Origin of the sequence: Lacinutrix gracilariae, from assembly GCF_042684485.1 — a bacterium.
GTDB classification, from domain to species: domain Bacteria; phylum Bacteroidota; class Bacteroidia; order Flavobacteriales; family Flavobacteriaceae; genus Oceanihabitans; species Oceanihabitans gracilariae.
The window spans coordinates 980,418-1,038,088 of sequence record NZ_JBHULM010000011.1 but is presented as its reverse complement, the minus strand read 5'-3'; the positions used below and the strand labels follow the sequence as shown (position 1 = coordinate 1,038,088).

50 protein-coding genes and 1 tRNA gene (2 of these 51 cut by a window edge) are annotated in these 57,671 nt (G+C 31.5%); 28 read left to right on the top strand and 23 right to left on the bottom strand.

What is annotated here, in order from left to right; genetic code table 11:
• Positions 1 to 1,749: the 3' portion of a gliding motility-associated C-terminal domain-containing protein gene (locus ACFSSB_RS11695; protein WP_379904418.1), read on the top strand. Its footprint begins 1,302 nt before the window's first position; only the last 1,749 of its 3,051 coding nucleotides appear in the window; its start codon lies off the left edge, out of view; it ends in the stop codon at positions 1,747 to 1,749.
• A 4-nt stretch (positions 1,750 to 1,753) separates the two neighbouring features.
• Here the strand turns inward: ACFSSB_RS11695 and ACFSSB_RS11690 are convergent, their stop codons facing one another.
• Complete coding sequence (locus ACFSSB_RS11690; RefSeq protein ID WP_379904416.1) at positions 1,754 to 2,482, bottom strand: hypothetical protein; 729 nt, start codon at positions 2,480 to 2,482, stop codon at positions 1,754 to 1,756.
• A 262-nt stretch (positions 2,483 to 2,744) separates the two neighbouring features.
• On the opposite strand from ACFSSB_RS11690, the gene ACFSSB_RS11685 reads away from it, so the two are divergent.
• From ACFSSB_RS11685 to ACFSSB_RS11625, 13 genes are all read left to right on the top strand, one after another.
• Positions 2,745 to 3,392 carry a thymidine kinase gene (locus tag ACFSSB_RS11685; protein WP_379904414.1) on the top strand — a complete coding sequence of 216 codons (648 nt, stop codon included), beginning with the start codon at positions 2,745 to 2,747 and terminating at the stop codon, positions 3,390 to 3,392.
• On the top strand, positions 3,385 to 4,494 hold the full coding sequence (gene alr / locus ACFSSB_RS11680) for an alanine racemase (RefSeq protein WP_379904412.1): 1,110 nt from the start codon (positions 3,385 to 3,387) through the stop codon (positions 4,492 to 4,494). The genes ACFSSB_RS11685 and alr overlap by 8 nt, the downstream gene beginning before the upstream one ends.
• 86 nt (positions 4,495 to 4,580) lie before the next feature.
• Positions 4,581 to 4,988, top strand: coding sequence for a large conductance mechanosensitive channel protein MscL (gene mscL, locus ACFSSB_RS11675; RefSeq protein ID WP_215965586.1), 408 nt, complete (start codon positions 4,581 to 4,583; stop codon positions 4,986 to 4,988).
• Positions 4,989 to 5,159: 171 nt separating this feature from the next.
• Positions 5,160 to 6,149, top strand: a complete 990-nt coding sequence (locus ACFSSB_RS11670) for an aspartate-semialdehyde dehydrogenase (RefSeq protein WP_379904409.1) — start codon at positions 5,160 to 5,162, stop codon at positions 6,147 to 6,149.
• A 186-nt stretch (positions 6,150 to 6,335) separates the two neighbouring features.
• Entirely contained in the window at positions 6,336 to 7,337 is a 1,002-nt protein-coding gene (locus ACFSSB_RS11665) for a hypothetical protein (RefSeq protein ID WP_379904407.1), read from the top strand.
• 12 nt (positions 7,338 to 7,349) lie between these two features.
• Complete coding sequence (locus tag ACFSSB_RS11660) at positions 7,350 to 9,800, top strand: FG-GAP-like repeat-containing protein (protein WP_379904404.1); 2,451 nt, start codon at positions 7,350 to 7,352, stop codon at positions 9,798 to 9,800.
• A gap of 83 nt (positions 9,801 to 9,883) precedes the next feature.
• Positions 9,884 to 12,049: a prolyl oligopeptidase family serine peptidase gene (locus ACFSSB_RS11655; RefSeq protein WP_379904402.1), complete on the top strand. Its 2,166-nt coding sequence runs from the start codon at positions 9,884 to 9,886 to the stop codon at positions 12,047 to 12,049.
• Positions 12,050 to 12,190: 141 nt separating this feature from the next.
• Complete coding sequence (locus tag ACFSSB_RS11650; RefSeq protein ID WP_379904400.1) at positions 12,191 to 12,601, top strand: hypothetical protein; 411 nt, start codon at positions 12,191 to 12,193, stop codon at positions 12,599 to 12,601.
• Positions 12,602 to 12,747: 146 nt separating this feature from the next.
• Positions 12,748 to 13,830, top strand: a complete 1,083-nt coding sequence (locus ACFSSB_RS11645; RefSeq protein WP_379904398.1) for an efflux RND transporter periplasmic adaptor subunit — start codon at positions 12,748 to 12,750, stop codon at positions 13,828 to 13,830.
• 25 nt (positions 13,831 to 13,855) lie between these two features.
• The gene (locus tag ACFSSB_RS11640) at positions 13,856 to 17,107 is read left to right on the top strand and encodes an efflux RND transporter permease subunit (RefSeq protein WP_379904396.1); all 3,252 of its coding nucleotides are present in this window, start codon (positions 13,856 to 13,858) and stop codon (positions 17,105 to 17,107) included.
• Positions 17,100 to 18,548, top strand: coding sequence for a TolC family protein (locus ACFSSB_RS11635; RefSeq protein ID WP_379904394.1), 1,449 nt, complete (start codon positions 17,100 to 17,102; stop codon positions 18,546 to 18,548). The genes ACFSSB_RS11640 and ACFSSB_RS11635 overlap by 8 nt, the downstream gene beginning before the upstream one ends.
• 72 nt (positions 18,549 to 18,620) lie before the next feature.
• Positions 18,621 to 19,532 carry an ABC transporter ATP-binding protein gene (locus ACFSSB_RS11630; protein WP_379904392.1) on the top strand — a complete coding sequence of 304 codons (912 nt, stop codon included), beginning with the start codon at positions 18,621 to 18,623 and terminating at the stop codon, positions 19,530 to 19,532.
• Between the two features lie 24 nt (positions 19,533 to 19,556).
• Positions 19,557 to 20,918, top strand: a complete 1,362-nt coding sequence (locus ACFSSB_RS11625) for a hypothetical protein (RefSeq protein WP_379904390.1) — start codon at positions 19,557 to 19,559, stop codon at positions 20,916 to 20,918.
• A 13-nt stretch (positions 20,919 to 20,931) separates the two neighbouring features.
• Here the strand turns inward: ACFSSB_RS11625 and ACFSSB_RS11620 are convergent, their stop codons facing one another.
• From ACFSSB_RS11620 to pdxA, 9 genes are all read right to left on the bottom strand, one after another.
• Positions 20,932 to 21,393, bottom strand: a complete 462-nt coding sequence (locus ACFSSB_RS11620) for a 3-oxoacyl-ACP synthase (protein WP_379904388.1) — start codon at positions 21,391 to 21,393, stop codon at positions 20,932 to 20,934.
• Complete coding sequence (gene mtgA / locus ACFSSB_RS11615; RefSeq protein WP_379904386.1) at positions 21,386 to 22,078, bottom strand: monofunctional biosynthetic peptidoglycan transglycosylase; 693 nt, start codon at positions 22,076 to 22,078, stop codon at positions 21,386 to 21,388. The genes ACFSSB_RS11620 and mtgA overlap by 8 nt, the downstream gene beginning before the upstream one ends.
• A 34-nt stretch (positions 22,079 to 22,112) precedes the next feature.
• Positions 22,113 to 23,231: an NAD(P)/FAD-dependent oxidoreductase gene (locus ACFSSB_RS11610; RefSeq protein ID WP_379904384.1), complete on the bottom strand. Its 1,119-nt coding sequence runs from the start codon at positions 23,229 to 23,231 to the stop codon at positions 22,113 to 22,115.
• Positions 23,232 to 23,492: 261 nt separating this feature from the next.
• A complete protein-coding gene (gene accC, locus ACFSSB_RS11605) occupies positions 23,493 to 24,845 on the bottom strand; it encodes an acetyl-CoA carboxylase biotin carboxylase subunit (protein WP_379904382.1) in 1,353 nt (450 codons plus the stop codon).
• A gap of 91 nt (positions 24,846 to 24,936) precedes the next feature.
• Positions 24,937 to 25,422 carry an acetyl-CoA carboxylase biotin carboxyl carrier protein gene (gene accB / locus ACFSSB_RS11600; RefSeq protein ID WP_379904380.1) on the bottom strand — a complete coding sequence of 162 codons (486 nt, stop codon included), beginning with the start codon at positions 25,420 to 25,422 and terminating at the stop codon, positions 24,937 to 24,939.
• A gap of 34 nt (positions 25,423 to 25,456) precedes the next feature.
• Positions 25,457 to 26,452 carry a beta-ketoacyl-ACP synthase III gene (locus ACFSSB_RS11595; protein WP_379904378.1) on the bottom strand — a complete coding sequence of 332 codons (996 nt, stop codon included), beginning with the start codon at positions 26,450 to 26,452 and terminating at the stop codon, positions 25,457 to 25,459.
• Positions 26,453 to 26,632: 180 nt separating this feature from the next.
• Positions 26,633 to 26,833, bottom strand: a complete 201-nt coding sequence (gene rpmF, locus ACFSSB_RS11590) for a 50S ribosomal protein L32 (protein ID WP_215965602.1) — start codon at positions 26,831 to 26,833, stop codon at positions 26,633 to 26,635.
• 8 nt (positions 26,834 to 26,841) lie between these two features.
• Positions 26,842 to 27,381, bottom strand: coding sequence for a YceD family protein (locus tag ACFSSB_RS11585; RefSeq protein ID WP_379904375.1), 540 nt, complete (start codon positions 27,379 to 27,381; stop codon positions 26,842 to 26,844).
• A 72-nt stretch (positions 27,382 to 27,453) separates the two neighbouring features.
• Positions 27,454 to 28,500 carry a 4-hydroxythreonine-4-phosphate dehydrogenase PdxA gene (gene pdxA, locus ACFSSB_RS11580; protein WP_379904373.1) on the bottom strand — a complete coding sequence of 349 codons (1,047 nt, stop codon included), beginning with the start codon at positions 28,498 to 28,500 and terminating at the stop codon, positions 27,454 to 27,456.
• 62 nt (positions 28,501 to 28,562) lie between these two features.
• On the opposite strand from pdxA, the gene ACFSSB_RS11575 reads away from it, so the two are divergent.
• Positions 28,563 to 29,156: a riboflavin synthase gene (locus ACFSSB_RS11575; RefSeq protein ID WP_379904371.1), complete on the top strand. Its 594-nt coding sequence runs from the start codon at positions 28,563 to 28,565 to the stop codon at positions 29,154 to 29,156.
• On the opposite strand, the gene ACFSSB_RS11570 is transcribed toward ACFSSB_RS11575, so the two are convergent.
• The 3 genes from ACFSSB_RS11570 to mce all read right to left on the bottom strand — a co-directional run bounded on the left by ACFSSB_RS11570 (position 29,153) and on the right by mce (position 30,021).
• Positions 29,153 to 29,353, bottom strand: coding sequence for a PID-CTERM protein-sorting domain-containing protein (locus tag ACFSSB_RS11570; protein WP_379904369.1), 201 nt, complete (start codon positions 29,351 to 29,353; stop codon positions 29,153 to 29,155). The genes ACFSSB_RS11575 and ACFSSB_RS11570 overlap by 4 nt on opposite strands.
• A gap of 137 nt (positions 29,354 to 29,490) precedes the next feature.
• Positions 29,491 to 29,564, bottom strand: a tRNA-Ile gene (locus ACFSSB_RS11565).
• A 55-nt stretch (positions 29,565 to 29,619) separates the two neighbouring features.
• Positions 29,620 to 30,021, bottom strand: coding sequence for a methylmalonyl-CoA epimerase (gene mce, locus ACFSSB_RS11560; protein WP_379904366.1), 402 nt, complete (start codon positions 30,019 to 30,021; stop codon positions 29,620 to 29,622).
• A gap of 193 nt (positions 30,022 to 30,214) precedes the next feature.
• On the opposite strand from mce, the gene rbfA reads away from it, so the two are divergent.
• On the top strand, positions 30,215 to 30,610 hold the full coding sequence (gene rbfA, locus ACFSSB_RS11555) for a 30S ribosome-binding factor RbfA (protein ID WP_379904364.1): 396 nt from the start codon (positions 30,215 to 30,217) through the stop codon (positions 30,608 to 30,610).
• A complete protein-coding gene (locus ACFSSB_RS11550) occupies positions 30,610 to 31,815 on the top strand; it encodes an ABC transporter permease (protein ID WP_379904362.1) in 1,206 nt (401 codons plus the stop codon). The genes rbfA and ACFSSB_RS11550 overlap by 1 nt, the downstream gene beginning before the upstream one ends.
• A 111-nt stretch (positions 31,816 to 31,926) precedes the next feature.
• On the opposite strand, the gene dusB is transcribed toward ACFSSB_RS11550, so the two are convergent.
• Positions 31,927 to 32,922: a tRNA dihydrouridine synthase DusB gene (gene dusB / locus ACFSSB_RS11545; RefSeq protein ID WP_379904360.1), complete on the bottom strand. Its 996-nt coding sequence runs from the start codon at positions 32,920 to 32,922 to the stop codon at positions 31,927 to 31,929.
• 109 nt (positions 32,923 to 33,031) lie between these two features.
• On the opposite strand from dusB, the gene ACFSSB_RS11540 reads away from it, so the two are divergent.
• Positions 33,032 to 33,565, top strand: a complete 534-nt coding sequence (locus ACFSSB_RS11540) for a hypothetical protein (protein WP_379904358.1) — start codon at positions 33,032 to 33,034, stop codon at positions 33,563 to 33,565.
• Positions 33,566 to 33,673: 108 nt separating this feature from the next.
• On the opposite strand, the gene ACFSSB_RS11535 is transcribed toward ACFSSB_RS11540, so the two are convergent.
• Positions 33,674 to 34,900, bottom strand: coding sequence for a M28 family peptidase (locus ACFSSB_RS11535; protein ID WP_379904356.1), 1,227 nt, complete (start codon positions 34,898 to 34,900; stop codon positions 33,674 to 33,676).
• A gap of 59 nt (positions 34,901 to 34,959) precedes the next feature.
• On the opposite strand from ACFSSB_RS11535, the gene ACFSSB_RS11530 reads away from it, so the two are divergent.
• The gene (locus ACFSSB_RS11530) at positions 34,960 to 36,063 is read left to right on the top strand and encodes a TolB family protein (RefSeq protein ID WP_379904354.1); all 1,104 of its coding nucleotides are present in this window, start codon (positions 34,960 to 34,962) and stop codon (positions 36,061 to 36,063) included.
• A 59-nt stretch (positions 36,064 to 36,122) separates the two neighbouring features.
• Here the strand turns inward: ACFSSB_RS11530 and ACFSSB_RS11525 are convergent, their stop codons facing one another.
• Entirely contained in the window at positions 36,123 to 38,522 is a 2,400-nt protein-coding gene (locus tag ACFSSB_RS11525; protein ID WP_379904352.1) for an outer membrane beta-barrel protein, read from the bottom strand.
• A 159-nt stretch (positions 38,523 to 38,681) separates the two neighbouring features.
• Between ACFSSB_RS11525 and lepA the strand changes: the two genes are divergently transcribed.
• Both lepA and ACFSSB_RS11515 read left to right on the top strand, forming a co-directional pair.
• Positions 38,682 to 40,478: a translation elongation factor 4 gene (gene lepA / locus ACFSSB_RS11520; RefSeq protein WP_379904350.1), complete on the top strand. Its 1,797-nt coding sequence runs from the start codon at positions 38,682 to 38,684 to the stop codon at positions 40,476 to 40,478.
• A 413-nt stretch (positions 40,479 to 40,891) separates the two neighbouring features.
• Complete coding sequence (locus ACFSSB_RS11515; RefSeq protein WP_379904348.1) at positions 40,892 to 41,755, top strand: T9SS type A sorting domain-containing protein; 864 nt, start codon at positions 40,892 to 40,894, stop codon at positions 41,753 to 41,755.
• 88 nt (positions 41,756 to 41,843) lie between these two features.
• On the opposite strand, the gene ACFSSB_RS11510 is transcribed toward ACFSSB_RS11515, so the two are convergent.
• Complete coding sequence (locus ACFSSB_RS11510) at positions 41,844 to 43,694, bottom strand: cation:proton antiporter (protein ID WP_379904346.1); 1,851 nt, start codon at positions 43,692 to 43,694, stop codon at positions 41,844 to 41,846.
• 286 nt (positions 43,695 to 43,980) lie between these two features.
• Here ACFSSB_RS11510 and ACFSSB_RS11505 point away from each other — a divergent pair, with 286 nt between their 5' ends.
• The 3 genes from ACFSSB_RS11505 (at position 43,981) to ACFSSB_RS11495 (ending at position 48,324) form a co-directional block, all read left to right on the top strand.
• Positions 43,981 to 44,838, top strand: a complete 858-nt coding sequence (locus tag ACFSSB_RS11505) for an MBL fold metallo-hydrolase (RefSeq protein WP_379904344.1) — start codon at positions 43,981 to 43,983, stop codon at positions 44,836 to 44,838.
• 16 nt (positions 44,839 to 44,854) lie between these two features.
• The gene (locus ACFSSB_RS11500; RefSeq protein WP_379904342.1) at positions 44,855 to 46,456 is read left to right on the top strand and encodes a S8 family peptidase; all 1,602 of its coding nucleotides are present in this window, start codon (positions 44,855 to 44,857) and stop codon (positions 46,454 to 46,456) included.
• 62 nt (positions 46,457 to 46,518) lie between these two features.
• Complete coding sequence (locus ACFSSB_RS11495) at positions 46,519 to 48,324, top strand: M1 family metallopeptidase (protein ID WP_379904339.1); 1,806 nt, start codon at positions 46,519 to 46,521, stop codon at positions 48,322 to 48,324.
• Positions 48,325 to 48,379: 55 nt separating this feature from the next.
• Here ACFSSB_RS11495 and ACFSSB_RS11490 read toward each other — a convergent pair whose 3' ends face one another.
• A complete protein-coding gene (locus ACFSSB_RS11490) occupies positions 48,380 to 49,567 on the bottom strand; it encodes a succinylglutamate desuccinylase/aspartoacylase domain-containing protein (RefSeq protein ID WP_379904337.1) in 1,188 nt (395 codons plus the stop codon).
• A complete protein-coding gene (locus ACFSSB_RS11485) occupies positions 49,554 to 51,422 on the bottom strand; it encodes a CBS domain-containing protein (protein WP_379904335.1) in 1,869 nt (622 codons plus the stop codon). The genes ACFSSB_RS11490 and ACFSSB_RS11485 overlap by 14 nt, the downstream gene beginning before the upstream one ends.
• A 132-nt stretch (positions 51,423 to 51,554) precedes the next feature.
• Here ACFSSB_RS11485 and ACFSSB_RS11480 point away from each other — a divergent pair, with 132 nt between their 5' ends.
• The 4 genes from ACFSSB_RS11480 to ACFSSB_RS11465 all read left to right on the top strand — a co-directional run bounded on the left by ACFSSB_RS11480 (position 51,555) and on the right by ACFSSB_RS11465 (position 55,334).
• Entirely contained in the window at positions 51,555 to 51,935 is a 381-nt protein-coding gene (locus ACFSSB_RS11480) for a ribonuclease P protein component (RefSeq protein ID WP_379904333.1), read from the top strand.
• An 11-nt stretch (positions 51,936 to 51,946) separates the two neighbouring features.
• Complete coding sequence (locus ACFSSB_RS11475) at positions 51,947 to 52,762, top strand: DUF4349 domain-containing protein (protein ID WP_379904331.1); 816 nt, start codon at positions 51,947 to 51,949, stop codon at positions 52,760 to 52,762.
• Between the two features lie 5 nt (positions 52,763 to 52,767).
• Positions 52,768 to 54,402 carry a S41 family peptidase gene (locus ACFSSB_RS11470; RefSeq protein WP_379904329.1) on the top strand — a complete coding sequence of 545 codons (1,635 nt, stop codon included), beginning with the start codon at positions 52,768 to 52,770 and terminating at the stop codon, positions 54,400 to 54,402.
• A 65-nt stretch (positions 54,403 to 54,467) separates the two neighbouring features.
• Positions 54,468 to 55,334, top strand: a complete 867-nt coding sequence (locus ACFSSB_RS11465; RefSeq protein ID WP_379904327.1) for an OmpA family protein — start codon at positions 54,468 to 54,470, stop codon at positions 55,332 to 55,334.
• Here the strand turns inward: ACFSSB_RS11465 and ACFSSB_RS11460 are convergent.
• The 4 genes from ACFSSB_RS11460 to ACFSSB_RS11445 all read right to left on the bottom strand — a co-directional run.
• A complete protein-coding gene (locus tag ACFSSB_RS11460; RefSeq protein WP_379904325.1) occupies positions 55,331 to 55,774 on the bottom strand; it encodes a GNAT family N-acetyltransferase in 444 nt (147 codons plus the stop codon). The two genes, ACFSSB_RS11465 and ACFSSB_RS11460, sit on opposite strands and share 4 nt — an antisense overlap.
• A 67-nt stretch (positions 55,775 to 55,841) precedes the next feature.
• Positions 55,842 to 56,753: a cation diffusion facilitator family transporter gene (locus ACFSSB_RS11455; RefSeq protein WP_379904323.1), complete on the bottom strand. Its 912-nt coding sequence runs from the start codon at positions 56,751 to 56,753 to the stop codon at positions 55,842 to 55,844.
• Position 56,754: 1 nt separating this feature from the next.
• Positions 56,755 to 57,189, bottom strand: a complete 435-nt coding sequence (rpiB, locus tag ACFSSB_RS11450; protein WP_379904321.1) for a ribose 5-phosphate isomerase B — start codon at positions 57,187 to 57,189, stop codon at positions 56,755 to 56,757.
• A 111-nt stretch (positions 57,190 to 57,300) separates the two neighbouring features.
• A protein-coding gene (locus ACFSSB_RS11445; protein ID WP_379904319.1) for a T9SS type A sorting domain-containing protein crosses the window boundary here: on the bottom strand, positions 57,301 to 57,671 show its 3' portion. 934 nt of this gene lie beyond the right edge of the window; only the last 371 of its 1,305 coding nucleotides appear in the window; its start codon lies beyond the right edge, outside the window — the gene reads right to left on this strand; it ends in the stop codon at positions 57,301 to 57,303.

Here is a 57,671-nt window from a genome sequence, read left to right as displayed (position 1 = left end):
CCAGATTGCATTATTGGTAGCCTAGATGGTATTATAAGAACTGCCATAAATATAGAATCTGATGAAATTACAGATAGTGATTTTTCTAACAATACCGATTTTGATTATTTAACCCTACCAGCAGCAGAGGAATGTGATTCCTCAGATATTGAAGTAACCAAAACACAAATAAATCCTGCTTTACCAGAAGGAGAAACCCCTGATAACACTACAAGTTGGGGAAGCATTACCTATGCCATTACAGTTTCTAATTTAAGTGAAAACGATACTACTTTTGAGTTAATAGACTATATGCCTACAGGGTTTTCTTCTACTGTTTCTGCTTCTTTAGAGTCTGTAACCTGTGTTGCTACTACAGGAACTGCAAGTTGTTTTACCATTGAAAATACCAATATTGGCTTAGAATTAGATGGTATTTATGATGATAATGAAAATAATCCAGACATTTTTTGGCAAATTTTACCAGAAGAAAACAGACTTTTACCTGCTTTAAGCGCTATAACTTTTCATGTTACTGTAAACTGGTTTCCTATTTGTTCTACAGCAAGTATTCCTGCAACTAATTCAGTACAAGCAAATGCATCAGCTCCATTTATAGATCTTAATCAAGAAAACAATAACGCAAGTGTTACCACCTATTTTGCAGGATGTATAGATTTGGTAGTACAAACGTTTCCTGAATTTCCTACAGTAACCGCAAACCAATCTTTTAATTGGATAGTAGACATAACCAATAGCAACACGAGCTCTAGTGCCATAGATGTTGCTTTTGAAAACGAATTAGATGCAGTGTTTAATATAGTTGGCACACCAACATGTACAGTTACTTCTGGTACAGCAAGCTGTATAAACTCTTTTTCTATTGTTGAAAATCATATTTCAGGAATAATACCTACTATGGAAGCAGGTTCAACAGTTAGAATATTTATTCCTGTAGAAGCACCTGGTTTTGGTGGTGCTTTTGTTAATACTTCGGAAGCAATACCAAGTCCTATAAATAATGAAGAACAAACACCAGAAACTAATATTTCTATAAGTAGTGTTCAAGTATTAGCACCAACACTTGAAAAAATATTTAATCCTGATGAAATTTTTGAAGGCGAAGAAAGCATCTTAACATTTACTGTTTTTAATTTACCATCAAATACCGCACAAACTAATATTAGCTTTACAGATAATTTACCAACAACTATTAGTATTGCTGGTGAGGCCTATTGGGAAACAGATAATGGTTGTACTGCAATTTTTATTGGAGATATAGGAGACACCGCTTTTCAAGTAAGCAATCTTACTTTTCCTGAAGGCGTAACAAGTTGCTCTTTTTCTATTCCAGTAACTTCAAATACTGCTGGTACCTATACCAATAGCAATATTAATTTTAGTGACCAAAATAACATTGACACTTCAAACGCCAATGCCATACTTACGGTTTTAGCAGGCTCTAATACAAATACAACAGACACTTGTTTAGAAATTCCGCAAGGGTTTTCTCCTAACAACGATGGCACTAATGATGTTTTTACCATTACATGTATAGAAGACTATCCTAATGCCAAGCTACAAATCTATAACAGATATGGCACACTAGTTTATAAAAACAATAATTACCTAAATACTTGGGATGGTAGACCAAACACTGGTATTTTACACAAAGATGAAAAACGCTTACCTGTTGGTACTTACTTTTATGTTTTAGAACATAAAGATTTACCTAAACAAAGCATTGGTTGGGTGTACTTAAATTATTAAATTCTTATTGGTATTTACTTTCAATAATTTCCATAAAGCGTACTTCTATTTCTTCTTTATCTACCCAGTTTTCATAATCTGGTTTTACTATATTTTGAATAAAGTTTTGCGCATCAGCAAAAGACTCCAGCGTATTTATTTGTGAAATTACACGTTCGTAATCTTCATTTTTACCATCAAACAACTTCTTAATAAAGGCTATTTTATCATTTAACCCTATGTTTAAAGCTCCTTTTTTAAGCTTTTCGTTTAACGACTTTTTTTCATTTGTTTTCGTTACTTTTTCAAAAACAGGCATTTCTGTAAAGTCTGCAGTAATTTCTTCTAAGTCGTTTTTATGGTATTGAGGTTTTGGTATTATGGTATCTAAAAAATCATCTACATGCTGTGTTTCTTCAGGCATTTGAGCAACAATATCTTTTATTTTTTCGGTGGCATGCTCCATGATAGCTTCGTTTTCATTTTCGTCCATGTTAACATAAATCTTGTCTTCAATTTCTATGTTATCACTCACTTTATTATTAAAAGCAGTATCTAGCATATCAAAAAAGGAAGAATCGTTACCAATGGTAGGTAAGTTTTCATCAAAGTTTTCTTGGGCAAATTTTAAGATGGTAAGTTTTTCATAAAGAGCAGCAACCTCAGCATGCATTTTATTTATATCTTCTTTTCCTTTTAGCTTTAAAATTTTATGAGCAATGCTCATTAACTCAGATTCTAGCTTCCTCTTCATAACTTTTAAAATTTAATCTAATTTATACTTTTGATTTTTAATAAATTTGCGTCACCTTTATACATTACATAAAAAGGTTTTGTTTAATGAACTAAATGAAACTAATTTTATTGGATAAAAATTACCTTTTTGCATCGTTTTTTGTCTTTTTCTCTTTACACTGCTTAGCGCTGTAAACCTAAAAAGCCTTTAATTAGACACAAAACACTTGATTTTTAAGATAATAAAAAAGTTTAAAAAAGTTCCATGTTAAAATTACGAAATGTTTCTTGAAAATACAGTAAATCATAAAGAACAATTTGGGTGGATTGAGGTAATTTGCGGATCCATGTTTTCTGGTAAAACAGAAGAATTAATTCGCAGGCTCAAACGTGCACAATTTGCAAGGCAGAGAGTAGAAATATTTAAACCAGCAATAGATGTACGCTATGATGAAGAAATGGTAGTGTCTCATGATGCTAATGAAATTCGATCAACACCTGTTCCTGCAGCTGCCAATATTCCTATTTTAGCAGATGGTTGTGATGTTGTTGGTATTGACGAAGCACAATTTTTTGATGATGAAATTGTACGTGTTTGTAACGATTTGGCCAACAAAGGCATTCGTGTAATTGTTGCAGGACTAGATATGGACTTTAAAGGAAATCCTTTTGGTCCAATGCCAAACCTAATGGCTACGGCAGAATACGTTACTAAAGTACATGCTGTTTGTACAAGAACAGGTAATTTAGCGCAATATAGTTTTAGAAAATCGCAGAATGACAATCTTGTTTTACTTGGTGAAACCGAAGAGTATGAACCTTTAAGTCGTGCTGCTTATTACAAAGCCACTATGCGTGAAAAAATAAGAGCTATGAAAGTAGAAGGTGCAGAAGATATTTCTTCTAAACAAAACAAACCCAATGTCTAGTACTCAAGAAACAACACTTGAAATAGATTTAAAAGCGCTTACACACAATTATAAACACCTTAAATCTAGACTACAACCCAAAACAAAGTTTTTAGCGGTTGTGAAAGCCTTTGCTTATGGTAGCGATGCTACAGAAATAGCAAAACACCTACAAGATTTAGAAGTAGACTATTTTGCTGTTGCATATATTAATGAAGGTATTGCACTAAGAGATGCAGGAATTACAAAACCTATTCTAGTACTGCATCCTCTACCTATAAATTTTAAAACATTAATAGAGCGTTGCTTAGAACCGAGTATTTATAGTCTAAAAATATTAAAAGAATTTATAGCTATTGCTACTAAAGAAAAGCAGCAAAATTATCCTATTCACATAAAATTTAACACAGGTTTAAACAGGTTAGGTTTTAATGCTGAAGAAATAGATGAAGTTATAACGCTATTAAAAAATAACACTGCTATAAAAGTTACTTCTATATTTTCGCATTTAGCAGCTAGTGAAGATTTAAATGAAAAGGAATTCTCCTTAAATCAGATAAATCAATTTAAAGCTATTGCTGAAATATTTACTAAAAAAATAGGATACCAACCTACACTTCATATGTGTAACACCTCTGGAATATTAAATTATCCTGAAGCACATTTTGATATGGTTAGAAGCGGAATTGGCTTATATGGCTTTGGTAATTCTGAAAAAGAAAACCTAAACTTTAAACCTATTTCTACATTAAAATCTATTATTTCACAAATTCATACCATTTCTAAAGGAGAATCTTTGGGTTACAATAGAGCCTTTATAGCAACACAAACAACAAAAACAGCAACCATACCTATTGGTCATGCAGATGGTATTGGTAGGCAATATGGCAACGCTGTTGGTTTTGTTTTTATAAATAATAAAAAAGCACCTATTGTTGGTAATGTTTGTATGGATATGATTATGGTAGATGTTACAAACATAGATTGTAAAGAAGGAGATGAAGTAATTATTTTTGATGCAGAAGATCATACTGCCGAAAAATTAGCAAATGCAGCAAACTCGATTTCTTACGAGCTGCTTACTTGTGTTTCTCAACGTGTAAAAAGGGTGTTTCATCGTTAAAAATTTTGTTTACAATAATTAAATTCTTACTTTTTGTTAAAATTTTCAGTAATTTGCTTTTCAATTAACTAATAAAACAAAAGAACATGTTAAAAGAATTTAAAGATTTTATTATGACAGGGAATGTCATAGATTTAGCCGTAGCAGTTATTCTTGCAGGAGCAGTAGGAATGGTAGTTAACGGTTTTGTTTCAGATATTATGATGCCAATTGTTGGTAATTTTGCAGGTGGTGTAGATTTTGCTGATTTAAAATACGTGCTTTCTCCTGCAACTGTAGGAGCTGATGGTGCAGTAACTAAACCAGAAAACGCTATCATGTATGGTAAATGGATAAACTCAATCATCAACTTAATTATTGTTGGATTTGTTTTATTCATGATTGTAAAAGCATACAACAAAACAAAAACTCCTCCAGCTCCTGCTCCAGCAGCTCCTAAAGGACCATCGCAAGAAGAATTACTTGCAGAAATTAGAGATTTATTAAAAAAGTAATTTATTCTATAAATCACTTTAATTATATAAAATTCAACCAATTAACTAAAAAGCCTTATTTTATTTAAAATGAGGCTTTTTTTATGCTTTATTTTTAACAAAAAAAAGGTAATGTATTAATGGTTTGCATTTATAAATGCTATAATTTTGTAGACTAAATTTTATAAAAAAATGAAAGTAGCTGTAGTTGGTGCCACTGGAATGGTTGGCGAAGTTATGAGACAAGTGCTTGTAGAACGTAATTTTCCTGTAACAGAATTTATTCCTGTTGCTTCAGAAAGATCTGTAGGTAAAGAAATTGAATTCAATAACAAAACATTTAAGGTAGTAGGTTTACAAACTGCTGTAGACATGAAACCAGATATTGCAATATTTTCTGCTGGTGGAAGCACCTCGTTAGAATGGGCTCCTAAATTTGCAGAAGTAGGAACAGTAGTTATAGATAATTCTTCGGCTTGGAGAATGGATCCTACCAAAAAACTTGTTGTTCCAGAAATTAATGCAAAAGAACTTACTAAAGAAGATAAAATTATAGCAAACCCTAATTGTTCTACTATACAATTGGTTTTAGCATTATCTCCGCTTCATGAAAAATACAAAATGAAACGTGTGGTTATTTCTACTTACCAATCTGTTTCTGGTACAGGAGTTAAAGCGGTACAACAACTAGAAAACGAAATAAAAGGAATAGAAGGCGAAATGGCCTACCCTTACCCAATTAGCAGAAATGCTTTACCTCATTGTGATGTTTTTGAAGAAAACGGATACACAAAAGAGGAAATGAAACTTGCTAGAGAGCCTCAAAAAATATTTAATGACAAAACATTTTCTGTTACTGCAACTGCTGTAAGAATACCTACAGCTGGTGGTCACTCTGAATCTGTGAATGTAGAGTTTGAAAATGATTTTGACTTAAAAGATGTTAGACAACTTTTAACCGAAACCTCTGGTGTTATTGTTCAAGATAATACTGCAAAAAACGAATACCCAATGCCTATTTTAGCAAATGGTAAAGACGAAGTTTTTGTAGGAAGAATTAGAAGAGATGAAACACAGCCAAATACATTAAACATGTGGATTGTTGCAGATAATTTAAGAAAAGGTGCTGCAACCAACGCTGTGCAAATTGCAGAATACTTAGTAAACAACGAATTAGTTTAAATATTTCAATATATTTTAACACATAAATTACTGTAACATAATTATTTTTACAGTTATCTTATAAAAAATCATTACCTTATTAGCCTTATAATTTTATATATGGCTAATAAGGTTTTTTATTTTGTCTATACTTTTTTTCTGTGTATACTTTTTATTTCTTGTAACGCAGATGACAACTATGTGCCAATGGAAACAACAGAAACTTCTCCTGTTGTTTTTGATATCACACAAGTGCCTTACAACACACTTTCTGAATACCAATTTTTTGAAGGCACTCTAAACAACCTAAACCCAGTTTATGGTGTACTTCCCTATGATTTAAGTTCTACACTTTTTTCAGATTACGCAAAAAAGAAACGCTTTATTTGGATGCCTGAAAATGTAAAAGCCAACTACAATGGCGAACACCAAATACTTAATTTTCCTATTGGTACCATCTTAATTAAAAATTTCTATTACAATAATGTGCTTCCTAATAATGAAACAAAACTAATAGAAACCAGACTGATGATTCACAAAGCTGAAGGTTGGATTTTTGCAAATTATATTTGGAATGACGCACAAACAGAAGCTTATTTTGATCTTGACGGAAGTGTTGTTGATGTAACTTGGAGCGAAACAACAGAAACTAAACAAGTAGCCTATAGAATTCCTAGTGAATCACAATGTCATACTTGCCACAAATCTGGAGACACCTCAATTCCTATTGGACCAAAACCTAGAAACTTAAACATTTCTAAAAACTATGGAACCCAAACGATGAACCAATTACAAAAATGGGTAGATTTTGGGTATTTAAATGAAAATCCTTCAAATATAGAAACGCTTCCTAATTGGCAAGACCAATCGCTTTCTCTTAACGAAAGAGCTAGAGCATATTTAGACATTAATTGTGCTCATTGTCATTCTGAAGAATCGCATTGTGCCTATAGACCTGTTCGGTTTAACTTTGACGCTACTACCAATCCTGAAAACTTAGGAATATGTGTGGTTCCTGACACAGACCTTGGTGTAGGATTAACACATATTGTAGAACCACAAAACACCAGAAATTCTGTGCTTTTTTACAGAATAAACGAAACAGAAGAATCTATTAGAATGCCTCTTTTAGGCAGAACTCTAAAACACGTTGAAGGCATAGAACTTATAGAAGATTGGATAAACGCATTAAGCATACAATGCAACTAAAACCAGATAAAAATGAAAAAAATTACGCTTTTACTTTCTCTACTTTTATGTAGTTACTACACTACAGGGCAAGTACTAAATCAAGATGCAAATTGGCCTAATACTAGTTGGGACTTAGACGGATCTTATGAAACAGACGCAGCTATTTTTACCGGAAACCCAACTGTAACAGGTGGTTCTTCAAGTTTTTCTTTTGATGAAGATGAAGCAGGTGGTTCTTCTATAAATAATATAGGTGTGCAGTCTCCTACTATTAATTTAACCAATGCTTTTAATGCTGGTGAATACTCTTTAGTTGTAACTTCTACTTACGTACTTAATGTATATCAAAATGAATCTTTAAATCTTCAGTATTGGAATGCAGATGCTAGTACTTGGGTAAATTGGGGACCAACCTATACTGTCGATACTCCTGGTGCTCCTACTGTAGATTTTTGTAGTGGCACCAGAGCTGTTTTTAATAGCGGAGAACTAGATATTGCTGGTTTTTCTAGCAACCAATTACAAAATTTTAGATATCGTATTTACTATAATGATAACGGTTCTTATGGTTGGGGAATTTGTTTTGACTCGCCAAACATACAGTCTATTGCTCCTCCTAACTGTGCAAACGTTACAGATATACATATTTGCAACCTAACGCATAACGCTGCAGATATTTATTGGTCTCCTGGAAGCAATGAAGTTTCATGGCAAGTTGCTATACAAGCACAAGGAGCAGGAGAACCAACCTCTAGCACCTCAACAAGCACTAACAGCTATATGGCTTCAGGATTATCTGCAAATTCTAACTACGAGATTTATATTAGAGCACAATGCCTTGACGGAACTGGTTTTAGTTCTTGGGTTACACTTGCATTTACAACCAATGATACTCCGCTTGCATCTGGTGTGTTTGCTTTTACACAAAACAATAGCATATCTATGTTTGGAACGAGTTATGCTGTGGTAGATATGAATAGTGACGGATTAGACGATATGATTGCTGCTTCTGCAACAAGTCTTAATATTACCTACCAATCTAGTAATGGTTGCTATAATGAAACGGTTTATAATGCGATAGCTAATTATGGTCCAGGATGGAGTATTGCTGCTGGAGATTTAGATGGTAATGGATATAATGATTTATTATATGCCGCAGGAAATGGTGTGTCTTTTATGTTAGCAAATGCAGATGGTACTAGTTACTCACAAAGCTATAACACTTCAGATTACGTTTTTTCACAACGTTCTAATTTTATTGACATTAATAATGATGGTAATTTAGATGCTTTTGTTTGTCATGATGTAGAACCTAACGTATACTTTATTAATGATGGTTCTGGCGGATTATCGTATTACCAAGGCGCTTCTACTAATGTACCAAACGGATTAGGAGTACATCCAAATGGAGGAAATTACGGAACCGTTTGGGTAGATTATGATAATGATGGTGATGCAGATATGTTTATTGCTAAATGTAGAGGTGGTAATGTTACTCATAAAATAAATGAATTGTGGCGTAATGATGGTAATGGTGTATTTGTTAATGTTGCTGCTGATACAGGAGTAAACCTTGCAGATCCTGTACAAACTTGGTCTTCTGCTTGGGCAGATTTTGATAATGATGGTGATATGGATGCTTATATTGGTGCAAGTTCAAGTTCTGATGGTAGCCACAAATACATGTTAAATAATGGTGATGGTACTTTTACAGATGCTACAGCTACGGCAAATGTTAGTAGCGCTCCTTACGGAATTGAAAATGCACCAGCAGATTTTAATAATGATGGTTACGTAGATATTTTATCAAACGGACAAATTTTACTTAATAATGGAGATAATTCTTTTACAGTTACAAGCAGTAATATGCCTCCTAGTGGTGCTATTGGTGACCTTAATAACGATGGCTTTTTAGATGTTTTTAAAGGAAGTTTATATCTAAACAATCCTAATCAAAATAACTGGATTAAAATAAGAACACAAGGAACCACTAGTAATACAAATGGTATAGGAGCAAGAATTGAAATAGTAACGCCTTCAGGAAATCAAATTAGAGATGTAAGAAGTGGTGAAGGTTTTGAATTTATGAGCACACTAAATGCACATTTTGGTATTGGTACAGACACAGAAATTACTAGCCTAACCATTACTTGGCCTTCTGGTATTGTAGATGTAATATTTAACCCAGCAATTAATGAAACCATTACAACTGTTGAAGGCGAAAACCTGAGTGTAGCTAACAATACACTAGAAGCAGATATTGTTATTTATCCTAATCCTACAAAAGATATCGTGCATATCACTTCTTCTGTAGCCTTAAACCATGCTACATATACCATTTATGATATTACCGGAAAACAAGTCTTAAATGCAAACCTAATTGCTAATACTATTGATGTTTCTAAATTAAGCACAGGAATATATGTATTAAAAATCATGGCAGACGGAAAACAAAAAACACAAAAATTAGTAAAACAATAAACCTTAAAAGTTTCTTAAAAGCTCTAATAGTCATTTATTAGAGCTTTTTTTATACTATTTTTATACCAATTAATTTTTTTAAAATGAAAAAGATAACACTTAGTTTAATTACACTAATAACTATAATGGCTTGTAAAGAAGAACAAAAACAAGTAGAAAGAGACATTTCTGTTGACTACCCTAAAACTAAAAAAGTAGACACAGCAACCAACTATTTTGGTGTAACTATTAAAGACCCTTTTAGATGGCTTGAAGATGACAGAAGCACGGAAACAGAAAACTGGGTAAAAAATCAAAACCAGGCAACCTTTAGTTATTTAGACAATATTCCTTATAGAAAAGAACTAAAAGAACGCCTTGAAAAACTATGGAATTATGAAAAAGTAGGAGCACCTTTTAACCAAGGCGATTATACCTATTTTTATAAAAACGATGGCTTACAAAACCAATATGTAATTTACAGATATAAAAAAGGAAGCAATCCGGATACAGCAGAAGTTTTTCTAGATCCTAATAAATTTTCTGAAGATGGTACCACTTCTTTAGGTGGAACAAGTTTTACAAAAGACGGAAAAATTTTAGCCTACGCTATTTCTGAAGGAGGTAGTGATTGGAGAAAGATTTTAATAATGAATACCGAAACCAAAGAAATTATGGAAGATACTTTGGTTGACATTAAATTTAGTGGCATGTCTTGGTATAAAAACGAAGGATTCTATTATTCTAGTTATGATAAACCTAAAGGAAGTGAACTTTCTGCAAAAACAGACCAACACAAAGTATACTACCATAAACTTGGCACACCTCAAAAAGAAGATCAACTTATTTTTGGTGGTACAGAAGCTCAAAAACATAGATATATTTACGCAAACGTTACGGAAGACAACAAGTATTTGTTAATATCACCAAAGGTTTCTACCTCTGGAAACAAACTTTATATTAAAGATTTATCAAACCCAAATAATCCTTTAGTAACTATTTTAGACCATACAGAAAGTGACACTTACGTTATTGATAATGTAGACAGCAAATTGTATTTAGTAACAAACTTAAATGCTCCTAATCAAAAAATAGTAACTGTAGACGCTGCAAATCCTACTCCAGAAAACTGGGTAGATTTTATTCCAGAAACCGAGTATGTTTTAAGCCCTTCTAAAGGAGGTGGTTATTTCTTTACAGAATACATGGTAGACGCCATTTCAAAAATAAAACAATATGATTATGACGGAAAATTTATTAGAGATATAGAACTTCCAGGCGTTGGAAATGCTGGTGGCTTTGGCGGAAAAAAAGAAGAAAAAATAGACTACTATTCTTTTACCAATTACAATACTCCTTCTAGTATTTATAAATACGATATGGAAACTGGTACCTCTGAATTATACTGGAAACCAAACATCGATTTTAACCCAGAAGATTATACCAGCAAACAAGTATTTTACAACTCTAAAGATGGTACAAAAATACCAATGATAATCACCCACAAAAAAGGAGTAGAACTAAACGGAAAAAACCCAACCATACTTTATGGTTATGGAGGATTTAACGTAAGTTTAAACCCTTCTTTTAGTATTGCAAATGCCGTTTGGATGGAGCAAGGCGGAATTTACGCTGTGCCTAATCTTCGTGGTGGTGGTGAATATGGTAAAAAATGGCATAAAGCAGGAACGCAATTACAAAAACAAAATGTGTTTGATGATTTTATTGCTGCTGCAGAATACTTAATAGCAAACAAATATACTTCTAGTGATTATTTAGCAATTAGAGGAGGCTCTAATGGAGGTTTACTTGTTGGTGCAACCATGACGCAACGTCCAGATTTAATGAAAGTAGCCTTACCAGCAGTTGGTGTTTTAGACATGTTACGCTACCACACATTTACCGCTGGAGCTGGTTGGGCTTATGACTACGGAACCGCAGAAGACAACAAAGAAATGTTTGAATATCTTAAAGCATACTCGCCTGTACATAACGTAAAAGAAGGCGTGCAATATCCTGCAACCTTAGTAACTACAGGTGACCATGATGATCGTGTTGTTCCTGCACACAGTTTTAAGTTTGCTGCAGAGTTACAAGACAAACAAACGGGAAACAACCCAACACTTATACGTATTGAAACAGATGCAGGACATGGTGCAGGAACTCCTGTTAGCAAAACCATAGAGCAATATGCAGATATTTTTGGTTTTACTCTTTACAATATGGGGTTTGACGTACTACCTGAAAAAACAAAAGAATTTAAAGATTAAAAAAAACAACAATCACCTAGCCTGTTTGGTTTTATAAACTAAACAGGCTTTTTTTTGCACGCTATTTCTTATTTAAAAAAAACTTAAATTATTATTTTATTTTGGAAGTAATCATCTATTGCAATAGTTTTGCATGCGAATATGAATAAAATAGTCACTAAATATTTATCGTTAATCGTGCTCTTGTTTCTTTCAGGAGCCATAAATATGTATGCAAATACTTCGGTTGATGCAGACTATTCTTTAGTTAATATTCAAGAAACTAACGCTTCTTTTGTTAACAAACAAAGCAACAACCTTCACTTTTCTATTCAACATAACGAAGACATTGAATTGTTTTTTGATTATACAGAAGCTGAAGAAACAGAAAATGAAGAATCTATTACTAGCAGTACAATTAACTCTTTACAAAGTTATATCTCTGCTTTTTCTCATGCACAACAACTAAATAATTTATCCTCTAAACTTCAAAAAGAGGTTAACAGTTTCAAACATACGGTTTGTCAACCTTCGACAAAACTTCACATCAGATTAGAAGTCTTTATAATCTGATATTCTTTCTTATAAACCAGTATTCCTATTGGTTTATTATTTATTTCAACCTTTTAATATAACACAAACAGCCAGTCTTGTGCCTTATTGGTATTGACTTGTTGTAATCACATTTTATTTTACAAATTTAATTCAAATAAAAAATTATGAAAAAAACCTTCCTTTTCATAGGTTTATTCGCCTGTCTATTTCACACAAGTTGCGAAACTAAAAAAGAAGAAAAGAAAGAACATGTTGCTTTTCTTGTTACCAATCCAATTAAAAAAGACACCACTATATCTAAAGATTATGTTAGTCAAATTCACTCTATTAAACATATAGAATTAAGAGCTCTAGAAAGAGGGTACTTACAACATATATCTGTAGACGAAGGACAACACGTTAAAAAGGGACAAACCATGTTCCAAATCATGCCAAATATTTATCAAGCCGAATTACAAAAAGCAAAAGCCGAAGCTAACACTGCCGAAATTGAACTAAAAAACACACAACTTTTAGCAGATGGTAATGTGGTTTCTAAAAATGAATTAGCTATGGCAAATGCTAATTTAGACAAAGCAAAAGCAGAAGTTACTTTAGCACAAACACATTTAGGTTTTACCAAAATCACAGCTCCTTTTGATGGTATTATGGATCATTTAGAAGCAAGAGAAGGTAGCCTTTTAGACGAAGGTGAATTGCTAACCACACTTTCAGACAATAGCAAAATGTGGGTGTATTTTAATGTACCAGAAACAGAATATCTAGATTATATCACGAGCACAGATAAAGACACTAAAAAAGAGGTTAGCTTACTAATGGCTAATAATAAACTGTTCAACCAAAAAGGAATTGTTGAAACTATTGAAGGAGAATTTAATAGTGAAACCGGAAACATTGCATTTAGAGCTACGTTTCCAAATCCAGATGGTATTTTAAGACATGGCGAAACAGGAAGTGTATTAATGGCTGTTCCTTTTAAAGACGTAATTATTATTCCTCAAAAAGCAACGTTTCAAATTTTAGATAAAACCTATGTTTTTGTAGTAGATAAAGACCATATCGTAAAACAAAAAGAAATTACTATTGGCGCAGAGTTACCTCATCTTTTCATTGTTAGTAAAGGACTGTCTGAAAAAGACACCATTTTACTAGAAGGTATTAGAATGGTTAAAAACAATGAGAAAATAGAAACCAAATTTTTAGAGCCAAACAAAGTATTGTCTGAGCTAGACTTATACGCTGAATAATTTTAGAATTTAATCTACAAAAGACATGTTTAAACAATTTATAAAAAGACCCGTTCTTGCTATAGTCATTTCGGTAATAATCTTATTTATAGGTGGACTTGCTATCAAGCAACTACCTATATCACAGTTTCCACAAATAGCACCAACAACGGTAAATATCTTTATAGCGTATCCAGGATCCAGCTCAGAGGTATTAGTTAACTCTACTTTAATTCCGTTAGAAACAGCCATAAATGGTGTACAAGATATGCGTTATATTGCATCTGATGCTACAAGTGCTGGAGAGGCAACCGTTCGTGTAATTTTTGAACCAGGTACAGACCCAAATGAAGCAGTAGTAAGGGTAAAAACGCGTGTAGACCAAGTAATGCCGCTTTTACCCGAACTAGTACAACGTGAAGGGGTTATTATTACTCCTGTACAACCTAGTATGTTAATGTACGTGAACCTTTCTAGTACAGATAAAAACAATGATGAAAAGTTTTTATACAACTATGCTTACACTAAAATTATTCCTGAAATTCAACGTATAAAAGGAATAGCAAGTGCAAAAATTTTAGGAAGCCGAAAATATGCTATGCGTGTTTGGTTAAAACCAGATCGTATGCGAGCATATAATATTTCTGCTGAAGAAGTTTTAGAAGCCATGGAAGAGCAAAGTATTTTAGCTAGACCAGGACGTTTAGGTAGAAGTTCTGGTATGACTTCACAAGCTTTAGAGTATGTATTAACCTATGAAAATAGGTATAACGAACCTGAGCAATACGAAGAAATTATTATTCGCGCCAATAGCGAAGGAGAAATTATTCAATTAAAAGATATTGCAGATGTAAAACTGGGTAGTGAATTTTTTGATATCTACTCTAATTTAGACGGAAAACCTTCTGCTTCCATTGTATTAAAACAAACCTTTGGTAGTAATGGTAGTGATGTTATAGCCGCTGTAAAAGAAAAATTAGCAGAGTTAAAAGTAGAACTTCCACCAGATGTAGATTTTCAAATTAGTTATGACGTTTCTAACTTTTTAGATGCATCTATAGAACAGGTTTTACATACTCTTAGAGATGCCTTTATCTTAGTAGCTATTGTAGTATTTCTATTTTTAGGAGATTGGCGTTCTACCTTAATCCCAATTATAGCAGTACCTGTATCTTTAATCGGAGCCTTTTTTATCATGCAATTGTTTGGCTTGTCTATAAACTTAATCACCTTATTTGCATTAGTACTTGCCATTGGTATTGTTGTAGATAACGCCATTGTAGTTGTAGAAGCTGTGCATGTTAAAATGGAAGAAGAACACCTCTCACCTTACAAAGCATCTTATGAAGTTTTAGGTGAAATTGGAGGAGCCATTATAGCTATTACTTTAGTTATGGTATCGGTATTTATTCCTATTTCATTTATGTCTGGTCCTGTTGGTGTATTCTATCGCCAATTTTCTATTACTATGGCTGGTTCTATAGTTATTTCAGCAATTGTTGCATTAACACTAACTCCTGTTTTATGCGCTATGCTGCTTAAAAATAACCACGGAAAAACTAAAAAATCACCTATAGATAAGTTTATTAATTGGTTTAATAATGGATTTGAAAAACTCACCGGAAAATATGTAAAAATCCTTAACAAGATTGTAGCAAGACGCATTATTACCTTTGGTATATTAATAGCTTTTTGTGTTGGTATTTTTGTAACTAATAAGGTGCTTCCTGCTGGATTTATTCCTAATGAAGATCAAGGAATGATTTATGCTATAATTCAAACTCCTCCAGGAGCAACCTTAGAGCGTACCAATGAAGTTGCTAAAAAACTTCAAAAAATTTGTGAAGAAACAGAAGGTGTTGAATCGGTTTCTTCTTTAGCAGGTTATGAGATAATGACAGAAGGTAGAGGATCTAATGCTGGTACCTGTTTAATTAACCTTAAACCTTGGTCTGAACGTCACCACTCTGTACATGAAATCATGGAAGAGCTGGAAGAAGAAACCAGAGATTTAGGTGCAGTTATTGAATATTTTGAACCACCTGCTGTTCCAGGTTTTGGGTCTTCTGGTGGATTTGCAATGCGTTTATTAGATAAAACCAACTCTACAGATTATCATCATTTTGAAGAGATTAATAATAATTTTATAGAAGCTTTATCTAAACGTAAAGAGCTTACAGGAATTTTTACATTCTTCTCAGCAAATTATCCGCAATATCAATTAAAAATAAACAACAAAATTGCCATGCAAAAAGGAGTTTCTATTAGCAAAGCAATGGAAAACCTAAACATTTTAATTGGTAGTACCTATGAACAAGGATTTATTCGTTTTGGTAGATTCTTTAAAGTTTATACACAAGCAGGACCAGAATACAGACGTTTACCATCAGATCTTGAAAAACTTTTTGTTAAAAACGAAGAAGGGGAAATGGTACCATATTCTGCTTTTATGACTATTGATAAAAAGTTAGGTCCTAATGAAATTACAAGATATAACCTTTATAATTCTGCTTCTATTAGAGGTTTACCTGCTGCAGGATATACTAGTGGTGACGCTATAAAAGCAATAAAAGAAGTTGCTGCAGAACAACTACCAAGAGGGTATGATATTGCTTGGGAAGGATTATCTTATGATGAAGCCAGTAGAGGTAATGAATCTGCTTACATTTTTATAATAGTACTTGTGTTTGTTTATTTTGTTTTAGCTGCGCAATACGAAAGTTTCTTATTGCCATTTGCAGTAATACTTTCATTACCTGTTGGTGTTTTTGGCTCCTTCCTATTATTAAAATCTATGGGATTAGCTAATGATGTGTATGCACAAATTGGTGTTATCATGCTGGTTGGTCTGCTTGGTAAAAATGCCGTGTTAATTGTAGAGTTTGCCGTACAAAAACAACGTGAAGGCGCAACAATACTTCAAGCAGCTATTGAAGGTTCTAAAGCTAGATTTAGACCTATTTTAATGACATCGTTTGCCTTTATTGCAGGATTAATTCCATTAATTGTAGCTTCAGGAGCTGGTGCCATTGCTAATAGAACCATTGGTAGCTCAGCATTAGGAGGTATGTTAATTGGTACTCTTGGTGGTGTATTAATTATTCCTGGTTTATACTACATTTTTGCTAAAATGGCAGAAGGTAAAAGCCTGATTAAAGACGAGTCTAACGAACCTTTATCTGAAGAAATGATAAGAAACAGTGAAAACGCTGGCAATCAAACCAAGGAAAACACAAAACAGATTAGCAAACTTAAAAGTATACTTAAAAAACTAAGTAAAAAAAAGAACAATGAATAATATAAAAACACATAGCAAGTTTAATAAACTATTTATTGTAGGTCTACTTGCGTTAATATCCTTGTATTCTTGTGTGCCAATCAAACAAATTAGAGAAGCATACAAAACAGTACCTGAACAATATTTAAGTGATGCAAAAGACACTACAAATACAGCAAATATTAAATGGAAAGACTTTTTTTCTGATCCTAATTTAGTAGACTTAATAGATACTGCTTTAGCTAATAATCAAGAGCTTAATATGATGCTACAGCAAGTAGATATGGCTAAAAATGAAATAAAAGCTAAAAAAGGAGAATACCTACCATTTGTAGCTGCTTACGCTGGAGCCGAAGTAGAAAAAGTTGGAGAATATACCAGAAATGGTGCTGTAGAAAAGCACTTAGATGTTCGTGAAGGTGAAGAATTTCCAGAGCCATTAACTAACTTTTCATTAGGCTTAACTGCTTCTTGGGAAGTTGATGTATGGAAAAAACTTAGAAACGGTAAAAAAGCTGCTGTTTTAGAATATTTAGCCTCTATTGAAGGAAAGAATTTTATGGTAACGCAATTGGTTTCAGAAATAGCAAGTTCGTATTATGAACTTATGGCTTTAGACAACCAATTAGCTATTATAGAACAAAATCTAGAGATTCAACAAAATGCGCTAAAAATGGTAAAACTGCAAAAAGAAGCAGCAAGAGCCACACAATTAGCAGTAAGCCGTTTTGATGCAGAGGTATTTAAAAACCAAAGTAATAAATATCAAATCCAGCAAAAAATAGTAGAAACAGAAAATTTAATAAATTTTCTAGTTGGTAGATATCCTCAAAAGATAACCAGAAGTTCTACTAATTTTATAGAAAAACCTATTGATGCTATGCATGTAGGAGTTCCTTCTCAACTTCTGGCTAATCGTCCAGATATTAAAAAAGCAGAACTTGAATTATCTGCAGCAAAGCTTAATGTAAGTATTGCTAAAGCCAATTTTTATCCTTCTATTGGTGTACAAGCTGGTGTTGGTTTTGAAGCCTTTAAACCTAAGTTTTTAACTAGCACTCCAGAATCTTTAGCCTATTCTTTAGTTGGAGATATGGTAGCTCCTTTAATTAATAGAAATGCTATAAAAGCAGAATATAAAACTGCAAACAACAAACAATTGCAGACTATTTATGAATATGAAAAAACCATATTAAATGCTTATATAGAAGTAGAAAACCAACTATCTAACGTAAAAAACTTAAATAAAAGTTATCTACTTAAAGAAAAACAAGTACAAGCACTTACGGAGTCTATAGCGCTTTCATTAAAACTTTTTAAATCTGCTAGAGCAGAATATACCGAAGTTTTATTAACACAAAGAGAAGCATTAGACGCTAAAATTGAAATTGTGGAAACCAAAAGAGATCAATTATTAGCTAATGTAAAACTGTACCAAGCTTTAGGTGGTGGTTGGAATTAATAATGTCTTCCATTAAATTTAAAAACCGTTCTTCTTAAAAGTTGAGCGGTTTTTTTATGTTATTTTTGCAGCATGCTTCAAGTAAAACAACTTACATTTTCTTATAATGATACACCTGTTTTAAAAGACCTTTCTTTTCAGGTAAAACCAGGAGAACACCTTTCTATTATTGGCGAAAGTGGCTCTGGAAAAAGCACCTTATTAAAGGTTTTATATGGTGAATATGATTCCCTTAAAGGAACAATTTTCTGGAAAGAAGAAGAAATTTTAGGTCCCAAACACAACTTAGTTATTGGGTATAACTTCATGAAATACGTAGCACAAGAGTTTGATTTGATGCCATTTATTTCTGTAGAAGAAAATATAGGTAAATTCCTTTCTAATTTTTATCCCGAAGAAAAACAAAAACGCGTAGCAGAATTAATAAAAGTAGTAGAGTTAGAAAACGTTGCAAAAACAAAAGTGAAATTGCTAAGTGGCGGACAAAAGCAACGCGTTGCACTAGCTAGAGCTTTAGCAAAACAACCAGAAATTATACTACTAGATGAGCCTTTTAGTCATATTGATAATTTTAAAAAGCAATCGCTTAGAAGAAGCGTTTTTAAATATCTAAAAGAAAACAATATCGCCTGTGTTGTTGCTACACATGACAAAGAAGATGTTTTAGGTTATGCAGATAAAATGCTTGTTTTAAACAACCATAAAATAGCAGTTAACAATACACCAGAATACTTATACAAAAACCCTGAAACCCCTTTAATTGCAGCTTTTTTTGGAGAATTTAACGTAATAAATAACGAAATTATTTATGCGCATCAAATACAAGTAGTTGAAAAATCAGAATTAAAAGCCACTGTAAAACATTCTTATTTTAAAGGAAATTACTACTTAGTAGAAAGTATTGTAGATACTAAAGTGGTACTGTTTAAATCAAAAGAAGCTTTTTCTTTAGACACTAACGTATGTTTAAAAATATCAAAATAACAGCGCTTAATAATAAGGAAGTAGATGTTTTATTATAGATATTTAAATGAGGAAGAAGTTGCTTTTATTTCTAACAGAATAAACAAAATCAAGAGACTGCTTTTAGGTTTATTTATAATAACAGCCTTAATAATTGCTGCTGTTGCCTTTTTTATATACAGTGATCTAGACACTACTAATTACGCTATTAATATAATGTTTGGTGTTTTAATATTACTTCTTTATTCTCTAAATTGGTTTGTAAAAGGGTATAAAAAGCATGTTGTAAATACGAAGGTGTACAAATCAAAAGGTTTATACAAAAGCATCTACCAACAACATGGTAAAAACGGAAGATATTACCATACCATAAATGGTACCATTATAAAAATACCTTGGCATTGGCAAAACTATCTTAAATTACAAAAAGAACCTGTTAGCTTTGAATACATTGTTAGAGATGGAGTGGTTGCTGTAAGTGAAGGTGCTTCTAATTATGTAGTATCGCTAAACGATACATTATCCTTAGATTATGAATTACAAAACGGACTAAAAAAAGCAAAGCCTCTTTCCTTTTTAAACCTAGTTAGTTTTGTTTTAATCATTCCTGTTATTATTATTCTATGCGTAAATAGTGATGTAACTGCTGTTCAAAATTTTAAGCAACTATTAAAAACAGAGCAAGATTATATTACGCTTAACGCTACCGAAGAAGTACAACAAATAGACACTCCTAGTTATATTAAAATAAATAACGCTTGGGTGTATCAATACAAACTTCCGTATGATGCTTTTGGTGAAAATTACGTTATATCTAAAGCCGAAAGAGATAGAATTTATTACAACCCTTCTTCACAAACTAATTATCGTTATCACTTTCCTGCCAGAGCTTTGACAAAACCTGATAAAGAAAACTATAAAAAGCAATTAGAAAAAAACATACAACAATTAGGAATTAAAAAAACTACAGACACTTCTCTTTGGGAAAATAAGGTTAACAATGCTTTTAAAATAAAGCTTGCTGAATATAAGAATAGATTATTTAGAGCAAAAAAAATGGATTCTATTTTACAGGAATTAAAACCCAAATCTTATTTTTTTAAAATTAAGGATACGTGCTTTAATGCAGCAGAACAAAACAGGTATAACATTAAAAGCAGTTTAGAAAAAACAGGTATTGTTCATGGTTTTTACAGCCCAAAAAGCAACACAATTATAAGTTTTAAAGAACAAGAAGTAAAAAGAAAAGCCATTAAAAATGCTTGTATTTTATTTTGTATTTGTGCTCTAATTACCATTGTTTTTATAATGTCTATTTTTAAAATTATTTACAATACCATACTGAAAAAAAGACTAGTAGAAGCACAGCTAAATAGTAATAACGGAAACCCTAGAATAGAGAAATAAAGAACATTGCTTTTTACAACACTTCTTTAATCTGTATTTTTATGTCTCTAAAACTAAAAACATCACTAGCGTTTTTACCAACAAGTAATTTACCAATAGGTGTATTTGGTGAAATAGCATAAAAATGGTCTTTATCTATAGTTATTTGACCTGCACTTATAGCAATAAAATAATTGTTTTGTGAAGTATACACAACACTACCTAAACCTACTGTTTTATTGGTTTTTGAAACATCTATTTTAGAGAAAGCTTCTTTTACTTTCATAATTTCAGCCAATTGGTTTCCTGCCTTTTCACGTTCTAATTGTAACATAGCACGACCTGTTTCATGCTTATCTCCTGCACTACTTTTGGTTTCGCTAGTTAAAGATTCTTGAATTTCGTTTATCGTTTTTTGAACCGTTATCAACCTGTTTTCTATAAACTGAAAACAAGCATCATATAGCTTTTGCTTAACTTTTAAAATACTACTCATTCTTTTTAAAATCTAAGGTTCCAAAATAAACCATTTGTTTTACAATCCAGTTTTTTCTTGAACTTATATACTTGGTCGCAGGATTGGCTTTATATTTTCTTGGGTTTGGCAAAATAGCAGCAATAGCTGCAGCTTCTTGTGGTGACAGTTTAGAAGCCGATTTTTTAAACCAATATTGTGATGCAGCTTCGGCACCATAAATACCATTTCCCATTTCAATACTATTTAAATACACTTCTAGTATGCGCTCTTTGGTCCAAATTTTTTCTATTAAAAACGTAAAATAAGTTTCTAAGCCTTTACGTAACCAACTACGATTAGGCCATAAAAAAACATTTTTTGCTGTCTGTTGGCTAATAGTACTTCCGCCTTTAATGCGTTTTCCTTTTTTATTGTTTTCATAGGCTTTTTCAATTGCTTTAAAATCAAAACCTGTGTGGTTTAAGAAGTTTTGATCTTCGCTACAAAGTACTGCTAACTGTAGGTTTTTAGAAATTTTATCTATAGAAACCCAATCGTGTTTACACACCAAGTCTTTACCTTCTTGATATTGTTCTATGCCACGAATAACCATTAATGGTGTAGCTGGAACAGGAACTTTTTTGTACAAAAACACCAAGGCTACAGAAAATACCACTAACCAAAAGATGGTTTTTAAAACAAACCTGAAAATTCTTTTTAACATGTTTAAAATTTGTCTGTTGTAATAAGCGTATTGGCTACATTATAATTTGATCTGCAAGTTCTTTGCCTACCAAACTACCAATAGCAACTCCCATTCCGCCAAGGCGTACACCACAAAACACGTTAGTACTTAATGGTTTTACAATTGCTTTTTTGTGTGTACCAACTCCCATAATACCACTCCATCGATGTTCTATTTCTACTGGTATTTCTGGCAAAATGGTGGTTTTTAAAAGTGCTTCTAGTTTGTTTTGAATTAATGCAGTTTGGTTTAAGTCTGTAGTTTCTTCGGTTTTAAAATCGAGATTTCGTCCTCCTCCAAACAGAATTCTATTATCAATATTACGAAAATAATAATAGCCTTTATCTAAATGAAAGGTTCCTTTTATATGTAAGTTATTAATTGGTTTTGTAATTAAAACCTGTGCTCTTGCTGGTTTTACTTCTGGAATATGTAATTGCGAAGCAAAGCCGTTTGTAGCGATGAATAATTTTGAAGTAGTACATTGAAATAGATTGGTTTCTATTTTTACAGAATTATTGTTTTCTGAAAATCCTTTTACCGAAACATTATTTAAAATTTTAATGCCTTTTGAAAGCACTTTTTGAAGCAGTGCATCCATCATTTTACCTGTATCTATTTGTCCTTCAAACGGAGTAAAAATATAGTTTTCTTGAATATTTTTAAAGCGGAAGGAATTCTGTTGTATACTAAAAACGGCTTCTTTAAAAATAGGTTCTAGTAGTTGGTTTACTTGGTCTTTTTTTGCCATACATGCTTGAAATAAGCTTGCATTTTGTTTGGTAAACAATTCATAACCTCCTAGCTGTTGGTAGTTGATGGTTTTATCTCCTAAGGTGTTTCTTAATAGCTGTAAGCCCTCTACTCTTTTTTTTACTAGCTGTACAACTTCTTGTTCTGTATGTGTGTTTAAATCGTCTAAAATTTCGCTTAAACTACCAAAGCATGCAAATCCTGCATTTTTAGTACTTGCTCCTTGTGGCAAGGTTCCTTTTTCAAGAATTAGGATGTTTGCTTTTGGAAACTTTGTTTTTAGTTGTAAAGCACAATTAAGTCCTACAATACCACTACCAATAATGGTGAAGTCTAGGTTGGTGAGCCATGATTTTATTTCCCAATAACTTAAATTCATAGGGTAAAGTTAGGAATTTAATTGGAAGTAATGCACTGTGTTAAGGATAGCAGCGACATCCTTTTTTTTCTTGCTATAGAAAAGGGTCTATTAGAAATTTACTTTTTGGGTTATAGATTGCTGCCAACACAAGAATACCTAAAAAAAAAGATATAGCGAATAGCCTGACTTTTGCTTTTTGGGAGCAAAAGGAACACCCAAAGACTAGATAAAACTATGGTAAAAAAAACTCCGATTTAAAAAAATCGGAGTTTGATATATTTATTCTTCTGTTACTTCTTTCATTTCAAAATCTTCCATGAATTTAGTGGTATAATTTCCTGCTAAATAGTCTGGATGATCCATTAATTGTCTGTGAAAAGGAATGGTTGTTTTAATTCCTTCAATAACGAACTCGTCTAAAGCGCGTTTCATTTTATTAATGGCTTCTTCTCTGGTTTGCGCTGTTGTAATTAACTTTGCAATCATAGAATCATAGTTTGGCGGAATGCTATAACCTGCATACACGTGCGTATCTAAACGTACTCCATGTCCTCCAGGAGCGTGTAATGTTGTTATTTTTCCTGGTGAAGGTCTGAAGTTATTAAACGGATCTTCTGCATTAATACGACATTCTATAGAGTGTAAGTTTGGCGTATAGTTTTTACCAGAAATTGGCACTCCTGCTGCTACAAGTATTTGCTCACGAATAAGGTCGAAATCAATTACTTGTTCTGTAATTGGGTGCTCTACTTGTATACGTGTATTCATTTCCATGAAGTAGAAATTACGGTGTTTATCTACCAGAAATTCTACGGTTCCTGCTCCTTCGTATTTAATGTATTCTGCGGCTTTTACAGCTGCTTCACCCATTTTTTTACGAAGTGCTTTTGTCATGAAAGGAGAAGGTACTTCTTCTGTTAATTTTTGGTGACGACGTTGTACAGAGCAATCTCTTTCGGATAAGTGACATGCTTTACCTGTAGAGTCACCTACAATTTGAATTTCGATATGGCGAGGCTCTTCAATAAGCTTTTCCATATACATATCATCATTACCAAATGCAGCTTTAGATTCTTGTCTTGCAGAATCCCAAGCGTCTTTAAGGTCTTCTTCTTTCCAAACGGCACGCATACCTTTACCTCCACCACCAGCAGATGCTTTAAGCATTACTGGATAACCGGTTTCTTTGGCTACTTTTTGGCAATCTTCAAAGGTTTCAATAACACCTTCGCTTCCTGGTACTACTGGTACTCCTGCTGCGATCATGGTTGCTTTGGCGTTAGCCTTGTCTCCCATTCTATCGATCATCTCTTCAGATGCACCAATAAATTTTATTTGGTGTTCTTCGCAAATTTTAGAAAATTTCGCGTTTTCTGATAAAAATCCGTATCCTGGATGTATGGCATCTGCATTCGTAATTTCTGCTGCAGCAATTACACTAGACATCTTTAAATAAGATTCACTACTTGCAGCTGGACCGATACATACGGCTTCATCTGCAAACTTTACGTGAAGGCTTTCTGCATCTGCTGTAGAGTATACAGCTACAGTTTTAATGCCCATTTCTTTACAGGTCCTAATAACACGTAGTGCTATTTCCCCTCTATTGGCTATTAATATTTTTTTGAACATAATTCTTTTGAGTTTATAAGTTTATGGGTTTATACGTTTATTGTTCTAGTTAAAAACTAGGAACTTTAAATTTTAAACTTTAAACTTCAGATTATGATGGATCAACTAAAAATAATGGTTGATCAAATTCTACTGGAGAAGCATCATCAACTAAAACTTTTACAATTTTACCTGAAACTTCAGATTCAATTTCATTAAAAAGTTTCATTGCTTCAATGATACATAATACATCTCCTTCTTTAATAGTTTGTCCTACTTCAACAAAAACTGGTTTGTCTGGAGAAGGTTTTCTATATAAAGTACCAATAATTGGTGATTTTATAGTGATATATTTTGAGTTGTCTTCTTCTGCTACAGGTTGTACAGGAGTTGCAGCTACTACAGGTTGTGGAGGAGCAGCAGCAATTGGTGCTTGTGCCATAGCACCCATTGGTATTTGTTGCACTATGGTTTGCGTTTCTTTGTCATCGCCACCAGTTTTTATGGTGATTTTAACATCATCGGTTTCTAATTTCACTTCGCTTGCGCCAGATTTAGCTACAAATTTAATTAGGTTTTGAATGTCTTTTAAATCCATAATATTGAGATTTTAATTATGATTGTTAGTTAGTTTAAGAATTATAAGCCCACGTTAAATAAATGGAGCCCCAAGTAAATCCTCCTCCAAAAGCAGCAAGTATTACTTTGTCTCCTTTTTTCAGTTTAGATTCATAATCGTTTAATAATAAAGGTATGGTTGCAGAAGTAGTGTTTCCATATTTTTCAATATTCATCATTACTTTTTCTGCGTTTAAGTTCATTCTGTTAGCAGTAGCATCAATAATTCTTTTATTAGCTTGGTGTGCTGCTAACCAATTAACGTCATCATTAGTAAGGTTGTTTCTTTCTAATATTTTCACACATGCGTCTGCCATGTTAGAAACTGCCCATTTAAACACTGTTTTACCATCTTGATAAACATAGTGTTTATTTTCTTTTACTGTTTCTATTGTAGCTGGTTCAATAGAACCACCTGCTGGTACTTGCAGAAATTCTCTTCCTGTACCATCACTTCTTAAATATTCGTCATGAACACCTAAGCCTTCGGTATTAGGTTCAAAAAGTACAGCTCCTGCTCCATCACCAAAAATGATACAAGTTGCTCTGTCTTTATAGTTAATCATAGAAGAGTTCATATCTGCTCCTATTACTAATACTTTTTTGTATCTACCAGATTCAATAAAGCTAGAAGCGGTTGAAACACCATATAAAAAACTAGAACATGCTGCATCTAAATCATATGCAAAGGCATTGGTTGCTCCTATTTGAGAAGCTACAAACACAGCTGTTGCAGATGCTTGCATATCTCTTGTTGCAGTTGCAACAATTACTAATTCTATTTCTTTGGGATCGAGATTTGATTTTTTAATCAAATCTTTTGCTGCTTCTGCTGCTAGAAAAGAAGTTCCTTTTCCTTTTTCTTTTAATATTCTACGTTCCTTGATTCCTGTTCTAGAGGTTATCCATTCGTCATTAGTATCTACTAAAGTTTCCAGTATCTGGTTTGTTAATACATACTCAGGAACATACTTACCTACAGCTGTTATTGCTGCTGAGATTTTGCTCATAATTTAGATGTTAATTTGACCTAAAATCGTTAAAAAAATTGCACAAATAAACTCAAATTTTAAAAACTTGAAGTTTTTCAATTTGTTTTGATGCAAATTAAGTGGTTTTTAACGTAAAGAAAAATTTATAACAAAAAAAACGCTCACATAGGAGCGTTTTATTGTATGCGCGCATAATAACTATGCTACGTTTTCTTCTACTGAGTTATCAATTAACACTTGACCTCTATAGTATAATTTCCCTTCATGCCAGTGTGCTCTATGGTAAAGGTGAGCTTCACCTGTTGTTGGGCAAGTAGCAATTTGTGGCGCAGTTGCTTTATAATGCGTTCTTCTTTTATCTCTTCTTGTTTTTGAGATTTTTCTTTTAGGATGTGCCATTTTTTATGTTATTTATCCGTTAATAGTTTCTTTAATGTATTCCAACGAGGATCAATTTCCTCTTGGTTTTCTTTATATTCGGCCGTTTTCGGGCTTAATTCTTCTAGTTTATTAAGTATTTCTGAATCTAAAGTACCATCTTCAACTCCTGGATGGATTAATTTATTAGGAACAGCTAAAACAATGAGTTCATAAATATACTGTTGTATATTTATTTCATATTCACCATGCGGAATGATTAATATATCAATGTTTTCATCATTGTACTCTTCACCAAACTTTACTACCAAGTCAAAATTGTTTTCAATTTCTTGATCGTAAGGTTCATTTGTTAAGTCACAATTTACATTTACAGTTCCTGAAGTTTTAAAATTCAACTCTAATAAAGTAGACTTTTTATTTAAAATAAGATCTACTTTTAGGTTTGAATTATTAAATTCTTCATACTCAAAATGTTCAAAGAACGATTGTTTAATATCATACTCAAAATGGTGTTCTCCTACTTTTAAACCTACAAAAGGTATTGTAAATGCTTTTAAAGGCTTCATTTTCACATCTATTTTGAGCCTGCAAATATACAATTTTTTATTTACTAAGCACAGTTATAAACATTTTTTTGTTTATATCTTTTTTTGATTGAATTTTAAAGGGTTTTTACTAATCTCTAAAAACTCTAATCGATTCTTATATATTTCTATAGCTTTAAATACAGCTTCTTTAAAAGAACTGTTGTCTGCAAGGTTTTTTCCTGCTATTTCAAAAGCAGTACCATGATCTGGTGAAGTTCTTATTTTATCTAGTCCTGCAGTGTAATTAACACCTTGACCAAAAGAAAGTGTTTTAAAAGGAATTAAACCTTGATCATGATACGATGCTATAATAGCATCAAAGTTTAAATAATTGTCTGAACCAAAAAAACTATCTGCTGCATAAGGACCAAATACTAATTTACCTGTTTTTTTTATAGACTCTAGAGTTGGCCTTAAAACCTTATCATCTTCGGTACCTATTACACCATTATCTCCTGTATGCGGATTAATGCCTAAAACAGCTATTTTGGGTTTTCTAATTTTAAAGTCTTTTTGAAGCGAATGGTAAATAGTTTCAATTTTTTCTTTAATGCGTTTTGGCGTGATATGCTTTGCTACATCTTTTACTGGCACATGGTCTGTTAATAAACCAACGCGTAGAGAATTAGCTACCATTAACATTAAACTATTACCTTGTAATTCTTGCTCTAAATAATCTGTGTGTCCTGGAAACTTAAAGGTTTCAGACTGAATGTTGTGTTTGTTTATTGGAGCAGTTACCAATACATCAATACTATTATTTTTTAATGCATTTGTTGCTGCTTCTAAAGATTTTATAGCATACTCGCCTATTTTAAAATCTTCTTTACCAAATTCTATTTTAACATGCTCATTCCAAACATTAAAAACATTAATTTTTTGCGGAAGGATTTGATTTAGATTATTTATTCCGTTTAAATTAACCTGCATCTTCAAATGATTTTTTACAAAATTCATTGTTTTTACAGATGCAAATATCACTGGAGTACAAAATTCTAATATTCTTGGGTCTTCAAAAGTTTTCAGTACTATCTCTGCTCCTATGCCATTTAAATCGCCTATAGATACACCTACAACTATATTTTCTTCTTTCTTCATTAATAATGCTAACTTTTGTTTGTAATTTTACTGCTACAAATTTAACTAAATAATCGACAATAATGTTTACTGGAATCATTGAGGAATTAGGAATTGTTAAACAATTAGATCAAGAGCTTGATAATTTGCACCTTACCATAGAAAGTAATTTTACTCAAGAATTACAAATAGATCAAAGCGTGGCGCATAATGGCGTGTGTTTAACGGTTGTTGCAATTAACCATAAAGAATACAAAGTTACAGCTATTAAAGAAACCCTAGAAAAAACAAATTTAAATACAATTAGTGTTGGTGATATTGTAAATTTAGAAAGAGCAATGCAACTAGGAGAAAGGTTAGATGGACATATTGTACAAGGTCATGTTGACCAAACAGCTGTTTGTACACATATTGAAAACACTTCTGGAAGTTGGCTTTTTACCTTTAAATATGATAGTGCATTAAATAATGTTACTATTGAAAAAGGTTCTATTACCATTAATGGCGTTAGCCTAACGGTTGTAAACTCTAAAAAAGATAGTTTTAGCGTAGCAATAATTCCGTATACTTTTGAACACACAAATTTTAAGCACTTTAAAATTGGTACCGAAGTAAATTTAGAATTTGATGTAATAGGAAAATATGTAGCTAGGTTAGTAGACTTAAATAAACTTTAAGCTCTAGATCTAAGCGTTTTTACAACACCATAAACCAAACCAATAGCTAATAAAAAATATACTCCTGCATCTACCGGAAGACCTGGTGGTGGTGGTGGAGCTGGCGGTGGCAGTTCACTTACTGCTGTTTGAGGTGTACTAACAAAACTTATTAATAAAAATAAGATTGAGGCAATTATTTTTTTGTTTTGTATCATTCTGTTGTAAATGTATAAAAAAAAGGGAATTAACAAAATAAAAAAAAATCTTTTTAGTTAAAACAAACCTTTTAATAGCAAATAAACACCGATGAATTGAAAAAATTTGAATCTTCTTTTATTTTAAATAAAAAAAGTGGTCCCACTTGGGCTCGAACCAAGGACCACCTGATTATGAGTCAGGTGCTCTAACCAACTGAGCTATGGGACCAAAATTTTAGAGTGCAAACTTAATATTATTTTTAAAACTCTACAAGATATTTTTTTTAAATAATTTCTTGGCACAGTTCTATTAACACTCCATTGGTGCTTTTTGGGTGTAAAAAAGCGACTAACTTATTGTCTGCCCCTTGTTTAGGTTTTTCGTTAATTATTTTAAAACCTTCACTTTTTAATCGTAAAATTTCTTTTTCAATGTCAGAAACATCAAAAGCTATGTGATGAATACCCTCTCCTTTCTTCTCAATAAACTTTGCAATAGCACTATTATTGTTTGTTGCTTCTAATAATTCTATTTTATTTTCGCCTACTTTAAAGAAAGATGTATTTACTCCTTCGCTAGCTACTTCTTCTACTTTATAATGCGGTTCTCCAAAAAGTTGCGCATACAATTTATTCGCCTTTTCTAGATCTTTTACTGCAATACCTATGTGTTCTATTTTATTCATTTAAAATTATTTTCTACTTAATTAAATAAAAAATGTCTTATTCAACCTATGAAACTATATATAAGTATACGAATTTTACTTATAAAAGTAAGATAATCTTTAAATATCGACTATTTTTGCATTGTAAAAGATATTTTTTATCTTTTATTTAAAATAAGACCTAATATTAATATAGGCTTAAAATAGATTTAAAGTGGAAGAAAGTCAAAGACAAAAAAAAATAGGTTCTGTATTACAACGTGATATCGTAGACGTACTACAAAAAGCAGCATCTCAAGGTGGCATGCGAGGAATACTAATATCTGTTAGTAAAGTAAAAGTAACTGTAGATTTATCTGTGGCTAAAGTGTATTTAAGTATTTTTCCTAATGATAAAGGGCAAGAATTGCTAGATGGTATTAAATCTAACACACCGTTAATAAGACATGAATTAGCACAACGTACAAGACACCAGTTAAGACGTATGCCTAACTTAGAGTTTTTTATAGACGATTCTTTAGAGTATATTGACAAGATTGAGCAGTCTTTAAAAGGAGAAGAAGACCCAATTAATGATCCTGACTTATTAGGAAATCGTAAAAAATCATAGTGAATTTTGCACTATACATAGCTAAACGTTATCTGCATTCTAAAAGTAGCAACAATGCTATAAATTTTATTACTATAATTGCTGCAATAGGAATCATTCTTGGCGCAGCATCTTTATTTGTAGTACTTTCTGGTTTTGCAGGCTTGAAAGATTTTACGCTGCAATTTACTTCTATTGTAGATCCAGATTTAAAAGCAGAAACCGCTCAAGGCAAGTCTTTTTTAGTTTCTAATGAAGAACTACAAAAACTTGATAATCTTGACGATATTGTTTCGTATTCTAAGATTATTGAAGATCGGGTTTTTCTAGCTTTTGATGATAAAAACTATCCAAACGCATATATAAAAGGAGTAGATGAAAATTACAAAAAAGTAAACATCATAGACTCTGTAATCCCTTTAGGTAGTTGGCTTACGCAAAACACCAACCAAATTGTAGTAGGTTGGGGAATTTCTAGCAATCTTTCTTTTGGTGTTTTAGATTATGGCAAACGCGTAAGTTTGTATGTACCAAAACCAGGAAAAGGACAAATAACTGCTACCAACCAAATATACAATACGTTTCAAGCTGTAAATGTTGGTGTTTTTGATATAAACGAAGAGTTAAACGACAAATATGTGTACGCACCATTTGCCTTTGCAAAAGATCTTTTAGGTTATCAAGACAATCAAATTTCTGCCATAGAGTTTAAACTAAAAGAAGGTTTTAACGAAGAAGAAGTACGTAAAAACATTAAAAACATACTAGGTAACAAAGTGGTTTTAAAAAACAGAGCGCAGCTTAATGATGCGCTTTACAAAATGCTAAATACAGAGTATCTAGCAGTATACCTCATCTTTACCTTGGTTTTAATCATTGCGCTTTTTAATGTTATTGGCTCTATAATTATGATGATTCTTGACAAAAAGAAAAACCTAAATACACTATTTAATTTAGGAGCTACACAAAAAGACATTCGTAGAATTTTCTTTTATCAAGGAATTTTAATGACTGTTTTAGGCGGAGTTATAGGTTTATTAATAGGCTTAGCCTTAATACTACTGCAACAAGCGTTTTCATTAGTTATGATAACACCATCACTAGCTTACCCAGTTTCTTTAAAAGCGAGCAACGTAGTTATTGTGTTTGTAACCATAACGGTTTTAGGTATATTAGCATCTAAAATTGCTTCTACAAGAATTACTAAAAATTTAGTTTCTAATTAATTTTTAGGCAAGTTGCCTTAAAAAAGAAAGACTTCACTATATAATTAAAATAAAAAAATCCTCTCTTTACATAAAGAGAGGATAAGTATTTGTACTACATAATAAGATAAACTATTCTGTAAACTGGTATCCAGAAAATTTCTCTAAAACCTCATCAAAGGCAGCAAATACATCAACAGAAGCATCGCTTGTAACCATTTTCATTCGGTATTCTTTAAAATGCGGAATTCCTTTAAAATAGTTGGTATAATGTCTTCTGGTTTCAAAAACACCAAGAGTTTCTCCTTTCCAGTCAATAGCCATTTGTAAATGTCTTCTGGCTGCTTCTACGCGTTCTTCTAAACTTATTGGAGCCAAGTGTTCTCCTGTTTCAAAAAAGTGTTTTACTTGTTTAAAAAACCAAGGGTTTCCTATAGATGCTCTACCAATCATACAACCATCTAAACCGTATTCATCTCGCATAAGCATGGCTTTTTCTGGAGAATCTACATCACCATTACCAAAAACAGGAATATGCATTCTAGGGTTGTTTTTTACTGCTGCAATAGGTTTCCAATCGGCTTCGCCTTTATACATTTGCGCTCTGGTTCTTCCATGAATAGAAATAGCAGCACAACCAACATCTTGTAAACGTTCTGCAACCTCTACAATTTTTATCGAGTCGTGATCCCAACCTAAACGTGTTTTTACAGTTACTGGTAAATTGGTACGTTTTACCATTTCTGCAGTTAGGCTTTCCATTAAGCAGACATCTTTTAAAATTCCTGCTCCAGCACCTTTACTCACTACTTTTTTTACAGGACAACCAAAATTAATATCAATAATATCTGGATTTGATTTTTCTACTATATCAATAGTTTGCAACATGCTTTCCATGTTTGCTCCAAATATTTGAATACCAACAGGACGTTCCTTTTCGTAGATATCTAGCTTCATAACGCTTTTTGCAGCATCTCTAATTAAGCCTTCGCTAGAAATAAATTCTGTGTACACTACATCTGCTCCTTGTTCTTTGCATAATGCTCTAAAAGGAGGATCACTAACATCTTCCATTGGTGCTAATAATAACGGAAAGTCAGGTAGTTCTATGTTGCCTATTTTTACCAAGTAATATAATTTTTGTACAAAAATAAGTCTTTTATAATTGGTTTCTAAAAATAAACGAAAAAAGGGGTTCTCTATAAATATGTATCTTTGCCTAAAAAAAACAGATCTTATGAAAAAGAACCTACTTGTGCTTTGCTTTGCATTTGCACTACTTTTTAGTTGTAATGTAGTTGATGATTTAACAAAATTTGATTTAGATTATCAAACCAATTATTCTATACCACCATCTACTTTAATTAATTCTCCTTTTAACCTATTTACTCCTGATGTTACTACAGAGTCTGAGTCTTCTTTTGAAAACAATGATACACGTAAAGATTTAATTGAAAGTATTAAGTTAAAAACAATTAAGCTTACTATTGATTCTCCAGAATCTGGTAATTTTAACTTTTTAAAAGAAGTACACGTTTATATAGATGCTGACGATATTGAAGAAGTTGAAATTGCTAATATTTACGATTTAGAAAACACCAATTCTAATACGCTTAATTTAGAGGTTAATGATCAAGAGCTTAAAGAATACATTAAAAAAGACCGTTTCAATCTTCGTATACAAACAATAACAGATGAAACAATTAGCGAAACATACGATATTATTATAGACACAAAATTTAGAGTAGATGCTGAAATTTTAGGCGTTTAATTCCTCTTTCTTTATTCTATAAATAGAAACAGCAGCAAAAATTTAATTATTCTTGCTGCTGTTTTTGTTTTATAAGCACTTTACTATTTGTGCTACTTTAGTAGTAGTTTAAAAGTTAATTTCTGCTTCTACTGTTTTGCCTTCTCTTGTTACTACAACTTTGGTGGTGTTTCCTTTTTCAAATTTAGACAATGCAAGCATATAGGTTTGCATATCTACAACATCAATATCTCCAAGTTTAATAACTACATCTCCTTTTTGTAATCCTGCTTTTTGCGCTGGTTTATCTTCGCTAATACCATCAATTCGCATACCTTTTCCGTCATATAAATAATCTGGTATTACGCCTAAACCAACTTTAAATCTTGGCACATCTTCGCTTTCGTTTTTTGTTTTTCTAAAAGGAAGTTTTCCGTTGTTATCTAAATCGCTAATAATTTCATAAATATAATTTGAAATTACTTGCATGCCATCAAAATGTAAAAGCGCTGTATCGTCTGATGGTTTGTGGTAATCTTCATGTTGTCCTGTAAAAAAATGTAACACAGGAATATCTGCATTGTAAAACGATGTATGATCACTTGGCCCAACACCAGATTCTTTTTGCACTAACTTAAATCGGTTATTATTTGCTCTTAAAGTTTGCTTAAAAATAGGTGATGTACCTACACCATAAACAGCAAGAGTACTATCTTTTTTTAGTCTACCAACCATATCCATATTAATCATATAGTTTGCTTTTTTAGTATCTATGGTTGGGTTTTTAACAAAGTAATTAGAACCTAATAACCCCATTTCTTCTCCAGAAAAAGTAATGAATAAATAATTGTTGTTAATATTACCTTTCATTAATCGTTTTGCTAGGTTTAGTAAAACTGCTACACCACTTGCATTGTCATCTGCACCATTATGTATTGCTTTTTCACCTCTATATAAAGAGCCTTCTGCACCATAGCCTAAATGGTCATAATGCGCACCAATAATTACAGTATTTTCTGCTTTATTATCTATATATGCAACCACATTGGTTCCTGTAATAGTACTATCACCATCTTTTACTGTATAATTTACTTTTTGGTGTGGATTTGTTTTTGGTTTAAAAGAAAAAGTTTGAAAAAACCCATCTGTACCTTTTGCTTGTAATCCTAAATCTTGAAAACGTTTTGCTATATATTCTGCTGCTTTTTGCTCACCTACTGTTCCTGTTTGTCTTCCTTCTAAAGCATCATCAGCTAAAAAAGTGACATCTTCTTTTATACTTACTTCTGGAATAACAACTTCTTTTTTACAAGAATTTAATAGAACTAAAAAAAGGATAAGAATACTATGTTTCATAATGATAAATATTAATTTTACACAAAATTAGGTATTAAATGCCATTAATATAAAAAATCATGATTAAAAACAACGCTGTTTATATTGTACTTTTTTTACTCATTGTTTCTTGTAAACAAAACACTTCTAAAGGAGAAGATGCTACCACAGGAGCTACAAAATGGGTAGATTCTTTAATTTATCCAGAAGAAACCCATTTTAAAAACATTCGCCAAATTACCTTTGGTGGTGATAATGCAGAAGCATATTGGAGTTTTGACGACAAGCAATTGGTATTTCAGTCTAACAACAAAGATTGGAACGTAAACTGTGATCAAATGTTTTTAATGAATGCAGACGAAACCTTTAAAGACCATATACCACCAATGATTAGCACAGGAAAAGGAAGAACCACTTGTGCTTATTTTTTACCAGATAATAAACATATTATTTATGCTTCTACACATTTAGGTGCTGATGAATGTCCAGAAACCCCTTTGCGTAAAAACGGAAAATACATTTGGCCTATTTATGATACCTATGATATTTTTGTGGCAGATTTAGAAGGAAACATAACCGCACAATTAACCAATGAAAAAGGTTATGATGCAGAACCAACGGTTTCACCAAAAGGAGATAAAATTGTATTTACTTCTACAAGAAATGGCGATATTGATTTATATACCATGAATTTAGATGGTAGTGATGTAAAGCAAATTACTTTTGAATTGGGTTATGATGGAGGAGCTTTCTTTTCTCCTGACGGAACAAAAATTATCTTCCGTTCTTCTAGACCAAAAACAGAGGAAGAGATTAAAGAATATAAAGATTTATTAGCCGAAGGATTAGTACAACCAACAGAAATGGAGTTGTATATATGTAATGCTGACGGAAGCGATTTAAAGCAATTAACCGACTTAGGAAACGCTAATTGGAGTCCGTTTTTTCACCCAAGCGGAAAGAAAATTTTATTCTCTTCTAATTTTGAATCAGAACGTGGTTTTCCCTTTAATTTATACCTAATTGATATCGATGGAAAAAACCTAGAACGCGTGACACATAGCACTACTTTTGATGCTTTTCCTGTGTTTTCAAATGATGGTAAATATTTAATTTTCTCTTCTAATAGAAATAATGGAGGAGGACATGATACCAACTTGTTTATTGCAGAATGGCAAGATTAATTCATTCTTGCTATAACCATATTATTTATACTAAAAACTCCTGCTAAAGCAGGAGTTTTTTATTTTTCTAAACGGTCTCTTTCTTTTCGTGATTTAGTACGCTCATTAGTTTGTAAGGTTGTATTACCAAACTTATAACTAAAACCTACTTTTACATATCTATTGTCTTGATTGGTATAGCTAGTACTATTTTGGTTTAAATACCTATTGGTTACACTAAAGTCTTGTTCATTAAATATATCTGAAAAAGATAAAGATATAACTCCTTTATTTTTTAAAACCGTTTTTTTAATAGCCAAATCTGAAGATAATCTAGAGTCTACTTCCTGGAAACCTTGTTGGTTTTTACCTATATAAACAAGAGTGAAATTTGCAGATAAGCTTTTATCTTTTAAAAATGAAAAATCGTTACTTAGTACAGAGTAATTAGACCATCTATCTGTTTTTAAAAGCGTATCATTAAATATTGCTTCGTCTTGAATATTATAAAAAGAGGTTACAAAATACACAAACCAGTTTTTAGTAACATTAAAATAGGTTGAAAAATCAAAACCATATTCTATAGTATTATTAAGGTTTAATGGTGTAAATATTAATTGATTTTCTTCATTATTTTGAATAGGTAATTCTATAAAACTAGCATCTGTATGCTTGTAATAAGCTTCAAAAGTGTATATATCTTTTATGGTAGTTCCTAATACTACATGGTCTATAAATGCTGGCTGTAAGTTTGGATTTCCTGTAACAATAGTATTGTCATTTAAATAGTATTTAAACGGATTTAAATCTTGGTAACTTGGTCGCTCTACACTGCGTTTATAATTGGTGTATATATTTATATTACTTGTTAGTTGATGGCTTAAGTTAAACGTAGGAAAGCCTTTAAAATAATCTTGTTTATTTTCTTCATTTGTAATAGGAGAAACCCCTTCAATATTGGTTTGCTCTATTCTAAAACCTGTGAATAAACTCCATTTTTCCCACGTTTTTTCATAACTAAAATATGCAGCAAAAATATCTTCGTCATAATTAAAAGCATCTGTATTTTCTTGGTTTAAGGTTTCTACATCTGCGATAACATCAAAATGTGCTATATCACTTTCGGTTTTTATAAAAGAGGTTTTTATTCCTGCGTAAAACGAAGAAGTTTCGTCTATTGCTGTATTATAATCTAATTGCGAAGTATAAATACTAGTATCTTGATTTGCATTGGTACTAAAAGCGTTGTTATCATTTGTGCTATCTTCATAAAAATAGCTACTTAAAACTTTTTGCTCTCTATGGTAATCATAAATCGTATAATGCGAATTAAAAGTTAATTTTGATGCATTGTTAAAAACATGAACATAATCTAAATCAAAGCCTAAATTGTGTTTATTATCTCTAGATAAATTATTAGTCTTAAGGTTATAACTAGAAGCATTAGTGTAGTCTTCTATTACAGACATACTATTAATTCTATATTTATAATAGGGTAGAAATAATAAGTTAGAAGACAGACTTAAGGTGTTCTTATCATCAAAAAAATAATCTAAATTAAAGTTAATATTATGCGTTTTAGACCAGGTATTTCTATCTGTATCTGAGTTCCATTGTTGAGATACAGCATTATTTTCTATATAATTAATTACATCTGTATTCTCTCTATTTATTTTACTTTGTGTAAAACTATAATTACCAAAAAAATTAATTTTTTCGTCTTTATAAAAGTGTGTAGTTGCTAGATTCGTTTTAGGAAAAACCCCTTGTGTAAAATTTCCAGCAACAGATCCTCGATATCCTGTAATTAGGTTTTTAGCCATTACAATATTTAACACAGCACCACTAGAAGCATCATATTTTGCTGGCGGATTTGTAATTACTTCAATAGATTTTATGCTATTAGCAGGAGAACCTTCAAGTAATTGTGCCAATTCATCTCCTGAAAGATGTACTTTTTTATCATTGATATAAACTGTTGGTGTTGTATTTTTTATCGAAATATTAGAATCTACAACCAAAACACCTGGAGTACTACGTAATACTTCCATCATATTTCCTTCGCTTAACGCTGTATTTTCTACATTAAAAATTAAACGATCTGCTTCTTTTTTTACAGATGGCTTTTTTACAACTATAGCTACTTCTTCTAAACTTTGGGTAGATTCGTTTAAAATAATAGTAGCAAGATTTGTGTTTTTATCTACTACAATTTCTTTTGTAAACTCATTAAAGCCAATAAAAGAAGCTTTTAAAATGTATTCATTTCTTGAAATATTATGTAAAGAAAATGCGCCAAAATCATTGCTACTAGTACCTGAAACAATGGTAGAGTCTTGCTTATTTAATAATACAATATTAGCATAAGAAATGGGTGTATTCTCTACATCATACACTTTTCCACTAACAGTAAACTCTTGGCTAAACATTCCTAAAGGAACCAAAAAGAAAAATAATTTAAGGCTATTTTTTAATTTCAAAATAATTTGCGATTTAAAACGCAATATACCAATAGTTTCCCACTTTTATTTACGGAATTTCCGTAAATTTTAGTGGTTTTTTCTCACAAAATAAAAGTATGTAAAAGCACAATATTTGCACTATATTTGCTAAATCTCTATAGAGAAGATAATAGGACTATGAAGCACATTAGAAATTTTTGCATTATTGCACATATAGATCATGGTAAAAGTACACTAGCAGATCGGTTGTTAGACTTTACAGGATCTGTAACCGCTCGTGAACAACAAGCGCAACTTTTAGATAGTATGGATTTAGAACGCGAACGTGGTATTACCATTAAATCGCATGCCATACAAATGGATTATACATATGAAGGAGAACAATATGTTTTAAACTTAATTGATACTCCTGGTCACGTAGACTTCTCTTATGAAGTATCTAGATCTATTGCTGCTTGTGAAGGAGCTTTACTAATTGTAGATGCAGCACAAAGTATTCAAGCACAAACCATTTCTAACTTGTATTTAGCGCTTGAAAATGATTTAGAAATTATTCCTGTACTTAACAAAGTAGATTTACCAAGTGCAAATCCTGAAGAAGTTACTGATGATATTGTAGATCTTTTAGGTTGTGATCCTGAAGATGTTATTCATGCAAGTGGTAAAACAGGTTTTGGTGTAGAAAACATTTTAAAAGCAATTATAGAGCGTGTTCCTGCTCCTAAAGGAGATCCTGATGCGCCTTTACAAGCATTAATTTTTGACTCGGTTTACAATACTTTTAGAGGAATTGAAACCTATTTTAGAGTTTTTAATGGCGAAATAAAAAAAGGACAAAAAATAAAATTTGTTGCTACAGATAAAGAGTATTTTGCAGATGAAGTTGGTACCTTAAAACTAACTCAAATTGCAAAACAAAGTGTAAAAACTGGAGATGTTGGGTATTTAATTACAGGTATTAAAACAGCTAAAGAAGTAAAAGTAGGAGATACTATTACAGATTTTGCTAAGCCAACTACCAATATTATTGAAGGTTTTGAAGATGTAAAACCAATGGTATTTGCAGGAATTTACCCTGTAGATACAGAAGACTATGAAGAGCTTAGAAGTTCTATGGAAAAACTGCAACTAAATGATGCTTCATTAGTTTTTTCACCAGAAAGTTCTGCCGCTTTAGGTTTTGGTTTCCGTTGTGGTTTTTTAGGAATGCTTCACATGGAGATTATTCAAGAACGTCTAGAACGTGAGTTTAATATGACTGTTATTACAACAGTTCCTAACGTATCTTATAACGCATATACAAACAAAAATCCAGACACTCCTTTTATTGTAAATAACCCGTCTGATTTACCAGACCCTTCAACAGTAAATCGTGTTGAAGAACCATATATTAAAGCTACAATCATTACTAAATCTGACTTTGTTGGTAATGTAATGTCCTTATGTATTGAAAAACGTGGTATGATTATTAATCAAACCTATTTAACACCAGAACGTGTAGAATTAACGTTTGAAATGCCTTTAGCAGAAATTGTTTTTGATTTTTATGATAGATTAAAAACCGTTTCAAAAGGATATGCTTCTTTTGATTATCATCCTATAGGAATGAAAGTATCTAAACTAGTACGTTTAGATGTATTATTAAACGCACAACCAGTAGATGCACTTTCTGCATTAATACATACAGATAACGCACACAATATTGGTAAGAAAATGTGCGAAAAATTAAAAGAACTTATTCCTAGACAACAATTTGACATTCCTATTCAAGCAGCAATAGGAGCAAAAATTATTGCTAGAGAAACCGTAAAAGCACTGCGTAAAGATGTAACTGCAAAATGTTATGGTGGTGATATTTCACGTAAACGTAAGCTTCTTGAAAAACAGAAAAAAGGTAAAAAACGTATGCGTCAAGTAGGTAATGTAGAAATACCTCAACAAGCATTTATGGCTGTTTTAAAGTTGAATGATTAACACAAATTCCTTTAAAAAAAGGAATCTCTTACATTGAGCTACTACTGAAGATGTAAAGCCAATAAAGCATTATAAAAGCACCAATACTAATTGGTGCTCTAGATGTTTTTATTGAGCTTGTAGTTTGTACTTATTTGTGTAAATTCAATTGTACAATTTTAAGTATTATTCCTTTTATTCTGTATCTCTAGTTGCTCTTCCAACTATAATTATTGGTGGTTTAAAGTGAAATAATCAATATTAACTTCTTTGGTTTATTTAATAACTTATTCAATACAGTATAGTATTTAAAATGCTATGATGAATATCTTATAATTTATAACCTTCTAAAGACTAAAAAAAAAACTAAATTAATTATCATTTCCTCTGTGTTTTAATATATTTGCCGAATTATTAATTAAAATATACCAAATATGATTAAAATTTTACATTGTTTTTTAGTTTTCTTTACATTTAATTCAATAAACGCGCAAGTGTTTTCTGAAGACTTTTCCGAAGCTTCTGGAGTTGCAAATAGCTTCTCCTTAGATGGTTGGAACCAAACAAGAGACACTAACGACTCTTTTGAAGATGGATTTTCCGTTGATAGTGGTGGTGCTTGGATAGCAGATGGTTTTAATAACGATGGAACCACAGGAGCCATGAGAATTAATATGACCAATAATGTAAAACGTGATTGGTTAACTGCTCCTTCAGTAGATTTATCTACTACACCTTCAACAGGTAGTTATACTGTGGAGTGGAAAATGGCTTTTACTCCAAATAATGGAGAAACTTTTCAAACACTTAATTCTGGAGATCAAATTAGATTACTTATCTCAATAGATGGAGGTGTGACATATAGTTCTTTAGCACTATATGATAGCAGTACAACTATACCACAATGGGGAGAAACTTTTTCAGTAGAATTATCTGATCCTTCCTATTTTGTAAGTGATGTACGTTTTGCTTTTTATGCTTTTGAAAGCAATACTACTGTTAACGCTACAAATGTATTTATAGATGATTTTCAAATAACAGATTATTCATCTCTTTCTACAACAGACATAACTATTTCTCAAGGAGTCGATATATATCCAAATCCGACTTTAAATAATCTAAATGTGAAAAATGTATCGTTATCAGAAGTACAATTATTTACATTATTAGGACAAAAAGTACCTGTAGATTTTAATGAATCAACTATTTACACATCTAAACTAACAACAGGAACTTACATCCTTAAGTTAACGGATGAAAAAGGGTATACTTATACTAGTAAGTTTATTAAAAAATAAGACTTTCTTAAATAAGTTTATATTGTAAAAAACCTTCATTTAAAAATGAAGGTTTTTTTATGTAATAAATTCATTTTTACTTCTATAATTAATCGCTTTCTAGCGGTATTTTTTCCACATCAAAAGGTTTTCCTAAATATACTAGTTTAAACCCTTTACCAATATTTTCTGCTTTGGTATCATACACAGATATAATATGAAGTTCTCCTTCATCATCTTTTAAAAATAAAGGAATCACATACTGGTCTTTACTCGCTAATTCAATAAGAGTTTCATAATGCTCTGCATCATCAATATCTAGTTCTTGTATTGCTGGATATTTACGTGTCACTTCCATTAAATTAATATAATCATCTGTAGGAGAAAATAAGCCTTCTTTAGGGCTCTTTTCAGGAAAATTCATTTCATCTGAAGTCACCAATCGATACGAACCATTTTCACCAAATTCTTTACTAAACTTCTCAATAATATAAGAATTAATATCAGAGTTTCCTGTCATAGCCATAATATAACCTACATCATTTAACTCAATATTATCTGATAGTGTATCTGAATAAATATCACTACTCAAAGCATCTAAGCCTAATTCTTGTGCTTTCTCAATATTATTTTGATTACTGTCTATTAATACAACATGCCTTCCGTTATTTACTAAATAATGTCCTAATAAACGGGACAATTTAGAAGCTCCTATAATTAAGATTCCGTTAGATTTAGTTAAAAACACACCTATTAATCTAGAAAATAAACGCGCTGTTGTAGCATTTAATAAAACGGTTCCTAAAACAATCATAAATACTAAAGGAGTAATGTATTCTGCACCTTCAACACCTTGTTTCATTAGTTTACTTCCAAATAAAGAAGCTATACCTGCTGCTACTATACCTCTTGGTCCAACCCAACTTATAAATACCTTTTCGTTAAATTTTAGTTTTGATCCAGCAGTACTTAAAAACACTGCAATAGGCCTTACAACAAATACAACTATAGCAAAAAGAATAGCAGTATTCCAGCTATATAACAGTAATAAATCGTCTATACTTATGTTGGCTGCTAAAAGTATAAATAGAATAGAAATTAGCAAAACACTTAAAGATTCTTTAAAATAAAGAAGCTCTTTTATATTTTCTAATTTACCGTTTCCTAAAACCATTCCCATAACAACAACAGCTAATAAACCAGACTCATGTGCAAATACTTCAGACTCTACAAAAACAAGTAAAACGGTAGAAAGAGAAACCACATTAAGAAGGTAATGCGGAATGAATTTTTTATTAATAGCAAATGCTAATGCATGTGCAAAGGTAAACCCAAAGGTAGTACCAAAAAGAATAATTTTTCCGAATTCTAAAAGCGCATTTTTAGTAAATCCTGCTTCGCCTCCAACACTTATAAACTCAAACACTAAAACGGCAACTAAAGCGCCAATTGGGTCAATAAGAATACCTTCCCATTTTAAAACTGCAGAAACATCTTTTTTTAACGGAATGTTTCTTAAAATAGGTGTTATTACTGTTGGTCCTGTAACTATAATTAATCCTGAAAATAAAAAAGACAATTCCCAACTTAACTCAAAAATAAAATGTGCTGCAATTCCCGCTCCAAAAAAAGTAACTGTAGAACCTAAGGTAATAAGCTTAGTAATAACAGGTCCTACATTTTTAATTTCAGATCTTTTTAAGGTTAAACCACCTTCAAAAAGAATAATACTTATGGCTAAAGACACAAAATAATACAAACCTTCTCCAGGAAATAAGCCTTTTGTGCCATTCCAAATAGGTTCAATCCATTTTGTACCATCTTCGCTTAAAAATTCTGCTGCAATTGGGCCTACTAATAAACCTATTAAAATTAAGGGTAAAATAGCTGGTATTTTAAATTTCCAAGCAACCCATTGCGCTAATATTCCTAAAATAATAATTCCTGCTAATTCTAACATGCACTAATTTTTGTTTGTGAAAATACTAAATAATCAATTATAAAGAGATATCTATTTGTAATATAGCTTTTAGCTTTTTTAAATTACACTAATATTAGTAAAACGCTGCATTAGCATTAATACTTTTTAAAAGGCATTATTGCATGTATAAATTACTTAGCAAACAGATTAAAAATTTAAAAAAATTAAAGTCACTATAATATGAATTTATTTTTTAATAAGATATTTCTTAATAAATTCTTAACACTTTACATCATTTGCTAGCTATTTAGTAATTTGCATGCTTATGAAACTATATCCTATAAACGCAGGAAATTTTAAATTAGATGGAGGAGCCATGTTTGGAGTGGTACCAAAATCTTTATGGACAAGAACCAATCCTGCAGACGCCAACAATATGATTGATATTGCAGCTAGATGCTTATTGATTGAAGACGGAAATCGCCTAATACTCATTGATACAGGAATGGGTAATAAACAAAGCGAAAAATTTTATGGTTATTATCACCTTTGGGGAGATGACTCTATTGATAAATCACTAAAAGCACATGGTTTTCATCGGGATGATATTACAGATGTTTTTATGACGCATTTACACTTTGACCATTGTGGTGGAAGCATACAATGGAATAAAGACAAAACAGGTTATGAACCTGCTTTTAAAAATGCACATTTTTGGAGTAATGAAAACCATTGGCAATGGGCAACACAACCCAATAAACGCGAAAAAGCTTCCTTTTTAAAAGAAAACATCCTTCCTATGGAAGAAAGTGGTCATTTAAAATTTACCAAACTACCAGAAGATGTTATTTTAAAAAATTCGGCTTTAGGTTTCGATATTTTTTTCGCAAACGGTCACACAGATAAACAAATGATTCCTATGATTAACTACAAAGGAAAAACCATTTGTTTTATGGCAGATTTACTACCTACTGTTGGTCATTTACCAATACCTTTTGTAATGGGTTATGACACAAGACCTCTGTTAACTTTAGACGAAAAAGAAAATTTCCTTAACCTAGCAGCAGATAATAATTATTACTTATTTTTGGAACACGATGCAAACAATGAAATTATTACAGTAAAACACACCGAAAAAGGCGTAAGACTAGATCGTGTTTTTACTAGTAATGATATTTTTTAAAAATTAAAACTTATTTATGAAAATTATTAAACCTTATTTACTAGCAGGTAGCTTAGCTCTTGTTTTAGCTAGCTGTGGTGGTGGAGCAGAAATTTTATCTACACCAACAGAAAATATTGATAATGTTGCTTTAAAAGTAGCAGATTTAACAGAAAACGAAAAACACACTTGGGGACATTTAGATATTGTTGCAGATACAATTCCTGGTATGAGTGTTGATAAAGCTTACGCTGAATTATTAAACGGAAAAACAGGAGAAACAGTTATTGTTGCTGTTATAGATTCTGGTATTGATATTGACCACGAAGATTTAGATGGTGTAGTATGGACCAATACAAAAGAAATTGCTGGAAACGGTATTGATGATGATAAAAACGGTTATGTAGATGATATACATGGTTGGAATTTTCTTGGAGAAGCTTATAATGAGCAATTAGAGAAAACAAGAATTGTTGCTTCTGGTAATGGTAATGCAGAAGTACAAGCAGATTATGATGCAGATTATCAAAAATATTCTGGTTATAAAATGCAATATGAGCAAATTTACCAAAGCTTAGTAGCTGCAGATGAAGCTGTTTCTGAACATTTAAATAACAAAGACTATACTCCTAAAGATTTAAATGCTATTACTACAACAGATGAAACCTTAACAAATCATATCGCTGTTTTAAAACAAGTATATGGTTTTGGTTTTGATAATACTGCTGCTGCTAAAAAAGAATTAAGCGGAGCTTTAGAAAGTATTAATGATATGCTTAACTACAATTTAAACAAAGAGTTTAATGGTAGATTAACAGGAGATAATCCAGACGATTTAAACGATAAACCTGGTTATGGTAACGGAAACGTAAAACCTGTTAAGAAAAGTGAAAGTCATGGTACTCACGTAGCTGGTATTATTGCTGCAGAACGCAATAATGGTAAAGGTGCTAATGGTGTTGCAAATAATGTAAAAATCATGAGCGTACGTGCGGTTCCTAATGGAGATGAGTACGATAAAGATATTGCTCTAGCAATTAGATACGCTGTAGATAATGGAGCAAAAGTAATTAACGGAAGTTTTGGTAAATACTACTCTCCACATAGTGACTGGGTTAGAGATGCTATTACTTATGCAGGAGAAAACGATGTATTATTTGTTAATGCTGCAGGAAATGAAGGTGCAGATTTAGATGCAGTTGCAGTATATCCAAATGATCAAGTTGCTAATGGTCCTGAAGTTTCAAATACATTTGTAACGGTTGGTGCTTTAGCTCCTAAATATGGTTCTAGTATGGTAGCTGGTTTTTCTAACTACGGAAAAATTAATGTAGATGTTTTTGCTCCTGGTGCAAAAATATACTCTACAACTCCAGAAAATGAATATGACACAAAAGGAGGAACTTCTATGGCTGCTCCTGCTGTTGCTGGTGTTGCTGCTTTAATTCGTTCTTATTATCCTAAATTATCTGCTGCACAAGTAAAACAAATTTTAATGGATTCTGGATTACCTGTTAACCAAAAAGTGGTTGTTGGTGGTGATTCTAGTGACATAAGAGATTTTAATACTTTAACAAAATCAGGTAAAATGGTAAATGCGTACAATGCTTTAATTATGGCACAGCAATTATCTAAATAATACTAACAAACATAAAAAGGCATCAAGTTTCTTGATGCCTTTTTTATTTAATATTTATACAAATGAAAAAGATTTTTCTTGTCGCACTAGGTATCACACTTGTTTCTTGTGGTTCTACAAATAGTGTTTCATCTACTCCAGAAACGCCAACAACTCCTGTTAATACAGTTTCTAATTCTACCTATTGGCAACAACACGTAGATTATAATATGAATATTGATATGGATGTTAATAAGTATCAATACCAAGGAACACAAAATTTAGTATACACCAACAACTCACCAGATGTTTTAACAAGAGTATACTATCATTTATTCTTTAACGCCTTTCAACCTGGAAGTGAAATGGATGTACGTTCTCGTACTATTCCTGATCCTGATAGAAGAGTTGGTGACAGAATTAGCAAATTAAGTCCAGATGAAATTGGGTATATTAAAGTTTCGTCTTTAAAACAAAACGGAACTGCTTTAAACTACGAAACTGTTGGTACTGTTTTAGAGGTAGATTTAGCAAAACCTATTCAACCAGGAGAAAAAGTAACCTTTGATATGGTTTTTAATGCGCAAGTTCCTGTTCAAATTCGTCGTTCTGGAAGAAACAATAAAGAAGGTGTTGCATTATCTATGACACAATGGTACCCAAAACTAGCAGAATATGATTTTGAAGGTTGGCACGCAGACCCATACATTGGTAGAGAGTTTCATGGTGTTTGGGGAAACTTTAATGTAAACCTAACTATTGATAAAGATTATGTAGTTGGTGGTACTGGTTATTTACAAGGAAACCCAGAAATAAAAGGAAACAAAAAAACACTTCGTTTTAAAGCACCAAATGTACATGACTTTACTTGGGCTGCAGATCCTGATTATATTCACGATACTATGCAAGTGCCTAACGGACCATTATTAAATTTTTATTACAAAAAAGATTTACCTGCAGAAAACTTACAGTCTTGGAAAGATTTACAGCCAAAAACAGTAGAGTTAATGCAGTATTTTTCTGAAAACGTTGGTGCATACCCTTATGACCAATACTCTGTAATACAAGGTGGAGATGGAGGTATGGAGTATGCTATGTCTACACTTATTACTGGTAAACGTAGTTTTGGAAGCCTTGTTGGTGTTACAGCACATGAGTTAGCACATTCTTGGTTTCAGTTTTTATTAGCTTCAAACGAGTCTAAACACGAATGGATGGACGAAGGTTTTACAAGCTATATTAGTGATCATGCTATGAACGCTATAATGAAAACAAATAAAGAAAATCCTGCTTCTGGAGCCTATAGAAGCTATTTAGGTTTAGCGCTCTCTGGTAAAGAACAACCACAAACTACACATGCAGATCGTTATAATTATAACGCAGCTTACGGAGCTTCTGCATATAGTAAAGGGGAAGTTTTTATGGCGCAATTAGGTTATGTTATTGGAGAAGAAAACTTAAAGAAAACCATTAAAAAATACTTTAATGATTTTGTTTTTAAACACCCAAGACCTATAGATATTATTCGTTCTGCTGAAAAGATTTCTGGTTTAGAATTAGATTGGTATTTAATGGATTGGACACAAACTACAAACACCATAGATTACGCTGTAAAAACTATAGAAGGAAACAAAGTAACATTAGAAAGAATTGGTTTAATGCCAATGCCTTTAGATGTAACTGTAACTTATACAGATGGTACTACAGAAGCTATTTACATTCCGTTGCAAATGATGCGTGGTGAAAAGCCAACAACAGCAACTATTAAAGCAGATTGGGCTTGGGCATATCCTACCTATACTTTTGAAGCTTCAAAAGAAGTAAGTAGCGTACAAATAGACCCAAAAGAAATGATGGCTGATATTAATAAAGAAAATAATAAAAAGTAAAACATCTCTTTTTCTCATTTAAAAAAAACCACTTGATACGTATTAAGTGGTTTTTTTAATACCATTTTTCATCTTTATACATTTCTGTTTTACTAACACGCTCTCTGTTATAAAGCTTTAGGTGTGTTGCATCTGCTTGCTGATTTCGGTAACCTAGTAAATGAAATATAGATTTTGCAAAAAAGCGTGTAACTTTTAAATTAACAATAAGTGCATTTTTGTTTTCATTTTCCCAAAAAATACCAGGAAGCATTGCCAAGAAATTATCGGCTTTAATTCTTCTTAATACTATAGATAATTTTAAAAAAAATGGCGCAATACTTTTAATTATAAAATAACCTTCCTTTCCTTTTGCTTGATATAATGGCATAAAGATTTTGGCATTGTATTTTGAAAAAACCGGTTTGTTATTACTTGTTGCTAAAACTGTGTTCTTTTTAATGTCTTCAAAACTTTTAAAGCCATTTTTCATTTTAAAATCTTCTTCTTGCTTAATGGTATGTAAATAAACTATCTCAAAAACCTTATCCTGCTTTTTAGAGGCAGTTTTTAGCTGGTTATAGTATTTTGTATAGTCTTTTATTTTAGTACTGTCTATGGCCTTTGTAAAGGCCATGGTTAAATAAATAAAAGAGAGACAATTTACTATGGCTTCTTGTTCTTCATGTTGTCCAGACTCAAAACCTAAAGAAACGTAACCTAGTGCGTTAATATAGCTTAGCATAGGACCATTAAGATACTCTTCAATACCTAAAACAATAGGAACAGGAAATTGAGAAGAAAACTTTCTATTAATTATAGCATCATTAATAGTTATAAAAGGCAAGGTTTTACTAGAAGTGGTATGAAAATCTATAAAATAAAAGGATCCAGAATGGTTTTCAATAATATGATGTAGTAAGGCAAATAACTCTTTTTGTTCTTTTTCTTCGGCATTTAAATTTGCCTTATGTGGTATGTTTCTTAGTTGATTGTTAGTCCAAATTCTATTTAAATCTTCCTCTAGATATCTTTGGTTTTTTTCTAAGGCCTTTAGGTTTCCTAAAATACCATACACTGTTCCGTTAATGGTTTCTGCTGTAAATTCTTTAAACGCTTTTTGTAGCGCTGTAACTCCTGCTTTTTCATTACCATGAATGCCTGCAAAAAAAACAACGGTTGGTCCTTTTTTTACACCTTGAACTTTTCCAATAATTCTATTGGTTGTTATTTTAGTAATAGATTTGCTTTTAACTTGGGTCATTAGTAGTAAAATCTTTTGTAGTTATTATGCCTATTAATTTTTTGTTTGCAACTACAGGAAGGCAGCTTATGTTGTGTTTTTGCATAAGCATTTTAGCTTCTTTTATACTTGCATCTTTTGTTGTAGTAATAATCGTTTCTTTCATAAAATTTTGAACCGATTTGGTGCTTTCTTCAATTTCATTTAGGTGTGTTTTTACATCAGACCAACTTAACAATCCTATTAAATCTTTTTGATTGTTAATAACTGGCATGTGATGAATATTTTTCCATTGCATCATATGTAACACAAGCTCTAAACTATCTTTTTTATCTACCGAAAAAATATCGGTATTCATGATATGAGATACTTGTTGTTTTAAAGGAAAGGAAGTTTCTACAGCATGATTTAACACATTCCATGTAGCAACAGGATATTCTTTTTCTTGTTTTGAATACATATTTTCTGTTAGTATTTGAAGTGCTTCTGCTCGTTTTTTTGTTTTTAAAAGGTTTCTGTAGCTTTTTGTCATCCAATCAGATCCATTTAAAGAATGTATTCTATTTTCAATAATAGTTAGGTAATATTCTACATCTTTAGGCGAAACTCCCACACTATAAAGTCCTTTATATGCAATTGGTAATAGTTCATTTAACAGTAAATCTTGACTAGAAATAATGTTGCCATTCCATTTAAATTGCGTGGTCATTCCGTATCTAGCAGCACTAAAAAAATTAGCTTTAGCATCTTTAAAATCCATAGTTTCATGAATGTTTTGGTACTTTTTAGGTTTACCAACCATAACACCAACCCAAAACATCATATTAGCAATTTCATCTGTAGTTGTAGGACCAGAAGGAATGTATCTATTTTCAATTCTTAAGTGTGGTTTTCCGCCACCAACACCATAGCAAACCCTGTTCCATCTATACACAGTTCCGTTATGCAGACTTAGTGCTTTTAGTTTAGGAATTTCACCATGTTGCAACATTTCTACACTATCTTTTTCAAAAGTGCAGGTAACCAAACTTCTAAAACGTGAAATATTATCTTTAAAAATATCTGTAATTGTTCCTGTTTCCCAATGGTTACCAAAACTTACTCTAGACTGTTTTTCATGTAATAAAAAAGAATTTGCTCTAGTATCTACGCTTTGTGTAAAAAGGGCTATTCTAGTTTCGCTCCATAATTCTTTTCCAAATAAAATAGGAGCATTGGTACAGATACTTAAAATGGGTCCAGAAATGGCTTGTGCCCAATTATAGCTATCTATAAATTCATCTGGATTAATTTGTAAATGTGCTTGAAAACTAGTGTTACAGCCTTCTAACATAACAGAATCATGTAGTAAATTTAACTCATCTACACCTTTAATATGAATATGAAAATCTTGTTTTCTAGATTCTTTAACAGCTTCATTTAACACCATATAACGTTGTATTGGTGTCATGTTATCTATACTAATATGTTTAGTAGAAAGAGTAGGTAATATACCTGTTAATACTATTTTGGAATCGTGTTTTTCTGCAACCTCCTTTGCCTTTTTTAATAACATTTTTAATTGCGTATGCAACGCAGAGAAACAATGGTCTTTTAACTCAAAAGGATCTAAATTAATTTCTAGATTAAAGTTGCCAATTTCTGTGGTAAAATGTGCATCATCAATATCTTTTAAAATTGCTAAAGCATTTCCTTTTGGTATAAATTCATTATCTACAATACAAAACTCTTGCTCTGCGCCAATTCTAATTGGTGATTTTTCAATCTTACCAGTAGAAATCATAAGGTCTAAAGCTTCTAAATCTTTAGTAAGTTGGTGAATATAATTTGCCTTATCTTTTTTTGTAGTTAATCTAGTAACGTGTAAATTTCCCATAATATGTAACTTAAAACTTTATCATTCATTAAGTTACAAAAAATACTAGATAAAAAACATGAAGAATATCATACTTTAATTCATGGTGTATTATGGTTAGTAATTGGTATTTTTGTATACTTACTAGTTTTTATGAAATTTACCTATAACAAATCCGAAAAACTGAAAAGCGAAAAGCTGATCACCAAACTTTTTACTGAAGGAAAATCGGTTTCGGCATATCCTTTGCGTCTAGTTTATTTAGAAACTACGTTTACAGAAGCAGTTTCTGCAAAAACTGGTGTATCTGTACCTAAAAGAAAATTTAAAAAAGCAGTAGACAGAATTAGAATAAAACGTGTGATGCGAGAAGCTTACCGACTTAACAAACAAAATGTTTTTAACAACATTACAACACAATATGCGTTTATGATTTTGTACATTGGTAAAGAAAAACCCTCTTACAACCAAGTAGAAACTGCTACAAAAAAGGTGTTTAACAAGTTTTTAGCTAAACATACAGAAAACAAATAAAAATAGAAACCATGAAATTTTTAACATCGCTTTTATTACTGATACTTCCTTTAGCTTGTTCTAATTCTAGTAAAAGTAGCGATGCTAATTATGATTATATAGAATCTTCTGAAGTGATTTTAGAAGAAATGAAAGCGCCAACACAGAGCTTTGAAAGTGTTCCTGAAAACATAGACCAAAAGCTTATTAAAGAATCTTATTTACGTTTTCAAACCCAAGATTTAAATAAAACCTACCAACAAATTATTGGCTATGTAAAACAAAATAATGGTTTTGTACAAGATGATAATTCTAGCAAATCATACAATACAATTACTAGAAATTTAATTATTAGAATACCTTCTAATACTTTTCAACAAACCATAGACTCTATAAGTAAACAGGTTGCTTTTTTTGATTCTAAACGAATTTCTTCAAAAGATGTCACCGAAGAATTTATTGATATTCAAGCGCGTTTAAAAGCTAAAAGAACACTAGAAACAAGATATTTAGAGTTACTTTCTAAGGCAAAAAATGTAAAAGAAATTTTAGAAATTGAACGTCAACTTTCTTCCATTAGAGAAGAAATTGAAGCCAAACAAGGACGACTACAATACCTACAAAACAAAGTAGCTTTAAGCACTTTAAATATTGAATTTTACAAACAAACCGCAGAAAGTGGTGTTACTGTTTCTTACGGAACAAAGATGATAAATGCTATTAAATCTGGTTTTAATAGCATCTCTTTATTTTTTCTAGGTCTTTTACATATTTGGCCTTTCTTACTTATTTTAGGTATTGTTATCTTTTTATTTAAAAGATGGCTCCATAAAAAAAATAAAAAATAATGCACATGAAAACTTTACTAAAAAAAAGAATACTTATTCCTGTTTTTGCAGCAACCATACTTTTTACAGGATCTGCATTTAAAAACGATTTTTTTGAAATTGCCAAACAGATTGAAATATTTACAACCTTGTTTAAAGAAATAAACATGAATTATGTAGATGAAACCAATCCTGGTGACTTAATGGATGCTGCCATTAAAAGCATGCTTACTAATTTAGATCCTTATACACGTTTTTATAACGAGCAAGATGTAGAAGCAGAACGTATAAAACGTACAGGTGATTATACAGGTATTGGTGCCAATGTAAGAACATTAAAAGACAAGTTAATTATTATAGAACCTTATAAAGGCTATCCTGCAGACAAGGCTGGTTTAAAAGCTGGAGACCAAATAATAAAAATTAACAACGTTTCTATTGCAGACTATAAAGAACAAGCAGGAGACTTACTAAAAGGTACTGCAAACACCACAGTATCTGTAACCTATTTACGCCAAGGAAAAGAAAATACAGCAACTATTAAGCGCTCTGAAATAGAAATTAATGCTGTACCTCATTTTTCTATGATAGATGCTAAAACAGGCTATATTGTATTAAGTAAGTTCAATAAAAAAACAACTAGCCAAACTGCTTACGCTTTAAAAGATTTAAAAACCCAAGGCGCAGAACGTATTATTTTAGATTTAAGAAACAATCCTGGAGGTTTACTAAGTGAAGCCATTGGTGTGGTAAACCTTTTTGTACCTAAAGGACAATTGGTAGTTACCACAAAATCTAAAGTAAAAAAATACAACAAAACGTATTACACTAAAAATGATCCTATAGATACACAAATACCTTTAGTGGTTTTAATAAACGGTTCTAGTGCTTCTGCAAGTGAAATTGTTTCGGGCTCTTTACAAGACCTAGATAGAGCAGTTATTGTTGGTTCTAGAAGTTTTGGTAAAGGTTTAGTACAAAGACCAAAAAGCCTAACGTATGGTACACAATTAAAAGTAACTATTTCTAGATATTACACACCTTCTGGTAGATGTATACAAGCTTTAGATTATTGGAATAGAGATGAAAAAGGAAATGCAGTACGTGTAAAACAAGAAAATTATCATGCTTTTAAAACTAAAAATGGTAGAAAAGTTTTTGATGGTGGAGGAGTTTTTCCTGATGAAGATTTAGCTATTACTAAAACCTCGCCAATTACAAAAGCAGTTAGTAATGAGTTTTTAATTTTTGATTTTGCAACAGACTATTATTACAAAAATACCATAGAAGATATTAATAGTTTTAAACTTACAGATGCTGATTTTTCAGACTTTAAAAACTATTTAAATTCTAATAATTTTAATTTTGAAACCAAGACTGAAAAAGCGCTTTCTGAAGTTTTAATGCAAGCAGAAAAAGAAGAATTAGATACTGCTATTAGTAAAGACTACAATACCTTATTAACCAATTTAAACAAATCTAAAAGCAAAGCTATAGATAAAAACAAAGACCAAATTCTTGGCTTATTAACAGATGAAATTGTAAAGCGCTATAGCTATAGAGAAGGTTTATATGAATATTATAAAACACATAATTTAGAAATTAAAAAAGCTACTGAAATTTTAGCAAATCCTTCTAAATATGCGAGTTATTTAAAATAAAAATAAAAACTTGTATATTTAAACCTCCTTTTTTTTGGAGCGTTTCTAGAAACTTTTATATAAAAATGAAAAAAACTGTTATTTACATCTTACTTTTTTTAGGTTCTTTTTGTGCTTTAGCTCAAGAAAAACTAACGCATGAAGTGTATTTTGAAACAGATGATTTTCATGTTTTATCTACCGAAGAAAATAGATTGTTATTATTTATTTCTGGATTAGATGGTATTGATATTGAAAAAATATCTATCTATGGTTTTTGTGATGATAGAGGAAGCCAAAATTACAATTTAGCCTTATCGCAAAAAAGAGCAAATGCTATAAAAACAGTGTTTTCTAATAATGAAATAGACGAATCTTTAATTAGTAATGTAGATGGTAAAGGAGAGGTTTTACTAAAAATTATTAAAGAAAATCAGATAGATAAAATTAGAGGTTTAAACCGTAAAGTAGAAATTATTGTAACCAAGCAACTACCAAAAAACAAAGTAGAAGAAAAGCCTAAAGACACCATACCTAGACCTAAAAACCTAAAGACTACGCAAGATATTGTTAATGGTAATGTACAAGAAGGAGATAAAATACGTTTAGATAATATTTATTTTAAAACGGGTTATCCTACACTAGCTAAAGGTTCTATTAACACGCTTAAGGAAATAGCTACTATATTAGTAGAACAGGATAATATTTACTTTTCTATTGAAGGCCATGTATGTTGCACACAAAACTCTAGAGATGCTGTAAATAGAAAAACAAACAAGCGAGATTTATCCTTAGCTCGAGCTAAATTTATATACGACTATTTGTTAAAAAAAGGCGTGAGTAAAAGACGTATGCGATATATTGGTATGCGCAGAAAATTTCCGCTTGGTGGTGATCCTAAATTTGACAGACGTGTAGAAATTTTAATAACACACGTTGCCGAAAAACGCTAGTTTTTTAACATACCTATATGTGGTATACCATCTTCAAGATATGCTTCACCTATTTCTTTAAATCCTAAAGTATTATAGAATTTTTTTAAATAGCATTGTGCTGAAATTTTAATAGTTTCTTCACCATAAAACTCTTTAATAGCTGCTATAGAAGCTTCCATAATAGTATAACCATATTTATGTTTTCTTTGGTTGGCTGCAACTATTACTCTACCAATACTTGCTTCATCAAAGTATAATCCTGGTTTAAAAATACGTGTATAAGCAATTATTTTTTCGTCTTTAATACCTATAACATGTAATGCTTTTTGATCTTTTCCGTCAATATCTTGATATACACAATCTTGTTCTACAACAAAAACTTCCGATCGTAATTGCAAAATACTATAAAGCTCTTGTGTGGTTAATTCATTAAAGGTTTTAGTTACTATTTTAAGCATAATTTTAAGTGGTAATTTAAAACTTGATTTTGTATTTATTTACAAGATTTGTTGTTTACAGAATAGATTAATCTTGCACAATTACTTCTTTAGGATCTTCTTTATTGTATTCTGGTTGTATGGTTACATGGTTTATATTAAAACGCTCTTGTAATATCTTTTCTATATCTAAAAGTAAAGTATTAAATGCTGTTGTTGTAATATCTTCCGTTAGGTCTAAATGTGCTTCTAAGTGTAGCTCATCATCACTTAAATTCCAGATATGAACATGGTGTATTTTTTTTACTTTTGGTAGTTTATTAACAACGCGAACCACTTCTTTAATATTAATATCATTTGGTGTAAAAAGCATTAACATTCTGGTAGATGTTTTTAATAAATCATATCCTACCCAAATTAAATACAATGCAATTAATAAGGTTAATAAACTATCTACCCAAAAGATCTGGTAGTATTTCATTAACAAACCACCTATTAATACAGCAACACTAGCCAACATATCTGTAAGCAAATGCAAATAGGCAGAGCGCATATTTATATTATTTTTAGAGTCGTTTTTAAGTAATAAAACACTAAATCCGTTACCAATAATAGCTATAATAGATAGCCAAATTACTAGTATAGAAGCTACTTCTTGCGGATTTTGAAAACGTTTTACAGCCTCTATAATTAATAAAATTGCAACAATAACTAAGGTAGAAGCATTAATAAATGCAGCAAGAATTTCGGCACGTTTATAACCAAAGGTTCTATTAATAGATGCTTTTTTCTTGGCTAATTTTGCTGCAACATAACTTACTACTAAAGTAATTACATCGCTAAAATTATGCAAGGCATCACTTAATAACGATAAACTTCCAGAAATTAAACCACCAATTACTTGCGCTGTAGTAATTAGTATATTTAAAAATATAGTAATTAACAGCTTTTTACCTTGTAAGTCTTTGTTATTATGTGTGTGGTTATGCACATGACTCATTTTAACAACTAACAGGTATTTTGTCTACTCTATTTTGATGACGTCCACCTTCAAAAGGAGTTTCTAGAAAAGTATCTACCAGTGCAATAGCTTGTTGTACAGCTGTGTAACGTGCAGGAATACAAATAATATTAGCATTATTATGTTGTCTGGTTAAAGCAGTAATTTCTTTAGTCCAACAAATACCAGCTCGTATTTTTTGATGTTTATTAGCAGTCATTGCAACACCATTTGCGCTACCACAAATTAAAATACCAAAATCTGCTTTGTTAGTTGCTACGTCTTCTGCTACTGGATGTACAAAATCTGGATAATCTACACTAGCATCACTATCTGTTCCGTAGTTTTTTACTGTAAATCCTTTAGCTTCTAAATGCTTGATTATAGCAAATTTATAATCGGTTCCTGCGTGATCGTTTCCTATAGAAATGTTCATTTTTTAAGTATTAAAGTTGGTTGTTTATAAGGCTATAAAGGTACTAAAATAAAAAAGCCTTGTATACTTTTTATATCAAGACTTTTTCAAATTAAAATGTTGGTATTGGCTTTATTTTTTAATTAACTTTTTAATGCTTTTTCCACGATTGGTGTTAATCATAGCAAAATAATATCCAGCTCCTAAATGGGATACATCTATAGTACTAGAGGTACTTGTCAACACTTTTTTTCCTTGCAGATTTATTATAGTAACATTTTCTAGTATTTGATTACTTTGTAAAGCAATATTTAGGTTATTAACAACCGGATTTGGGTATATACTAATGGTATTTAATTGATTTTCAATAGTACTTAAAGTTTGGCAATCATTACTAAAAATCGTTCCAGACCCCAAAGAAATATTGGTCCAATTTGCGGTAGAATACGCTTCATCATCTACACTAATACAATCTAAATCGACACTATACATACTAAAACTAG

What these genes read in the sequence shown, in the direction of transcription:
- ACFSSB_RS11690 (WP_379904416.1), bottom strand. Translation starts at nt 2,482, where the DNA reads ATGAAGAGGAAGCTAGAATCTGAGTTAATGAGCATTGCTCATAAAATT.
- ACFSSB_RS11685 (WP_379904414.1), top strand. Translation starts at nt 2,745, where the DNA reads ATGTTTCTTGAAAATACAGTAAATCATAAAGAACAATTTGGGTGGATT.
- alr (WP_379904412.1), top strand. Translation starts at nt 3,385, where the DNA reads ATGTCTAGTACTCAAGAAACAACACTTGAAATAGATTTAAAAGCGCTT.
- mscL (WP_215965586.1), top strand. Translation starts at nt 4,581, where the DNA reads ATGTTAAAAGAATTTAAAGATTTTATTATGACAGGGAATGTCATAGAT.
- ACFSSB_RS11670 (WP_379904409.1), top strand. Translation starts at nt 5,160, where the DNA reads ATGAAAGTAGCTGTAGTTGGTGCCACTGGAATGGTTGGCGAAGTTATG.
- ACFSSB_RS11665 (WP_379904407.1), top strand. Translation starts at nt 6,336, where the DNA reads ATGGAAACAACAGAAACTTCTCCTGTTGTTTTTGATATCACACAAGTG.
- ACFSSB_RS11660 (WP_379904404.1), top strand. Translation starts at nt 7,350, where the DNA reads ATGAAAAAAATTACGCTTTTACTTTCTCTACTTTTATGTAGTTACTAC.
- ACFSSB_RS11655 (WP_379904402.1), top strand. Translation starts at nt 9,884, where the DNA reads ATGAAAAAGATAACACTTAGTTTAATTACACTAATAACTATAATGGCT.
- ACFSSB_RS11650 (WP_379904400.1), top strand. Translation starts at nt 12,191, where the DNA reads ATGAATAAAATAGTCACTAAATATTTATCGTTAATCGTGCTCTTGTTT.
- ACFSSB_RS11645 (WP_379904398.1), top strand. Translation starts at nt 12,748, where the DNA reads ATGAAAAAAACCTTCCTTTTCATAGGTTTATTCGCCTGTCTATTTCAC.
- ACFSSB_RS11640 (WP_379904396.1), top strand. Translation starts at nt 13,856, where the DNA reads ATGTTTAAACAATTTATAAAAAGACCCGTTCTTGCTATAGTCATTTCG.
- ACFSSB_RS11635 (WP_379904394.1), top strand. Translation starts at nt 17,100, where the DNA reads ATGAATAATATAAAAACACATAGCAAGTTTAATAAACTATTTATTGTA.
- ACFSSB_RS11630 (WP_379904392.1), top strand. Translation starts at nt 18,621, where the DNA reads ATGCTTCAAGTAAAACAACTTACATTTTCTTATAATGATACACCTGTT.
- ACFSSB_RS11625 (WP_379904390.1), top strand. Translation starts at nt 19,557, where the DNA reads ATGTTTTATTATAGATATTTAAATGAGGAAGAAGTTGCTTTTATTTCT.
- ACFSSB_RS11620 (WP_379904388.1), bottom strand. Translation starts at nt 21,393, where the DNA reads ATGAGTAGTATTTTAAAAGTTAAGCAAAAGCTATATGATGCTTGTTTT.
- mtgA (WP_379904386.1), bottom strand. Translation starts at nt 22,078, where the DNA reads ATGTTAAAAAGAATTTTCAGGTTTGTTTTAAAAACCATCTTTTGGTTA.
- ACFSSB_RS11610 (WP_379904384.1), bottom strand. Translation starts at nt 23,231, where the DNA reads ATGAATTTAAGTTATTGGGAAATAAAATCATGGCTCACCAACCTAGAC.
- accC (WP_379904382.1), bottom strand. Translation starts at nt 24,845, where the DNA reads ATGTTCAAAAAAATATTAATAGCCAATAGAGGGGAAATAGCACTACGT.
- accB (WP_379904380.1), bottom strand. Translation starts at nt 25,422, where the DNA reads ATGGATTTAAAAGACATTCAAAACCTAATTAAATTTGTAGCTAAATCT.
- ACFSSB_RS11595 (WP_379904378.1), bottom strand. Translation starts at nt 26,452, where the DNA reads ATGAGCAAAATCTCAGCAGCAATAACAGCTGTAGGTAAGTATGTTCCT.
- rpmF (WP_215965602.1), bottom strand. Translation starts at nt 26,833, where the DNA reads ATGGCACATCCTAAAAGAAAAATCTCAAAAACAAGAAGAGATAAAAGA.
- ACFSSB_RS11585 (WP_379904375.1), bottom strand. Translation starts at nt 27,381, where the DNA reads ATGAAGCCTTTAAAAGCATTTACAATACCTTTTGTAGGTTTAAAAGTA.
- pdxA (WP_379904373.1), bottom strand. Translation starts at nt 28,500, where the DNA reads ATGAAGAAAGAAGAAAATATAGTTGTAGGTGTATCTATAGGCGATTTA.
- ACFSSB_RS11575 (WP_379904371.1), top strand. Translation starts at nt 28,563, where the DNA reads ATGTTTACTGGAATCATTGAGGAATTAGGAATTGTTAAACAATTAGAT.
- ACFSSB_RS11570 (WP_379904369.1), bottom strand. Translation starts at nt 29,353, where the DNA reads ATGATACAAAACAAAAAAATAATTGCCTCAATCTTATTTTTATTAATA.
- mce (WP_379904366.1), bottom strand. Translation starts at nt 30,021, where the DNA reads ATGAATAAAATAGAACACATAGGTATTGCAGTAAAAGATCTAGAAAAG.
- ACFSSB_RS11540 (WP_379904358.1), top strand. Translation starts at nt 33,032, where the DNA reads ATGAAAAAGAACCTACTTGTGCTTTGCTTTGCATTTGCACTACTTTTT.
- ACFSSB_RS11535 (WP_379904356.1), bottom strand. Translation starts at nt 34,900, where the DNA reads ATGAAACATAGTATTCTTATCCTTTTTTTAGTTCTATTAAATTCTTGT.
- ACFSSB_RS11530 (WP_379904354.1), top strand. Translation starts at nt 34,960, where the DNA reads ATGATTAAAAACAACGCTGTTTATATTGTACTTTTTTTACTCATTGTT.
- lepA (WP_379904350.1), top strand. Translation starts at nt 38,682, where the DNA reads ATGAAGCACATTAGAAATTTTTGCATTATTGCACATATAGATCATGGT.
- ACFSSB_RS11515 (WP_379904348.1), top strand. Translation starts at nt 40,892, where the DNA reads ATGATTAAAATTTTACATTGTTTTTTAGTTTTCTTTACATTTAATTCA.
- ACFSSB_RS11510 (WP_379904346.1), bottom strand. Translation starts at nt 43,694, where the DNA reads ATGTTAGAATTAGCAGGAATTATTATTTTAGGAATATTAGCGCAATGG.
- ACFSSB_RS11505 (WP_379904344.1), top strand. Translation starts at nt 43,981, where the DNA reads ATGAAACTATATCCTATAAACGCAGGAAATTTTAAATTAGATGGAGGA.
- ACFSSB_RS11500 (WP_379904342.1), top strand. Translation starts at nt 44,855, where the DNA reads ATGAAAATTATTAAACCTTATTTACTAGCAGGTAGCTTAGCTCTTGTT.
- ACFSSB_RS11495 (WP_379904339.1), top strand. Translation starts at nt 46,519, where the DNA reads ATGAAAAAGATTTTTCTTGTCGCACTAGGTATCACACTTGTTTCTTGT.
- ACFSSB_RS11490 (WP_379904337.1), bottom strand. Translation starts at nt 49,567, where the DNA reads ATGACCCAAGTTAAAAGCAAATCTATTACTAAAATAACAACCAATAGA.
- ACFSSB_RS11485 (WP_379904335.1), bottom strand. Translation starts at nt 51,422, where the DNA reads ATGGGAAATTTACACGTTACTAGATTAACTACAAAAAAAGATAAGGCA.
- ACFSSB_RS11480 (WP_379904333.1), top strand. Translation starts at nt 51,555, where the DNA reads ATGAAATTTACCTATAACAAATCCGAAAAACTGAAAAGCGAAAAGCTG.
- ACFSSB_RS11475 (WP_379904331.1), top strand. Translation starts at nt 51,947, where the DNA reads ATGAAATTTTTAACATCGCTTTTATTACTGATACTTCCTTTAGCTTGT.
- ACFSSB_RS11470 (WP_379904329.1), top strand. Translation starts at nt 52,768, where the DNA reads ATGAAAACTTTACTAAAAAAAAGAATACTTATTCCTGTTTTTGCAGCA.
- ACFSSB_RS11465 (WP_379904327.1), top strand. Translation starts at nt 54,468, where the DNA reads ATGAAAAAAACTGTTATTTACATCTTACTTTTTTTAGGTTCTTTTTGT.
- ACFSSB_RS11460 (WP_379904325.1), bottom strand. Translation starts at nt 55,774, where the DNA reads ATGCTTAAAATAGTAACTAAAACCTTTAATGAATTAACCACACAAGAG.
- ACFSSB_RS11455 (WP_379904323.1), bottom strand. Translation starts at nt 56,753, where the DNA reads ATGAGTCATGTGCATAACCACACACATAATAACAAAGACTTACAAGGT.
- rpiB (WP_379904321.1), bottom strand. Translation starts at nt 57,189, where the DNA reads ATGAACATTTCTATAGGAAACGATCACGCAGGAACCGATTATAAATTT.